Genomic DNA, 57237 nt, shown 5'->3' on the forward strand with positions numbered 1-57237 from the left:
ACCCGCTATGAAAAACTCAAAGCCAACTTCCTGGCTTTCGTCACCGTCGCCCTCATCGTGATCATGCTCCGCTAGCAATTTTGTGAACACGGCCTAGCACTCCCACAAACCGAACAAGCCGGATTGCGCTGCACCTTCAGCGTCCGCCATTCCATGCGGGCTGCATCCAGCAACAGTAACCGGCCCGCGAGCGTCTCACCACAGCCGACCAACATCTTAATCACTTCCAGCGCTTGGATACTGCCGATCACCCCCACCACCGGCGCCAGCACCCCTGTTTGCGCGCAGGTCTCTGTAGAGGTGGCGCTATCCCGGTACAGGCAGCGATAGCAGGCCCCTTGCGCGTGCGGTTGCCAGACCAGCACTTGGCCTTCCATACGGATCGCCGCCCCCGATACCAAGGGTACTCTAGCGCCGACACACGCCGCGTTGATAGCCAGTCGGGTAGGTAGATTATCACAGCTATCCACCACCACATCGGCAAGCGCAACCTGTTCCCGCAAAGCCGTTTCGGTCAATGCCGCCGGCACGGTTTCTATCTCAATGGTCGGATTGAGCCTCAATAAACCATCGCGGGCGGATTCCACCTTGAGCCGACCGATATCTGCTGTTCGGTGGATGATTTGCCGTTGCAGGTTTGACAAATCAACTTTATCGAAATCGACTAGCGTCAATCGGCCAACACCCGCCGCCGCCAGATACATCGCTGCCACTGATCCCAAACCGCCCAGGCCGATGATCAGGGCATGGGATTGGCGCAGCCGCTTCTGGCCCTCGATATCGAAGTCCGGCAACAGAATTTGCCGGCTGTAACGCAACAATTCGTCGTCAGTCATGGTGGCTTCAGTCGTGGTGGATGACACGCGGTTCTCATTCCCACGCTCCGGCGTGGGAATGCCGTCGCGCCGCTCCAGCGGCCCGGATCAGGGGACAGACTTGCGACGCCGGAACGTCTGAACCTGCTCCCAGGCCGGAGCGTGGGAGCCAGGCCGGGTCCCATAACAGGATTTGCCGGTTGTAACGGAGTAGCCCGTCGTTGGTCATGGCAGGGCCTCGCACTGGCATTAATAAGGAATAAGGGCAGATTGTAGCTGCTAACGCCTGAATCACCGTCGCCGCCAAGCTGATAAACTGCGCATTATGCTGACTCTACGCCAACTCTCCCTGCAACGCGGCGGCAAGCCGCTATTCGAACACGTTTCGCTCACCGTCTATCCCGGCTGGAAAGTCGGGCTGATCGGCGCCAACGGCTCTGGCAAATCCAGCCTGTTCGCGCTGTTGCTTGATGAACTGCATCAAGACGCCGGCGATCTGGACCTGCCACCGCGCTGGGTCATCGCCCACGTCGCCCAGGAAACCCCAGCATTACCGATTCCAGCGTTGGATTATGTGCTGGACGGCGATGCCGAGCTACGTCAGATTGAGCAGGATTTACAGGCAGCCGAAGCCGCGCATAACGGAACGCGACAGGCGGAATTACACGCTCGTTTCGAGGCCATCGACGGTTACAGCGCCCGCGCCCGCGCCGGCAAATTGATGAACGGTCTCGGTTTCGCTCCCGACCAACTGGAACGGCCGGTTGCGGAGTTCTCCGGCGGTTGGCGGGTGCGACTGAACCTAGCACGGGCGCTGATGTGTCGCTCCGATCTGCTGTTGCTGGACGAACCGACCAACCATCTCGATCTCGATGCCGTGTTGTGGCTGGAACAGTGGTTACGCGCCTATCCAGGTACGCTGTTGCTGATTTCCCACGACCGCGATGTGCTGGACAACGTGGCTGATCATATCGCCCACATCGACCAATGCCGGATCACCCTCTACACCGGCAACTACGCCGCCTTCGAGGAACAGCGCGCCACACGCTTGGCCTTACAACAGGCGGCCTACGAGAAACAGCAGCGCGAAATCGCCCATCTGGAAAGCTTCATCACCCGCTTCCGCGCCAAAGCGACCAAGGCCCGCCAAGCCCAAAGCCGGATCAAGGCGTTGGAGCGGATGGAACGGATCGCCGCTGCCCATGTGGATTCGCCGTTTAGTTTCAGCTTTGCCGACGCGGGACGGCTACCGAATCCGTTGCTGGCGGTTGAAAAGGTCGTCGCCGGTTACGGTGAGCGGCGCGTGCTGGAGCGGGTGAATCTGGTCATCGGCCCCGGCACCCGATTGGGGCTGCTGGGGCCAAACGGCGCGGGCAAATCGACCTTAATCAAGCTGCTGGCCGGCCTGCTGCCGCCGCTGGCGGGACGGATCGAAACCGGCCAGGGCTTAGCGATTGGCTATTTTGCCCAACACCAGCTAGAACAGTTGCGGCCCGATTGGAGCGCGCTGCGCCATTTGCAACAGTTGGACGAACGCGCCACCGACCAGCAGTTGCGGGATTTTATCGGCGGCTTCGGTTTCAACGGCGACCGGGCGCTGGAGTCGGTTGCGCCCTTTTCCGGTGGCGAAAAGGCCCGGCTGGCATTGGCCTTGCTGGTGTGGCAGCGGCCGAATCTGCTGCTGCTGGACGAGCCAACCAACCACCTCGATCTGGATATGCGCCACGCACTGACCCTGGCTTTGCAGGATTATCAGGGGGCGCTGATCGTCGTCTCCCATGACCGCCATTTGCTGCGCACCGTCACCGACGAGTTTCTATTGGTGGCAGAAGGCCAAGCGCAACCGTTCGACGGCGATTTGGATGATTACCGCGATTGGTTGAACGAACGTCAACGGGCGGCCAACCGGGAAACTGCACCGCGTTCCGCTGGCGACGGCAACAGCACCCTTGACCGCCGTGAACAAAAACGCCTGGAAGCGGAACGTCGCCAGCAATGGGCGATCAAGCGCAAGCCGTTGGAGCAGCAGATTAAAAAACTGGAGCAGCGGATGGAGAAATTACACGCCGAACAAACCCGGCTGCATGATGAATTGCTGGAACCGACCCTGTACGAGGATGCGCAAAAAAATCGCTTGAAGGAACTACTGCTGCGCAAGGCGCAAGTGGATAAGGAGTTGGAAGCCGTCGAAAGCGATTGGCTGGAAGCGCAGGAGGCGTTGGAGACGCTGGCGCAAGAACAATGACCTTCAACTTTCTGTCAAATCGCCGTATCTTATTGAATTTACTCGCAGTTTTAGCGGCTATCGGCGGCTTGTGGGCGCTGTACTTCTTTTTTTTCCGACCGCCGCCCACGCTGCTTGGCCCACCGGTCGTCATCACCCGTGCAGAATGGGGTGCAGCGGCGCCTGATCTACGATTGCAAAACCCAAAAGACCGCGAAGTGTTTAATACGGTGGTCATCCATCATTCCGCCATGCCAATCGATGAAAGACCGCGCGAAATCCAGCAGGTGCACATGCAGGGACGAAACTTTCAGGATATCGGCTATCACTTCCTGATCGGCCGGGAGGGGCGCGTCTATGAAGGCCGGAGCCTCGCTGTGCATGGCGCTCACGTCAAAGAGCATAACGCCGGCACCTTGGGAATCGCCCTGCTGGGCAACTACGAAGAACTCGAACCGACCGCCGAACAAATTCAGCGATTGCGCTGGCTGATCAGCACACTGATGGCCAATCATCCACTCACCCACTTGGCGGGACACAGGGATTTTTTGCCGGGAAAAACCGTTTGTCCCGGCAAAAACCTGGCGGCGTTGCTGCCAAAACTCGCCGCTGAACTGGGCTTACGCTTCGGCACAGACGGTTACGTCGGCCCGGAACCCACACCCGGCATACTGCCGCCGCCTGTCAGTTCGGCGGCCGATCCCGAACCGGTAACGCCCTCCCATTAAGCGGCCAACAAACACGTCCGACTCATTTCTGCTCAGCAATGTCCGTCGCGCCTAGCCAGCGCTCGACGGTACTCACCAGATCCCGCGCTTCGACCGGCTTGGCGATATAATCATCCATGCCCGCTTCCAGACAGCGTTCCCGATCCCCTTTCATCGCGTGGGCAGTCATGGCAATGATTGGAACCTGCGGCCATAACACCCTGGAATCGTGCTCGCGTATCCGCCGGGTTGCGGTATAGCCATCGAGTTCAGGCATCTGACAATCCATCAACACCAAATCGTAACGGGTGTTTTGCAGCGCCGAGATGGCTTCTATCCCGTTGGCGGCGACATCTACCCGGAAACCGGCATGAGTCAAAATGGCCAATGCGACCTCTTGGTTGACGGCGTTATCCTCAGCCAGCAGGATACGGGCTTGCTGCGCCGCAGACCGGTCGAACCGGCGTTGACTGATCACCCGCGCCGAAACCGGTTCCTCCAGCTTGCCGCCCGGTCTGGCCAGTTGCTCCAGGTAAGCCCGTAATTGCGCCTGGCGGATCGGCTTGATAATGCAGGCCGAAAAACCGATCCGCGCCATTTTTGCCGCATCGCCAGTGCAATGCCCTATCCTGGTCATCAAGATCACCCGTGTTTGGCCGTTGTCCGTCCGGCTCTTGATCCGACGACATAACTCAACACCATCAATCTCCGGCGCTTTCAGGGCGATTAACACGATAGCGAACGGATCTCTAGCGGCGGTAGCTTCCTGCAATTTCGCCAAAGCCTCTTCCATATCAGTCGCCTCGGCGTAGCGGCAATGCCAATAAGCCAGCAACGTGCTGATCAATAAGCGATTGGTCGCATGATCATCCACTACTAACACGTTCAAGCCCGCAAGTTCGATTTGCTTAGTTGGTCGAGCTATCAGCGGATCTGCCACCGACCTGAATACAGCGGTGAACCAAAACGTCGAGCCTTCTCCCTCGACACTCTCTATCCCGATCTGCCCACCCATCAACTCGCAAAGCCGCTTGGCAATCGCCAACCCAAGGCCCGTCCCGCCGTATTTACGTGCAGCGGAGCCGTCTACCTGGACGAAGGGCGAAAATAACGCCGACCATCGCTCATGAGGAATCCCTTGGCCGGTGTCTCTCACCGAAAATTGGAGAGTGAAACGGTCGTTATCGACCGCCACCTGGTGGACCCGCACGGCAATTTCGCCTTTGCGAGTAAATTTGACCGCGTTCCCGATCAAGTTCACCAGGATTTGCCGCAAGCGTCCTGGGTCGCCACGCAGTAAATCCGGTAGGGCCGGATCAACCAGGCAGGTCAGTTCCAAGCCTTTTTCTTGTGCTCTGACCGCGAGTATTTCGGCCGTGTCTTCCAAGACAGCACGCAAGCCAAAATCCACCTCGTCCAGCGTGAGCTTGCCGGCTTCGATCTTGGAGAAATCAAGGATTTCGTTGATGATTCCCAACAAGGCATTGGCGCTAGAGCGAACCACTTTGGCGTAGTGGCGCTGCTCCGAATTCAACGCAGAATCCAACAGCAAATCGCTCATGCCGATGACCCCATTCATGGGCGTGCGGATTTCGTGACTCATGTTGGCGAGAAATTCGCTCTTAGCCCGATTGGCTGCTTCGGCGTCTGCCCTAGCCTGGCGCAGGGCGGCTTCGAGATGCTTTTGCTCGGTAATATCGGTAATAAAACCATGCCAGAGGATGCCGCCGTCGGGTTCGCTCTGAGGTATGGAGTTACCTTGGCGCCATGCCACCTCTCCGCCGTTGAGGACCACCCGAAACTCGCATTTCCATGGTTGTAAAGTGCGCGCCGATTCAGTAATAGTGCTCTGCATACGCTCCACATCATCGGGATGAATGATGGCAAATACTGGGCCGGCATCGTCACGGAGCGCCGCTGGTTCCAAGCGGAAAATCCAGCGGGTTGCCTCGCTTGCATACGGTACACAGGTACGGCCGTCGGCAAAGCGCTTGAATTGATAAACTACACCAGGAACTTGTGAGGCGATTTTACTCAAGCGTTGTTCGCGCTCCCGTAACGCGCTGAGCGCCTCACGATTACGGCGTTGCGCCATAAACAAAACTAACAGCAATGCCGAAAGCAGTGAAAACACCACCATCGACATCAAGCGGTTGCGCGCCACCAACGCCAACCAGCGCTGTGCGCTAATATCGACACCCAGCACGGCAATCGTCTGTCCAGCCGCATCGGTCAGCGGCATCAACCCACTAAACCAAGTCCCCCAGCGGTCAGTTTCCGGCCCGACAATCGTGCCTTTTCCGGTTGTGAACACAGCGGACACCGAAGGTGGCACCTCATCGAAGATCTGGCCGGGCGGCGATTCGTCCGGCGTGTTGGGCGGTTCCGAATCGACCAGAAAAATAACGTGCTCATCAGCCTGACGCAAAAGGTAATAAAAGCGAACGCCTGCCGTCGCTGCTCGTAACCGCATCAACTGCAATTTAAGTCTTTGATAAGTTTGAGTCTCCAGATCGGAATCCGCACCCGCCAAACCTTGGATCGCTGCCACATCGACGACAGCAGTACCAATCTTAGCCAGATTGAAGACCTGATCGCTTTGCTCACGCTCGGTGGTGGAACCCACCCGGTCGGTAATGAACCAACCCATGACCAAAATGGCCGCCAGCAATGACAACAGCAGATTTTCCAGTGGCGGCTCCACCCACAGGTCGGTGACTGGTCGTCGATGAGTTGCAGTAAAGCGCAAGAATGCCAAGGCGATCACACCCGCTAGCATTCCTCGCCAAACTTGGATGGGTGTGGCGGTCGCTGCGAGAAACGCTTCTTGATTGAGCAATACGGCGGGCAAAAACTCCGTCTGGGGTACGATAGCGCCGGCGGCGACGGCATAAAACGCCATAGCAATAGCAGCGACCGCCAACTCGGTGCGGCCGACGCTTGCACGCTCTCGATAGCGCCACAAAATCCAGGCCGTCCACAGGCCGCCGGTCAACCCTAATGCATAACGAATTGTGGCACTCAGGCCGGGCGACCCGGCCAGCCCTCCCAGTGCTGCCAAACCGAGTAAGGTCGGTATCAGCCAACGGCCGGGCCGCTGTCCTCCCAAACTGACGGTGCCCCGTCGGGCGAATTCCAGTAGGCAGAAAAAGGAGCTGGCCAGCAGCATCGGCCGGATAGCCAGCCATTGAGGGTCATCATCGAGTGCCAGGCTTAGCAGGTCCAACCACTCATTGGCACCATGCAAAAGCGCGAAACCCGCCAACAACGGCCAAGGCATAGCATCGCCAGTACGACGCCCCATCCCGTGGAGCATCGTCGCCAACAGAAAAAAGCACAGCCCATAAACAAAAAAAACGTAATCCATCTGCCGGGTGAAAAAATCGGCCATATCGTGGTCACGACCGCCTTGAAACCGCCTCTATCCTCACACGAGTATCTCGTAGAAGGCAGCGTATGCAAACGGTGTCGCCGACAACAACGGCTACCATCCGCACAGCCCGGATAAAGGCATTAAAAGGCTATTAAGGTTTTTAAAACATAGAGTTGGAGATAGATCTTTTTAGATGGCCCACCCGCCCAACAGCGCTTGGCGCCGTTGCGCCAACGTAATGAAGACACGCGATTTCTATGCCGATGATACGCTAATGTACCATTTGGCGGAATGGCCAGGCTAACACCCTCACGCTATATAACAAAGCACCAAGGGATAAATCAGCCGCAGTCTCACCAAAATCGATACGATTTCATTTCAGCCCACGGTGCGTGATTGACCAGAATCAGGCACGAGCCGCTAGCGGGTGCGGCCACATCAGTCGATGGCTGGGCATCGGTTGAGTCGGTTTTCTGCAATAATCGCCAGCCATTTGAGTTTTCAAGAGATGAAACATGGAACATTTCGTCCATTGGTTCCGGCAAGCCGGGCCTTATATCAACGCCCATCGTGGCAAAACATTTGTGGTGCAATTCGGTGGCGCAGCTATCGAATCTGATCAGTTCGCCAGCCTGATCCACGATCTGGCCCTGTTACATGCCCTCGGCATTCGCCTGGTGCTAGTACACGGCGCGCGACCGCAAATCGAACAGCGCTTGCGAGAAGCTGGCCGTGAGCTACGCTACGTGAATGGGTTGCGACTGACCGATGCCAACGATCTACGGTGTGTCAAACAGGCGATTGGGCGGGCGCGCATCTGCATTGAATCCGCGCTGTCGATGGGGGTGGCCAACTCTCCCATGCAGGGCGCTCGCTTGCGCGTGGTGTCTGGCAACCTGATTACCGCCCGGCCGCTGGGTGTGCGCGAGGGGATCGACTACGGTTTCACCGGCGAGGTACGGCGGATCGACCGGCGGGCCATCCGCCTATGGCTGGATGAAGGTGCTATCGTCCTGCTATCACCGCTGGGCTATTCGCCGACCGGGGAAACCTTCAATCTGAATGCCGAAGAGGTCGCAACCGCAACCGCTATCGCGCTACGCGCTAACAAACTGCTGGTGTTGAGCGAAAGCTCGGCAGTGTGTACACCAGATGGCCAAGCCGTTCATCAACTCAGTCTCAGTGACGCCGAACGGTTACTGGCCACCCATCCCGGCTTGGCCGAGCCAACGATTCGTCACCTTCAGCAAGCGTTGCGGGCGTGCCAGGCTGGGGTGCGCCGCATTCATCTACTGGAGCGTTCTGTGGATGGCGCGCTGCTGCTGGAGTTATTCACCCGCGACGGTACCGGTACGCTGATCACCGCCGATATTTACGAAGGCTTGCGCCCAGCTACCATTGAGGATGTCGGTGGCCTCCTGGCGCTAATCCAGCCCCTGGAGGACGACGGCACCTTAGTCCGCCGCTCGCGCGAGCGATTGGAGATGGAGATCGAGCGATTTGTATTGCTGGAACGTGACGGCGCGATCATCGGCTGTATGGCTTTATATCCCTTTCCCGATGAGCAGGTGGGTGAACTGGCGTGCGTGGCCATCCACCCCAATTACCGCGATAGCGGCCGCGCCAAGACGCTGTTGCGCTATGTCGAACGCCAGGCGCGCGAACAAGGGTTGCGGCGCTTGTTTGTGCTCACTACCCGCACCGCGCACTGGTTTCAAGAACGCGGCTTTGAACCCGCCGAGGTCGCCCATCTGCCAGTGATGAAGCAGGCGCTTTATAACTGGCAACGCCGCTCGAAAGTATTCATCAAAACACTGTAAGCTACCGACGCATCAACTTTTTGAGGACTTCATCCCATGCCGGCCAGCACCGCTGTGCGAATCGTCCAAATCACCGATCTGCATTTGAAAGTCGAACCCGGCAGCCGTCTGTGGGGCGCGGATGTTGATGCCGGCCTGCACGCCGTGCTGGCGGATATCCGCCAACGGCAGCCAGCCGCCGATTTTGTTCTCGCCACCGGCGATCTGGTCGGTGACGAACCACAAGCCTACCCTCGCCTGCGCGAGCTTTTGGCAACGCTGGGCAAGCCGGTCTATTGCCTGCCGGGTAATCACGATTTTCCAGGTCCCATGCAGCAGGTGCTCAGCGGGGGACTGGTGCGGCGCGAGCGCTACATCGCAGTCGGCAACTGGCAGATCGTGCTGTTGGATTCCAGCTTTCCCGGCAGTCCGGTTGGCCACTTGGCTCGCGGCGAACTGGGGCTGCTGGATACCGTACTAGCCACCAACCCTGACCTGCATACGCTCATTTGCCTGCACCACAATCCACTGCCAATCGGCACCGGCTGGCTAGATACCATGACAGTAAGCAACGGTGCAGTGCTGTTTGCGGTACTCGACCGTTATCCTCAAGTCCGCGCCGTGCTGTTCGGCCACATTCATAGTGAATTTTCCAGCCGGCGAGGGGATGTGCATTTATTGGCGACACCAGCCACCAGCGTGCAGTTCAAACCCAATACTCCAGATCCCCAAGTCGATGATGTACCGCCCGGTTATCGCTGGCTTGAGCTTTATCCCGATGGCACCGTGGCCACCGGCGTAAAACGGGTTGAGTGGGCCGCAGGGCGACCGACGTGACGCGGCGTGTCCCGGCAGGCTTTCCAACGTATAATCGGGTTTATCAAAAAAACTCTGGTTTGAAATCTCCCCCTTCAGTGGGATCATCCTGCATGGAAAGGCGCAGCCTGTTCCATGCTGTTTCGCCCGGTCACGGGTGCGGATTGAAACATGAAACTCAAAGATGACTTGGTGAGGCATTACCTTTGGCTCCGCCAATATGGCCTCAACGACTCCCACAGCGGCAATATCTCGGGGCGTGACGGCGAATCCTTCTGGGTGACTCCCAGTGGTTGCTGCGCCGATCTCCTCAGCAGCGGCGATTTGGTCGAGTGCCAGCTAGAGGGAAGCATTGGCAAAGGTGCTTCGTTAGATGCGCCCCTGCATCTGGCGGTCTATCAATCCAATCCGCAAACCGGTGCGGTACTGCACAGCCACGGCCCTTATTCCGTGGCGATGACGATGGACAATGAGGAATTTTTGCCAACCGATTTCGAAGGCCAGTTGTATTTCAGCCGGGTGCCGGTCCTGACCATCCCCTATGATCAATACCAGGCCCGCTCACCGAGCATGGTCGCTGAAGTGCTGATGGATTACCCTATCGCCGTGGTACGCGGTCACGGGGTCTATGCCTGCGCCGCCACGATCAATCTCGCCTACAAATGGACCTGCTCGCTGGAGCTATCGGCCAAAACCGCCTTCATCGCTCAGCAGGCCGGGAAGATTTAGCCTGACCAGACAACCTTAAATTACCTCGCTAATGCCCCCGACAAACCTGGAACGCTGCCCCTGGTGCGGCAAGGACCCATTGTATGTGCGCTATCACGACGAGGAGTGGGGCGTTCCGGTCCACGACGACCGCAAACTGTTCGAGATGCTGATATTGGATGGCGCCCAAGCGGGTTTGAGCTGGCTGACCATTTTGCGCAAGCGGGAAAATTACCGCCAAGCGTTCGACCATTTTGATCCAGAATTGATCGCCCATTACGACGAGTGGCGCATCGCGCAACTGCTCACCGATCCTGGTATCGTGCGTAACCGCCTCAAAATTGCAGGGGCGGTCAAAAATGCCCGTGCCTATCTGGCGTTGCGTGAGCGGCATGGCCCTCTCACCGCTTTTATTTGGCGCTATGTTGACGGCGTACCACGCCAGAATACCTGGAAATCATTGGCTGAGGTTCCAGCCAAAACGGTGGAAGCGGAAGCGATGAGCCGGGACTTGAAACGGCTTGGCTTCACCTTTGTCGGACCCACCATTTGCTATGCCTTCATGCAGGCTGCCGGGATAGTCAACGACCATCTGATCGGCTGTTTTCGGCACCACGAATTAGCGCAAGCCTCTGACTGACCAACGCCTATTGGTGACTCGCGGGGACGGTATCACGATCCTGCGCCGCTATTGGCGCTGCAAAAACTCTTGGATGGCCTGCCAGTATTCACGGTAGCCTTGAAGGTCGTTATGGCCGGCGCTGGCAATCGTCACTCGCTCTTTCGGACCAGCCCACAACGTAAACAGGCGCTCAGAATGCCGAGCGGCAATCACCTCATCGCGGCCGGCGACGATCATGCGTAATGGTACGGTCAGTTTGGGCGCCAGCGTTGCAGAATCGTAAAGATCGCCGAGCACAGTTCGCACCGGCAGAAACGGATAGAAATCCTGGGCTACCTCGGTGATACTGGCAAACGGGGTCACCAGTAATACGCCCCGCACCGGCCGCTGGCTGACAAGATGACTGGCGACGCCGCTGCCCAAACTACGTCCGATGACCACTACGCGAGCGGGATCGATAGTCGGCCGGCGGATGAAATGATCGTAAACCGCCAGCGCATCGCCCAGCAAAGCCCGCTCGCTCGGATGACCGCTGCTTAGGCCATACCCGCGATAGTTCATTAAACCCAGATCCCAGCCCGCAAAAACCGAGCCGAATTCCAGCATCCAGGACACTTCTTCAGCATTACCACCGAAATACAGAACCAACGGTCGCGCGGAACCCGTACCCGCCGGCAGATGCCAGCCGTGCAATTGCACTCCATCGCTGGTTGTGAGCGTCACCTCGAGTGCTTGCGGATGGCGGGCTAAAATCGCTTGACCCGCCGTTGGGGTGAGCGGCTGCGGAAAATAAATCAGTTTTTCCCCAACATTCAGCAACGCCATGAAAAGACCTCCAGCGACCAACAGCAGGGTGGCAATAATGGCTAACGCACGACGCACAGCGACGACTTCGACTTAACTGCGTTGGCCCGCTTTCTCAACTGCTTTGGCATTAAACTTGGCGGCATTGATCACGAAACGCTCGTGAGTGCCTTGGCAGATCGAATCGATACCATCGTGAGCCTCGACTGCGAACTTGAGTTTTTTACCGTCTTTTTCCACTAAACGTACTTTTACCGTCACGGTAAAACCCGGTGGGGTGGCGGCGGTATGACTGAGATCGACATGGGTTCCCACCGATTGCTCGTGTGGCCAATCCAAATGCGGCTTTAACGCCTGAATGCAGGTCCATTCGATCAAGCCGACCATGAATCCGGTCGCAAACACCTCCGGCATTGCCTGAAATTCCAATGCTTCTGGATAGAGATGGGGAACCGTTTTGCTGGGCGGTACCACAAATTCAAACTCACCGGTCAAGCCGGGTTGCAGGCTTTCGCGCATGGGTCACACTCCTCAAAGGACTGAACAAATCCTGGGATAGTCGCAGGGGGTGGCGGTAAGCCAAAATGGGCTGGATAGCGCACAGCGAGCAGATACAAACCCTCAGCCGGTGCGGTTACTCCGGCTTGGGTGCGGTCGCGCCGAGCCAAGACCTCCCCTGCCCATTCGACCGGTCGGTCACCGGTCCCGATAGCCATCAAAACGCCGGCGATATTGCGCACCATGTGGTGTAAAAAGGCATTGGCTTCCACCTCCAGCACCACCCCATCGCCTTGCTGGCTCACCGTCAGCTCACGAATTTCCCGTACTGGATGCCGGGCTTGGCAGTCGGCGGCACGAAAGGAACTGAAATCATGTTCGCCGACCAGCCGTTGTCCGGCGTTATGCATCCGCTCAGTATCCAGAGATTGATAACACCACGTCGCCCGCTTTTGCCATAACGCCGACCGATACGGTTGGTTGAAAATCAAATAGCGATAGCGGCGACCGAGTGCGGAAAACCGAGCATGAAAATCATTAGACACTTCCCGCGCCCAACGCAGGCTCAGATCGGACGGTAGATGAGCGTTGCCCCCCAAGATCCAGGCACGGGTGGTGCGAACGGCTGTGGTGTCGAAATGAACCACCTGACCCAGCCCATGAACCCCGGCATCGGTTCGGCCGGCGCAGACCAGCTTGACGGGATGGTCGGCCACCTTGGCCAGAGCGTGTTCCAGGCACCCTTGCAGGGTTCTGACCTCCGGCCGTTGTGCCTGCCAACCTCGGAAGCCGGACCCGTCGTATTCGACGCCTAACGCCACGCGCATGAGTCGCTACGCTAAAACGAAAATCCCCCGGCCACGGGGGACCGGGGGATCAACTTGCCGGCGGCTGCGTTACGCACCTTTGGGACTAGCAGCGCCACTATCCTGATATAAGGCCCGCACCATGGGTTTGTCGCGGTTATAGATATCGCCCCGGAAATTGGCCAAGCCATTCTCATCGACCCACACCGTCCAGTACAACAGATACACCGGCACTTCCTGCGGCAGATTGACGACCCGTTGCTTGCCACTGGCAGCGGCGGCTTTAATCGTTTGCCGATTCCACTTCGGATCGTGCTTGAGCAGATACTCGGCTAATTCCACCGGATTGGAGAGTCGGATACACCCGGAGCTGAAGGTGCGCTGGCTTTGACTGAATAACCCGCGCGTCGGCGTATCATGCAAGTAGACGTTATAGGGATTTGGGAACATAAATTTGATCCCACCCAGCGCGTTGCGCGGCCCGGCGTCCTGGCGGAACTGATAATTGAAATTGTCCTTACCCACGGCTTTCCAATTGACTGAGGCCGGATTAATCTGCTGGCCCGCGTTGTTATACACGCGAATATTTTGCCGAGCCAGAGCATACGGATTGCGCTTCAACTGGGGCAACTTGTCCTTCACGGCAATGGAACGCGGTACATACCATTTTGGACTCATCACCAGATAGGCCATATTAGCGGTGAAGGTCGGCGTTTGCCGCTCTTCTCGGCCTACCACAACCTTGGCTTCCATGACCGGTTTGCCGTTTTCGACGACGTTCATTTTGAAATTGGGGATGTTCACCAAAATATAACGCGACCCCAACTGATCGGGCATCCAACGCCAGCGTTCCATGTTCAGCTCGACTTGGCGAATCCGTTGGGTGGCCGAAACGTTCAATGCGGCCAAAGTGGAACCGTTGACCGACCCCGTTTCGCCCAAGCCGTGACGCTTTTGGAAATGACGCACGGCATCAGACACCGCTTTATCGTAAATCGGCGCCTTACCGGGATCGCCCTCGGCCAAATCACCGCTAGCCTGTAAGCGCAAGCGCAAGTTGCGCACGGCCAGACCCTGAGCGCCTGGCCCCAAAGCGCCGCTGACCACCGGCCAGCCGCCAGCTTGCTCGGCTTTCCGATAGCGCTGCAATACATCGCGCAACTGCGTATAGCCTTTTTCTTTCGGCGATAGATCGCGCAACGACTCAGCGATGCCACCGCCGGCCAGCGCGCTGCTCAGCACTTGGGCGAGATCACGCGAACGGGGTTTGATCGCCCAATCCGGGTCGATTTTGCGGGGAGCAACTCGCCCCGATAGCAGGTGTGAGGCATAGCTCAGATAGGTGTCAGTCAATAGCAGATCGAATTCAGCCAACTGTCTAGCGTCCCCACCCCCTTGATGGTGGCTGGTTTCCAGCTTGTGCAGCGCATTACGGCCGTAATCACTGGATCGCAAGCCTTCATTTTCAGCCTCTCCCAACGCCTTGAGCAGATCGGCGACCAGCGCCAGCGGCCTGCCGTTTGCGTCCAACCAAGCCATCTGATAGTTGCGCTTGGCATAAAACGGAATCAGGTAATCCAGTTTGCGTAATTCACGATTTTGCACGGAGAGCCGAGTAGGTAACGGCTCGGTTCGAATCTGTTGGCAAATCTGCACGGCCACTCGCGTTTGCAGTCCTCCGCCCTCACTCGGACAAGGCGGCAACGGTGGTGGCGCGGCCGCAGCTTCCCGCTGCGATGCGGATTCCGGCTTGACAACGATGTCCGGCTCAAGCTCATCTTGCGTCGCATCCTCACCTTGATCGGCTTGCAACGTAGCCACAGCCGGCCCATCAGCGGGCGACGCCTTATCAGGCATAGCCGCCGCCGGCGCCTTGTCAGACACCACACTGCTAGTAGTGAGCTGTTGTGCGACCACCTGCATCGAATCAAGCGCAGCACAAGCGCCTAACAGGGTGGGAACCAACAGAAAAAAAACGATCCGCTTCGACATAAGCATCAATACCCTAAAGCTCTGGGACAGCCTAAAATGTCGTATCAGCATACCAACAAAGTATCAAAAAAGCCACTCATTTCAGTCAAAAAACAACATCGTGTGGCCCTATTTTTACCGAACAGAGGATTAGACGGTCTTGACAGCAGATAATTCCAATTTTACCAATGCGATACTTCACGCAATTCCAGCAAAATTTCATTCAGCGGCGCACCAGTACTGTCCACAACACAGACCAGATTGGCAACGCCACACAGGGACAGCTTGGCGCCGCGAATAATCCAACCGTGCGGTGGCGTCCAGCCACGCATCCCGCTGAACATCGCCAGTTGATCGGCATTGCCCTGAGCGATGCGCCGGTAATCGCGGGCGAACTGCGCCAACCGGCCCATATCGTTGTGGCTCATCAGGCCATAGCCTTCCAGTAGATAACCGTCATCACGGAAATGGCAGACGACGTTCACGCCATCCAACGCCAGCAATCGCCGGATCATGCTCATGGTACAGGCTCCTTCCTTTCCAGGATGGCGAAGGCGGCCTCGTAATCGGCTTTTTCATTGGCCATCACCACGCCCGTGAAGGGTGGCAGACTAAATTTACCGGCCTGCTTGTAGTTTTCGCGCTGCAATCCGCTCACGACCACCGACCAGTCAAAGCCGATCAAAGTGAATTGCTTAATCGGATAGAAACCCTCCATGCCGGTCACTTTTTCCCAACCACGCGCCTGCATCGTGGCGATGCTCAAATTGGCTGCGCACATATGGGCCAGGAGATCCAGCACCGATTCGTTGATCCGATCTGGATGGGCGATGCGGTGATCCAGTAACTCACCGCTGCCCCGAAACTCGAAAGCAGCCATCGCTCCTGGCAATTTCAATAAATCGTCAAGCATATTCATAAAAATCCCTCCTAATCCCTTGAATTGGTATGAAATCGAGGCGGCTTCAAATCATGTCCGCAGGTATATTGGCCAGGGCTTGGCGCATGAATCCGACAACCTCGTTAATCGAACTGTTGCTGTTATCAAGCAGACAGAAAACATTAGCGACCACGCAAACGCTGTAGTTTGGGCCATGGACCAACCAACCGCGTGGCGGCATAAAACCATTGAGCGGCTCCAAGGATTCCAACATGCTGGCTTCCATATTGACGCTCATGGTGGTGGCACGGCACATGATGGAAGCCATACGGGCATGCTCTTCGCTTAAAGCGCCCCGATAGGAAAAGCGATCACCCCGGTAGGCGTATTCGCCAGCGGCGATGACGCCTGGTTTAGCCAGCAGATCGGTCACAATGCTCATCCGGTGATATCCTCAAGTAATGGCCGGCATATCATAGATTGCGATACGGTCGAAAGCGGGTTCAAACCGTTCTCGCTATTTTAAAAACATAGTCAAGATCTTGGTGAAATGCATGTCGCACTGCAAATTTGCAGCGGGCGTCGTTATCGTCTCAATACCATCAGCAAACCATGTTCCGCGTTGATCCTTTGGGGCACCCCCTCTCAGGGGATGTCTTACCCATCGACCCGCTGTTACCGGCCATTGTTGCCGGCTTGCGCGATGTCACCGCCCTGGTATTGCAAGCGCCGCCGGGGGCGGGGAAAACCACGCATGTACCGCTGGCTCTGCTGGCGGCACCTTGGCTAGCCGATCAGACGATTTTATTGCTGGAACCGCGCCGACTGGCGACACGGGCGGCAGCGGCTCGCATGGCAGAGTTGCTGGGCGAACCACTTGGTCAGCGCGTGGGATACCGCACCCGCTTCGAAAGCCGAATTTCACGCCAGACCCGCATCGAAGTGGTGACTGAAGGCATCCTAACCCGCCGCCTGCAACATGATCCGGCCTTGGAAGAGATCGGGTTAGTGATCTTCGATGAGTTCCATGAACGCAGCCTACAGGCCGATCTGGCGCTCGCGCTCTGTCTTGACAGTCAGCGTGGGCTGCGTGAGGACTTACGCTTGCTAGTGATGTCAGCCACGCTGGATGGCGCGGCGGTCGCCGGATTACTGGGAAACGCCCCGATCATCACCAGCGAGGGGCGTTCGCATCCGGTTGCCATGCATTATCTGCCGCGCGATCCCGACGGTCTTGATCTTGGCCTCATCACTCGTGCTGTGTTGGAGGCACTGGAGCACGCTGCGGGCGATATTTTGGTGTTCTTGCCAGGTGGCGGCGAAATCCGCCAAATCCTGCGCCGTTTAACCACCGAGCCGACTTGCCTGGGCCTGTCGCTGCACCCGTTGTATGGCGACTTACCGGATGCCGACCAGCAACGCGCCATCCAACCCGATCCACAGGGGCGGCGCAAGATCGTCTTAGCCACCGCAATTGCTGAAACCAGCTTGACCATTGAAGGCATCGGCGTCGTGATCGATTCCGGTTGGACTCGGCGCCCCCGCTTCGATCCCGGCAGCGGTCTAAACCGTCTGGAAACCGTGCGCGTTTCTGGGGATGCGGCCGAGCAACGGGCCGGACGGGCCGGACGGTTGGGGCCAGGACGCTGCTATCGCCTCTGGAGTGAAGCGACCCACCGCCGGCTCCCCCCGCAGCGCAGCCCAGAAATTCTCAATGCTGATCTGGCACCCTTGGCGTTGGAACTGGCTCAATGGGGCACGCACGAGACCGCGCTGGCCTGGCTTGATCCGCCCCCGGCTGGTGCATTAGCACAAGCACGGGCGGTGCTGACTGAGCTGGACGCGCTGGATACACAGGGTCGCATGACATCGGTGGGCCGAGCGCTGGCTGCCTTCCCCACTCATCCACGCTTGGCACATTTGCTGTGGCGCGGTGCGGCGCTCGGCTTGGGCGCAACGGCCGCTAATCTGGCCGCTCTCTTGGAAGAGCGCGATCTTTTGCGCGGCGAACATTCCTTCGGCAGCGACCTTGAGGCACGTTTAGAGGCTTTACAGGCGTTTCGCCGACACGGCCGCGACGGCGCACACCGTTGGGGAGCCGACCCGGCCGCTTGCGCACGTAGTGAGCGAGCGGCGCAGCGCTGGCGACAGCGATTAAACATTGTCGGCAACGGAGAAACCACAACATCGACTACCGTTGGCCTATTACTGGCCTTGGCCTATCCCGACCGCATCGCCAAACAACGCGATGTCGGTAGTGGGCGCTATCGGCTGGCCAATGGCCGAGGCGCGCGCCTGATGCCCGGTGATCCCCTGATCAATCACGCCTGGCTCGTTGCAGCCCATTTAGATGCCGGTACCAGCGAAGGGCGTATTTGGCTGGCGGCTCCGGTTGCACCAACCGATCTGGAAATCCACCTCGCCACCCATCTGCACACCGTCAGCGAGGTGTATTGGGATGAACGGCCGGCGGCAGTCAACGCCCGCCAGGAGCAGCGGTTGGGTGAACTGGCGTTAACCAGCACCCCCTTAGCTGATCCCGACCCGGATCAGGTACGCAACGCGATGCTGGTGGGGATACGGCAACTGGGACTGGATAGCCTGCCGTGGACTGCCGAGCTGCGAGACTGGCGGGCACGGCTTTTGTCGCTGCGACACTGGTTCCCGGCGGAAGCCTGGCCAGACTTATCCGATGGTTGGCTAACCGCGCATCTAGCGGACTGGCTGGAACCCTGGCTGAACGGCATTACCCGACGCGAACATTTGCAACGGCTTGATCTGACAGCGGCATTATACGATCTAGTCGAAAACCGCCAGCGGGTGCGGCTGAACGAACTGGCGCCAACCCATTGGCAAGTTCCTAGTGGCTCCCGCATTCGGTTGCATTATCAGCCGGGTGAACCGCCAGTGCTGGCGGTCAAGTTGCAAGAATTATTCGGTCTGGCCGATACACCGCGCATCGCTAACGGCCGGATTGCAGTGACCCTGCATCTGCTCTCGCCTGCCCATCGACCGATTCAGGTCACCCAGGATTTACGCGGCTTCTGGCAACGAACCTATCCTGAAGTGAAAAAGGAGTTGAAAGGCCGCTATCCCAAACACCCCTGGCCGGATGATCCCTGGACCGCTACCCCAACACGTCGGACGCAGAGAGTACGCAGACCGGGAGGCGGCTGAAATTTGCCGTTTAAGGAACCATCTCGGTGAGTTGGCCTGGCATCATGATCGTGATGCAGCCTGGCAAGCCTAAAGTGCAAGCCAGCACAGAGGTGTTATTTAACACGGGCATATTGCCCAACATCACCGTTGGTGAACCCACGATCCATGGCGCTGGTGTTAAGGGCGTGCAAGGGACCGGCGTTGGAACCCCCATAGCGGCGGCGGTCGCCGAAACGAATGCCGGATTGGTCGGTGAGAAGCACATGCCAAAGGGCATGATGTTGACCATCGGCTTATTGTCCATGATATTGGCTGCCGGCTGACTGCTGCTCAGCATCCTATTTTGCGGCAGCACGACCAACGTGCTGATACCGGGTGGCACAGCGAACGCACATTTCAGCATCGCACCGTTACAAACATGCATGGACATGGGCGCACCTCCTCAATAACCGACTGTCGTGGTTAACTATAGCCTAATCAACCTCAATCAGCAGAGAAATAACCCATGTATAGCGCTTTGAAACACCTCCATCTCACCACGGTCGCTCTGACTTTTTGTCTTTTCATAGTCCGTGGCGTGTGGATGCTGATTGATTCGCCGCGCTTGCAACAGCGCTGGGTACGGATCGTGCCACATCTCATTGATACGGCCCTGCTGGCAAGCGCCATCGGGCTAACGCTCATACTAGGGCAGTATCCGTTGGCGGATGGCTGGCTGACCGCCAAGGTCTTAGGATTGATCGTTTACATCATCCTGGGCAGTATTGCCCTGAAATACGGACCCACCAAAACCATCCGCGTCGTGGCATGGCTCGCGGCGCTGATGGTCTTTGGCTACATCGTCAGTGTCGCTCTGAGCCACACGCCGCTGGGATTTCTGGCAGCGCATTAAGAGGTTGGGTCTTCGGCAAAGCGTCGCCAAATCCGAGGCGCTTTGCCGATCAATCAGTCAATCTTTGAACAGGATGCGCAGGGCATTCTCTCGCCCCAATCGATTGGCCTGGCAGCAACAATCCACTCCCCATTCAGCCAGCGCTCGCCCATCATCCATCATCTGATGTCCTACAAAGCTCAAGACCGCGAATTGGCTATCCGAAAATTCGTGTGCGCTGCGTGGGTCAGTTACCTTCAAGGCCACCTTAGCCTGGGCCAAGCCTAAATCAACATAGGCTTTAAAACTACTCATGCCGAGCGTAAGCCACTTCTCCCACTGGCCAATCACCACCTGGTTGGTCTTCGCCAATGAGGCGATGGCGGGACGCATAGGTTCGAAAAACGGAACGGGCATATCGTTCATGTATTTTCTCCAAATCAGATAGTATCCGTATGATATTACATAAAATATTGCAAAGCAACATCAAACACCTATAACCATTAATTTATTAGGTTAAATGGTATAATAGACCCCGGCCCGACTGGCAAAACCTGATGCCGACGGGCCGTATCGCTTCGCACAACCGGGAATAACTAAAATGTCAATCGGTACCACGATTACTGAATTCATCATCGAAGAACAACGGCAGATGAAAGGCGTATCGGGCGAGTTCACCGCCTTGGTCAACGATGTCGTCATCGCCTGCAAAGCCATTTCCAGCGCTGTCCGCTACGGTAGCCTGGTCGGTGTGCTCGGCACCGCCGACACGGACAATATCCAAGGCGAGACCCAGAAAAAACTGGATGTTATTTCCAATAATCTCTTCATCAAGCGCAACGAATGGGCCGGTCACGTCGCCGCTCTGGCCTCCGAGGAGATGAGCGACGTTTACCATCTACCTCCCCAGTATCCACGCGGCAAGTACCTTTTGGTCTTCGATCCATTGGATGGGTCCTCAAACACCGATGTCAATGGCGCGGTCGGCACCATCTTTTCGATCTTACGCCGTCCCAAGGACAGCGAGGGTGAACCCACCGAGGATGATTTTCTGCAATCTGGCGATCACCAGGTGTGCGCCGGTTATGCGCTGTATGGCCCTTCCTCAATGATGGTGTTGACCACCGGTCACGGTGTCAACGGATTTACCCTGGATCAACGCATCGGCGAGTACATTCTGACCAATCCCAACATGAAAATCCCCGAAGAGGCCAAGGATTTCTCGATCAACGCGGCGTACATGCGTTTCTGGGACCCACCGGTTCGGCGCTATGTAGACGAATGCCTGGCCGGTAAAGAAGGCCCGCGCCGCAAGGATTTCAATATGCGTTGGGCGGGCGCGATGATCGCCGACGTTCATCGGGTCCTGTGTCAGGGGGGAGTCTTCCTCTACCCAAACGACCGCAAGCTGCGTGCTAAAAACCAGGAAGGCAAGCTGCGCCTCATGTACGAAGCCAGTCCGATGAGCTTTATTATTGAGCAGGCAGGCGGCTTAGCCTCGACAGGCACTCAGCGTATTATGGAATTGCAGCCCACCGGCCTTCACCAGCGTTGCCCGGTTATTTTAGGGTCCCGCAACGAGGTCGAACGGATCATTTCCTATCACCTAGAAGCGCAATGATCTTGGCCCTTACTCGCCCCTAGCCGGACGGTGGCTCCTTTCTTACCTGCGCCGATCCGCAAGACTGCAATCTCTTGGGACGCTGTACGCGAGAATGCCGCTCACGTACAGTGCTTCCTTATTTATTGTGTGTAACATACTATGATTATGTGGTTCACATCGGTATCAGCCTAAACCCCAGCAAGTTAAGCTGATAATTTCAAGACTTCTCCTATTGCAGAAAAATTTTGGCCATGGAATCCAAAACCGCTCACGCCGAACCGCTCGCCGGCAAACTCCAGCGCATTGAGGATTTAGCCGAAAAACTGATTTATATCAAATGGAGTCGAGAATTCTTCGTGCTGTTGCAGCGGGCGGCGCAAGATACGCTCAACCTGACCCGTGGTCAGCCCGAATACCAAAAGATCGCGGCCCTGGCGGAACAGATTGATGGGCAAATCAGTGAATGTCTGGAAAAAGGTGAGCTACCCAAAGGAACTGACCGAGATCGCCTGATCGCCGTCACCGGTGCCCTCTGCCGGTCTTGGCCGGCCCCTCAAAACAGCACCCAGGACCAGAATACCGCTACGGCCGACCCCAATCTGCCGCTTTTCCTCAACTGGCAGTCCGATGAATGGCCGCAGCAGGCGGGGGTAACCACACCTCTGTCCGCCGCAACCGTCTGGTTGGTGGCGTCGGAACCCATGAGCGACTTGGTCGGCCAGCTCGAAAATCAGAGCGGCTTTCAAGTCCAGCAGTATCCCGATTTAGCGCAAATCGGCAAACTGCTGGCGGAATCCCAACAGCCCGCCGCGCTGATCATTGACCTGGACCATTGCACCCATAATCCTGCCATCCTGCAACAAATCACCACCTTGCGCCAAACGCTGGCGGCGGAAGCACCGATTCTGTTCATCGCCGAGCGCGGCGATATCACCGCCCGGCTTGAAGCCGTCGAAATGGGCGGCTCCGGCTATTTCACCAAACCGGTAGATACCGCAGCACTCGTGGAAGTGCTCGAACGGTGGATTTCCTGCAAATCTGGCCGCGTCTTGATCATCGATGATACCCTGCCCACCGCCCGTGAAATCGCTCGCTGGCTAGAAAATTGGGGTCTGATCACCCAAGTCTTGGCGCAACCCCTGCAAGCGCTGCAAGCGATCCGTGGGTTTCAGCCCGGCGTGCTGATCATGAATCTGGACATAAAAGAAACCAACGGTTTGCAACTGGCGCAAGTTCTGCAACAACACGAACAATTCCAGCCCATACCGCTTATCCTGCTCTCGGCGCAAACCGATATTCGCCAGCGTTTGACCATGGCCGGCTTGAGCGGTGAAATGCTGCTTGATAAGCCACCCGATGCGGAATCGCTATTGGCCGCGGCCACGAAACGGCTGCGGCACAGACCCAATCCATACCGTAGCTTAAACCGGATCAGCAATCGCGATAGCGTAAGCGGCCTATGCAACCGACCGTACTTTTTGGCGCATCTGCATCGGACCCTAACCGCCACCACCGCTAACGCCCAACCTCTGGCGGTCATGCTGATTAGCTTGGACAATCTGCGTCCAGTTGAAGTCGCCGATGCAGCGGCGGCTGATGAAATCATCAGACTCGCGGCCAAGCGCTTGCAGGCCGCTTTGGGCACCGGCCCCATCACCGCCCGCTTCGGGGATGCGGTGTTTACCGTACTGCTGGGATTTACCAACCAGGAGGGGCTGCTTGTCACCGGACACGCGGTGCGCAATGCCTTGGAAACCGACCCCTACCCCTTCGGCGGCAGCGAGTTTCGGCTACGGGCCAGCATCGGCATCAGTATCGCCAGTCCGGCCAAGCCGGAGGCTGCCCTGCTGATTCAGCAAGCCGATCTTGCCTGCGGGATGGCACGCGGCAGCAAAGACACCCGGATTCACGTCCATCATGCGCAAACCACCGAGCAAGACACGCAAAATCCACAGCAGCATAAGCTGTTGGAAGAAATCCGCGAAGCCGCCCAGCAGCAACGGATGAACCTGCTGTTTCAACCGATTGTCAGCTTGCGCGGCGATCCCACTGAGCGCTATGAAGTCCTCTTACGGATGCGTAACAAGGATGGCTGGGAGCTGCTGCCGGAAACCGTCTTCAGTCTGGTCAAGCGTCATCGGATCGGTATGGTTCTCGACCGTTGGGTAATCGTTCACGCGATTCGTTCCCTACGCCAGCGGCTGGGACGCGGGCACTCTGCGATCCTGTTTATCAATATTTCTCCCACCATTCTGCAAGACGAAGAACTGTTCAACTGGTTGCGCGATGGTCTGAAAAAAACCGAAGTTCCGGCATCGAGCTTAGTGTTCGAGATCGCAGAAACGACCGCCGAGGTCAATAAACAAACCCTGCAACCGCTGCTGTTGCGGCTCAAGGAATTGGGCTGCGGGCTTTCCCTGGATCATTTCAGTGGCCGTGAACGAGGGCTGACACTCGCCCAGTTGCTAGAGGTCAACTACGTTAAGCTGGAGAGTCGTTACACGGCGGATTTGGTCAATGATAAGGCCCGTCAGCAGGAACTGACCCAACTGGCTCGCCGCTTGGCCAGCCAAGGTATCACCCCTATCCTCACCGGCATCGAAAACGGCGCCACCTTACCCGTACTGTGGTCGTGCGGCATTGATTATGTGCAAGGCTTTGTTTTGCAACGGCCGCATACCGATATGAGCTTTGATTTCGGGCATGTCGTGCTGTAGTCGGTCATGCGGGTCGATCCGGCGACGGGCTTATTAGACGCAGCCCGCTTTCAACCATCCCCCCACTGTGATGACCGCCCGGCTGGGCTGATCCCCGACTTGATTGTGATTCACGGCATCAGTCTACCGCCCGGCGAATTCGGCGGACCGTGGATCGATGCTCTATTTACTCATGGAATCGACCCGACTGCTCACCCGTATTTCCAGACTCTCGCCGGCTTACGAGTCTCCGCTCACTTACTCATCCGCCGCGATGGCACTCCTGTGCAATACGTGCCCTTTCACCGGCGGGCCTGGCACGCGGGTGAATCGGTTTATCAAGGTCGCTGCCGCTGCAACGATTTCAGTGTCGGCATTGAGTTGGAAGGTACCGACCAGTTGCCCTATGACGACCGCCAATATACGCGGTTGGCAGCCGCTATCGTTGCCTTGCGCCGGGCCTATCCTACGATCCTGCCTGAACGCTTGGCCGGCCACGCGGATATCGCCCCTGGTCGCAAAACCGATCCGGGGCCGGCGTTCGATTGGGCCAAGCTGCATCGATTACTTAAAGAGCGCAATCATTAGATAAAGCTGGCCGGATCAACGATTTCTTGAGTTGGTCGATCTGGTTTAGGACATGGTGAGCGCTCGGCGGCGGGGCTATCCGCCAGCAGGGCCGTCACTTGTTGCACCCAAGTAGCGATCAGGTCGGCGGCAGGCCGCGACTCGCATAGATGGCAGCCTTGGCCGGCCCACAAGGGCATCAAATCGGTCACCCCCTGCTCGGCTGCCGCACGGCCTAGCTCTTGGGTGAGGAAAAATTGCAGGGGAAACCCTGGCAATTCCGTTTCATGAGCGCGCATCTCATCGGCCAAGCGGTTGCGTAGGACGCGGCCGTACCGACCGGTGAAAACCCGACTTAAGGTGGTGGCGATTTCGCTCCCCTGGCTCAACAGCGCCTTGTACGCCGGATGTGCGCCACTCTCTGGACAAGCCAGGAACGCAGTGCCCATTTGGGCGCCGACCGCCCCCAGCACCCGCACGGCAGCGATGCCACGCCCGTCCATGATACCGCCAGCGGCAATGATGGGGACTTGGACATGCTTGGTTAACAAGGGCACCAGGGTCAGCGTGCCGACTAGACCCTGTTCAGGATGGCCGATGAAGGTACCGCGATGACCCCCCGCTTCCGCACCTTGCGCAACGATGAAATCCACACCGCTCTCTTCGAGCACAATCGCTTCCAGTAGATGAGTGGCGGTCCCTATGGTCGCAATGCCCGCATCACGCAACAAATCCAGACAAACCGCGTCCGGCACACCAAAGATGAAGCTTAAAGCGGCCACTTGCTCACTGATCACCACATCCAGTTGTTCAACGAAATCGGGGACTTCGCGCAGCGCGGTCGGTCCCGGCGGCAATCCCAATTCGGCTCGGTAGGGCGCGAGCAGCGTGCGGGCGCGGGCGATCCGATCCAAATCAATTTTGGCTGGAATACCGGTCGCCAAGTTGACCGCGAACGGCCGGTCGGTTAGCGCGCGAGTTTCGGCAATCGCCTGTTGCAACTGTTCTGGCTGGAGATGGCTAGCCGCCAGTGCCCCCAGGCCACCGGCATTAGCGACCGCCGCTGCCAGTTGTGGGGTACCCGGACCACTGGTCATGGGGGCCTGGATGATCGGATAGCGAATCCCAAGGCGTTCGGTCAATACAGTTGTGGACCAGTTCATCGAACATCAACTCTCATTTGAAACCTCCCCCTTCAGGGGGATAATCGTGCATCGGAGAGATGTAATCTCTGCTATGCGGTTTCGCCCAGCCCAGGGCGTAGATTGAAATCGAGTGATTGAGCACTCGTGACTCAACAAAAAACAGAACGGCCGTCGACGCCGGTCGGCCTGCCTGCGATGGCCGCCACGTTGCTCATGCCTCGCCCAGCAAACGGTGGATGATGTGACCCGCCAGCATCATGCCGAATAAAGCCGGCATGTAGGAAATCGTACCGTTCACCGCACGACGTGATCCGGGTTGATTGCCGCTGTCGGATGGGTGTGGCAGCGGCGGGTGGCGCGGCTCATCGCTGTAGATCACCGGGTAAGTCAACGGCATACCCAGCTCTCGCAAGCGCCGCCGCAGCTCGCGCGCCAGCGGACAGCCCTGCGTCTGATCCAAGCGGGCTGGCCGTACCCGACTCACATCCAGGCAATTGCCAGCGCCGAGCGCCGAAATCACCGGCACCTCTCGCCGCAGACAGGCCGCAACCAGCGCGACCTTGCACGCGATACTGTCGATGCAATCGGCGACAAAATCGTAGCCACCCGCGATGATCAATCCCTTGGCAGCAGTCGGCTGCAAAAACTCCTCCATAAGCACCAAATCCAGAGTCGGATCAATGTCCTGTAAGCGGGCCGCCATCACGGCCACCTTGGAGGTGCCCATCGTCGAATGCAGCGCCACCAACTGGCGGTTGAGGTTGGACGGGGTGACAGCATCATGATCCAGCAAGGTCAAGCGGCCGACCCCGGCACGACCCAAGGCTTCAGCCGCATAACTGCCAACGCCTCCTAAGCCGGCCACCAGAACATGGGCTGTCCGCAACCGCGCCAGCCCCTCACTCCCAATCAGGATTTCAGTGCGTGCGTGCGGATGATTCATCAACAATCCTAAACAGGCAGCGCGCATTGGCGGTGGTGGCAGCGGCGATTTCGGCAGGATCAACCCCGCGCAATTCGGCCACACAAGCTAACACGTCCGGTAAAAAAGCAGGTTCATTGCGCTCGCCCCGTCGGTTACAGGTCGGCTGATCAGGCGCATCGGTCTCCAGCATGAAGCCGTCCAGCGGCAGATAACGCAGCAAAGCACGCAGCCGGGTGGCGCGTGGATAGGTCACTGGTCCCCCGAAACTGAGCAAAATCCCCGCATCCAACAAGCGTCGCGCTTGATCGACGCTGCCGGAAAAGCTGTGAACTACCCCACGCACCCCAGGATAGCGGCGGATGTATTTGATCACCTGATCGACCGCGCGGCGGGCATGAATGATCGCCGGCAAGCCATGACGGCGCGCCAACTGCAATTGGCCGGTAAAATAATCGGCCTGCGCGCCAGGGTCCAAGTCAGGGAGATAGTAATCCAGGCCGCATTCACCCACCGCTGCTGGGTGTTCCTGAACTAGCCAATCGGCCAGGAGGTCGAGATGCTCCGGCCGATGCTCGGCCAGATAAAGAGGATGCAGGCCATAGCCGGCGTAGAGTCCCGGATAGCGAACCGTGATCGCCTTGAGCCGTGGCCACCAGCGGGCGCTGACCGCCGCCAGAACCTGCGCCACGACACCATGCTTGCGGGCGCGTTGGTAGGTGGCGTCGCGGTCGGGATCGAAACAGGGATCATCGAAATGATTATGGCTATCGATCAAGGCTAGCATGATCGTTTGGCTTCAGGCAGTAACGACTGGTGGGAATCGGCGGTGAAAAAGCGTACCTGGTTGGAACCGCAATCCTTGGCCCAGCGGAGCGCCTGCGCGGCATTTTCCAGCAGTAGATCGACATCAGTGCCATCGACTGGGCATCGGCTAATCCCGATGCCGGCACCGCTGATGAGCGTCTGGCCATCCAGTTCGATAGGTTCGGCCAAGACTTGCCGGATGCGATCTGCCAGCCGGCCAATCTCTTGGGGGTCGTCCAGCTCCGTCAGGACAAGGACAAATTCATCGCCGGTCAACCGGCAAACCGTATCGGTCTCGCTGACCAACGCAAGCAACCGGCTGCCGACCCGCTCCAGCAACCGGTCGCCCACCGTATACCCGTACTGCTCGTTAACCGCTGCGAATCGATCCAGATCAAGCCGCAAGACCACCACGGAATGCTGATGGCGCATCGCATGAAGCAAGGCTTGGCGCAAGCGATCCCGCAGCAGGGTAGAGTCCGGCAACCCGGTCAGTGGATCACGACCGACCGGATAGCGGATATTCTGAGCAGTGGCCCGGTGTGCAGAGATGTCGTCGAAAATGGCGATGTAATGGCTGATGCGTTGGTTTGCATCCCGCAACGCGGTAATCCCTAACCATTCCGGATAGATTTCGCCGTTTTTACGGCGATTCCAAATCTTGCCTTGCCAGCGGCCGGTTTCCTGAAGGTCGGCCCACATCGACCGGTAAAAATCCCGGTCATGTCGCCCGGAAGACAGTGTGCGTGGATTACGCCCGCGCATCTCTTCCAAGCAGTAACCGGTCACTGCGGTAAACGCGCGATTGACCATAATGACGGCGTTGTTACGGTCGCTGACCAGAATGCCCTCGCCGCTCTGCTCGTAAACGGCGGCAGCCAAGCGCAAATCTTGTTCGGCACGCCGGCGCTGAGCCTCACTCTCCAAATTATCCAGCGCGAACGACACATCGGCCGCCATCTGATCAAGCAATTTGACCAGTTCAGGATCGAAGAAGTCGGGTTCGGAAGCATACAAGCTGAACGCCCCGATCACTGCGTCTGCCCGTCTTAGGGGAAATGCCGCACACGCACGGACTCCAGTGGTCGCCACGAGGAATTGCCAGTCGGGTTCGCCGCCGTGGTCATTCAGCAAGTCGTTGTTTAACCAACGCGCGCCGCTACTCACCACCGTATGCGCTGGTTGAGTGGGCAACGCGACTCCCTCGGTGATCGACTCGCCTCGTGAGGGCAAGCGGCTTCGCAACTCGCCGAAAGCGGCTTGCGGCCGTAGTTGCTGGGTGGCGGGATCGACCAACTCAATCCAGGCACCTTCGAGTTCGCCGCATTTGACGGCGATTCGACAGATTTGCTCAAAAAGCGCATCGGCGGTGCCGGTGTTGTGGAGAATCGCTTCGTTGGTGGCGTTGAGCGCGGCATAGAAACGGCTGATCCGCGCCAGACGGTGCTCGGTGCGTTTGCGAGTCGTGATGTCATCGATGACGACGATGAAATACTCCGGCTGCCCTTTGGCGCCGCGCAGCAAGGACACGGTAAGATTGACCCAGACCGTCGTTCCATCCCGATGAAAATAGCGCTTCTCCATACTGTAGGTACGAATCTGCTCGGAGAGAATTTGCTCCACCAACCACAGATCCTTACTCAGATCATCGGGGTGGGTCAGTTCCTGAAAGGTTTTTTGCAGCAACTCCTCGCGAGCATAGCCGATCATCGCACATAACCGGTCATTGACCCGTAGCCAACGGCCATCGGGCGCGACCTGGGCCATACCGACCGCCGCTTGTTCAAAAGTAGCGCGAAAGCGCAGGGCCTGATCAGCCAGCGCGGCCTCGGTTCGCTTACGTTCGGAAATATCGCGGACGACTGATTGAAAATAGAGCTTCTGCTGATCGGTAATCGCCCGTGCGCTGACTTCCACTGGAAAAGGAGTCCCATCCCGCCGCTGGTGCAGGCGCTCGAAAATCGCTCCTCCGGTGGCGGCCACCCGCTGATAATCCTCCGCCAAAGCCTCCTTGGAGGAGGCGAACCGCAATTCGATAACCGGTCGGCCGCGTAGCTCCTCCGGGGTGCGTCCGTAATACTCGAAAACACGATCATTCACCTCAATGATCGTGCCATCTTCCGACAGCAGCACCACCACGTCCCAGGATTGCCGAAGCAACGCTTCGTGGCGGCTGGATAGATTGGCGCGCTCAAAATCAACGCGCAGGCAGTCCAACAAAAAATGGGCCTGGGTATTCCGCCACCAGAACAGGATACAGACCGAGCCAGCAATCAAGGCGAACAGCAAGACAAAACCGAACCAGACCAACAAGCGCACGCTGACCGCCGTATCGCCGAAATGCCGTAGCACCTCGCGATAAGCTAAAAGACCTGGAAGCACGGCCAGCACGGCGAACAGCACCAGCAAAGCCATCGGCATTGACGCTGTACGGGGCGGCATTTGTAGCTGGGCTGCCAACTGCTTTTCGGCATCGAGCCGACGGAGCAAAAAAAACAGCGCGAGACTCGACGCGATAACGAACGCCCAATCCTTGGCGGTTTGTAGATGCAGGGTTGCTTCGGCATCCAGATTCAACCAGAACACCAGTTGATCAGAGCCGAAAATCCACAGGGTTGACACCACTGCGTAGAGCATGGCCAGGGAAAATGCGTATTTCATGGCTGCGCGGATGACCTGAAGCCGCGAGCTTGCTCGATTATTTGCGCCAAGTAGGAGTCCAATCATGTTCTTTCGTGTTAAGTATATGCGCTAATACCGCCGACCCAAGGGGTTTGCCAAGCTCGCCGCAACACCTGATCGATTCAGCACCACGCCCATTACCAGCCAACTCGCACGACGACTGCCCAGCACTGGGCGAAGCGGGCAAGCCAACCTCACCCTCAATGCGACTGGCAAGCCGCTGAGCCTTTCGATGGAGAACCCGATGCAACGCAGCGATATCCTCGCTTTTTTAGTCTCTTTAGGCATTACTGGCCTGCTGATCTGGGGACTGGTTTATTTTATCAATACGTGGTGGGCACGCCTGCCCAAGGCCGTGGCGTTGATCGTCTGCATCCTCTTGGCGGTCTTGGCCATCGGCTATCCAATCTACGCCTTGGCCCGCTGGTCGGATCGCTATCTGGCGCGAGTGCGGGAAGCAAAAACACGCGGGCAACGGGTCGAATGAGCGCCAATCGCCAACATGACCGAGACCGCCCGTAACCATGTTAGGGCTGTTCCGACACTGGCACCGCCGCCGGCGGCTACAACGTGTCCGCCTATCCGACAGACAGTGGGACTGGGCTGTTGCTCAATCACCCTCTCTGGCCGGATTGACTGAGGGCGAACAGGACCACTTGCGAGATCTGGCGAGCTTGTTTCTGGCGGAAAAAGCACTGGAACCGGCCGGTGGCCTGGTGCTCACGCCGGACATGGGTTCCCTCATCGCCGCTCAAGCGTGTCTGCCGATCCTTAACCTGGGCCTTGATTATTATCGGGGTTGGCGTTCGGTGATTCTCTATCCCGAAGGTTTTCTCGCCTACCATGAATATACGGATGCAAACGGCCTGGTGCATAGCGTCCATCGGCCCTTGATCGGTGAAGCCTGGGAACGTGGGCCAGTGATCCTGTCCTGGGCTGATATCGCGCAACCCTCATCGGCGTCAGGACTCAACGTGGTCATCCACGAAATGGCCCATAAATTGGACATGCTCAATGGTGCGGTCAACGGTTTGCCGCCCCTGCATAGTGATATGGCGGTGGGTGACTGGAGCCGCGCTTTCAATGCCGCCTACCGGCATCTGTGCCGAGCGGTGGATCAGGGCCTGCCGACGATCCTGGACCCCTACGCTGCCGAAAGCCCCGGCGAATTTTTCGCCTCAGTCAGTGAAACGTTTTTTGAAACACCGGAACGGGTGATTGTTACCTATCAAAAAGTTTATCGGCAGTTACAAGCCTTCTACCGGCAGAATCCGCTAGCACGACGGCCGGCTGAAGTGCTTCCGGCTATTGTGCCGGACCTTGCCGAATTCGCAGAAACCGACGAGTAAGCCTATAAAAAATCGTCGATGCGAGCAGGCTCCCAAACCGCACCCTGGACCCGCCACTCGCCACCGCGCCGCTCCAAACCCAAATCGAAGCGATACAGGTCGGCGCTTAGCCCCACCAGATCATCGGCCCGCGCCACCGGGCGACCGGCCATGGCTGCCGCGACACTCACCGTTGCCCGATTGGGTCCGGGAAATTCGATGGTGCGGACGCGCGTGAACAAATGAATGGATTGTTGGCGCAAGATCTGGAGCCGGAGCAGATTTTCGATGGCCTTGCGGTCGTTACCGGCCTTATCAACATAATCCTCCGCGATCAAATTACGCAGCGCACTGATATCGCGCTGCTCAGCCGCCGCTTGCGCCTGAGCGAGCCACGCTCGAATCTCGGCTTCAGGGGTGGAAGGGCGCGAACAGCCCACCAGGCTCAGCACGCAGGCTAGCCACGAGATCAGTAGCCAACGACTCCAGTTCAGCCAGGCCATACGATCCCCCATTCACCCCAGCCTGGATTACAATGCGCCAATCTTGGCCCTACCCATCCCCTAACCCACGCGCTTACGCCATGAACCATCGGTTTGAAATCCTCGATAAGTCGATTTGCTACAGCGGATTCTTCCGCATGGAAAAATATCGGTTGCGCCACGAGTTGTTCGGCGGCGGCTGGAGCACCGAGATGACGCGCGAATGCCTGGAACGCGGCCATGCGGTGGCGGTCTTGCCCTACGACCCGATTACCGATCAAGTGATTCTACTCGAACAGTTCCGGATCGGCGCACTGGACTTTCCGGGCGGGCCTTGGTTGCGGGAAATCGTCGCCGGCATTATCGACCATGCGGATGAAACCGCTGAAGAGGTCGCTCATCGTGAGGGAGCCGAGGAAGCCGGTTGTGAATTCCTTGATCTGGTACCCATTTGTCGCTACCTGGTGAGTCCAGGCGGTACTTCAGAAAGCATCACCTTATTCTGCGGCCGGGTCGATACCAGTACCGTGACCAGCGGTATCTGCGGTCTTGCCACCGAGCATGAAGATATCCGCGTCTGGGTGGTATCACGCGCCGAAGCGCTCGACTTGCTTCACACCGGCCGGATTAATTCCGCTGCGCCGATCATCGCCCTACAATGGTTGGCATTGAATCAATCGCACTTATTGGAACGCTGGGGCTGCATCCAGCCTTAAATCCCCAGGTGGCGTAAATCTGGATCGACTTGGGCGCGACTCCAAACCTCACGAAACAAGTCGAGTAACTCCTTGGTTCGTTCGGTCGGTTCCGGTTGATACCGACCGAGCAATCGACGCGGATCGCTGAAATGCAGCAACGCCCGGTCGTCTGCAATCCAAAACCCCTGCCCCAACTCCGGCTGATCCGGCATTTCCTGCCGGTTGGGCGTGCGCAGAATCAGCGTTGTCGTCAACCGCTCGCTCAACCGCGCCAACCCTGGACACGCGCTTCGCCAATCGCGCGCCGGCGGTAATAGCAATTGCAAACGGATTTTCGGCTGGCTGACCACCCGGTTACGAATGGCGGCAAGCACTTCGGCATCGTTGTAGAGTTCGGGCCGCACCACGGGCACGTAAACGCTTAACGTGCGCCGCATCCCATCAAGTAGGCTCAGGGCCGCCTGCCGACTGTCGTCCAGGCCATGGAGCGGAACCGGAGAAACCTGCGTGTCGTCAGCCATTGCCACCACCTCGCTGTCGGTAAAATCATTAAGACACCCGCTATCAGTTTACCTCGGTCCCGGTCGGCGATCAGCCGGTTTGCCGCTCCAGCGCCCATATCACATGCTCCCGCACCAATGCCGAGGGATGCGCCAAACGCGCCTGTAAAGCGGCGATCACCGCCGGCGACTGCGGCGCGTTGCCCAAGGCAACGGCAATATTGCGCAGCCAGCGTTCATGGCCAAGACGACGAATTGCACTGCCTTCGGTGCGGCGCAAAAACTCCGACTCGTCCCAGGCAAACAATTTCAGCAGATCGGGCGCATCCAGTTGATGGCGGGTACGAAAATCCGCTTCGGCGGCAACCTGCGCGAAGCGATTCCACGGACACACCAACTGACAATCATCGCAACCATAGATGCGATTGCCGATAGCTGGACGAAACGCCAGCGGGATGGAACCCTGTAGCTCAATGGTGTGGTATGAAATGCAGCGGCGTGCATCCACCTGATACGGCGCGACGATGGCCTGCGTCGGACAAATATCCAGACACGCGACACAGCGCCCACAATGCGCTGTCACTGGTTCATCCGGCGGCAGCGGTAAATCGACGTAGATCTCGCCGAGAAAGAACCAGGAGCCGGCGCTACGGTCCAGCAAGTTGCTGTGCTTGCCGATCCAGCCCAAACCCGCCTGTGCTGCTAGTGCTTTTTCCAATACCGGTGCGCTATCCGTGAACACCCGATACCCAAACGGCCCCACCACGGCGGCGATCCGATCCGCCAGCCGTTGCAGGCGCTGGCGCATCACCTTATGGTAATCTCGACCCAGGGTGTAACGGGAAATGTAGCCTAGCTCCGGGCGGCGCAGCACGCTCCAGGGTTCGGCTGCCATTGGCGGCAGATAGTCCATTCGCGCTGAAATCACCCGCACCGTTTCGGGCACCAATTCCGCCGGTCGGCTACGCTTAACACCGTGTCGGGCCATGTAGGCCATCTCGCCGTGAAACCCCGCCGCCAGCCAAGCGAGCAGCCATGTTTCATGCTGAACCAGATCGATACCGGAAACCCCGACCCGCTGGAAACCCAGCTCATTGCCCCAATCTTTGATAGCGGTGACAAGCGCGGCGAGGGATTCGGCAGTGAGATTAGGGGTCACGGTGGCGGCTGGATTTGCGAAAATGACCGGCGTATTGTGCCCTTTACTGTTGTTGCAAAGGAAATTTTGATGGCCGCACTGCCCGTTGAACTGTATCGTGCCGCTCAGGTGCGAGAGCTGGATCGCATCGCTATCGAAGAGCGTGGCATTCCCGGTTATACCCTCATGAGTCGCGCCGGCCAGGCCGCTTTTGAGCAGTTGCGCCGACACTGGCCAGACGCTCGGCGCGTGGTCATCGTTTGCGGCGGTGGCAACAATGGCGGTGACGGTTATGTGGTGGCCCGCCTCGCCCGCTTGGCTGGCTTGACCGCTTCAGTGCTGGCGCTGGCCGATCCACAGCAGTTGCACGGTGATGCTCAAACCGCCTGGTGGGATGCCCAAGCCGCCGATGTACCGATCCTGCCCTTCACGCGCGCCGATTTGATTGGCGCCGACTTGCTGGTCGATGCCATCCTCGGCACGGGTTTGGAACGGGAGGTCAGCGGTACTTGGCGCGACGCCATTGAGGCGATGAACGCGCATTCCGCGCCCATTTTGGCGCTCGATATCCCCTCCGGGCTGCACGCTGACACCGGTGCGATTCTCGGTGCAGCGGTCCAGGCAACAGCCACCATGACCTTTATCGGCCTTAAACAAGGCTTGTTCACCGGCCAGGGACCCGCTTGCTGCGGTGCGCTCAGCTTCGCCGATCTGGGCGTGCCGGGAGATATTTATGCCGCGTTACATCCAGCATGTTGGCGCTATAGCGGCCAGGATTTACCGACGCAATTACCCAAACGCCAGCGCAGCGCCCACAAGGGCCACTTCGGCCATGTGTTAGTCGTCGGCGGCGATTTGGGAATGGCTGGAGCGGCACGCATGGCCGCTGAAGCCGCGGCTCGGTGTGGCGCCGGTCTGGTCAGTATCGCCACCCGCGCCGCTCATGCCGGGTTACAGGCGGCGGCTCGCCCGGAGTTGATGTTCCACGGTATCGAAACCGCCGAAGAGCTAACTCCCTTGCTGAATCGGGCGACCGTTATCGCTATCGGGCCGGGGCTAGGCCATGAGGATTGGGGTCGCTCGCTGTTACGGACCGTGCTCGCCAGTGACAAACCGCTGGTCATCGACGCCGATGGCTTGAACTTGCTGGCCATTGATCCGCAGTTTTGCACCAACTGGATTTTAACGCCCCACCCTGGTGAGGCCGCGCGGCTGTTAAAGATGACCCCTAAACAGGTCGAGGCGGATCGCTTTGCCGCTATTGAGGATCTGGCGCTGCGCTATGGCGGTGTCGCCGTCCTCAAGGGCGCCGGCTCGTTGATCGCCAGCAAGACGGATGGGTTGGTAGCGCTGTGCTCGACCGGTAATCCGGGAATGGCCAGCGGCGGCATGGGTGATGTGTTGGCCGGGGTTATTGCGGCCTTGCTCGCTCAGGGGCTACCGGCTTTCGTCGCTGCGAAAGTGGGCGTTTATCTGCATGGTTTGGCTGGCGATCTAGCAGCCCAAGCCGGCGGTGAACGCGGACTGATGGCGACCGATTTACTGCCCTTTCTCCGGCAAGTCGTCAATCCCTCGTCATGATGGAGCGGTTTCTCGATTCCGCCGCTGCGACGGAACGATTGGGCGCCGGTCTCGCGGCGGCGCTCACCCCCGGCTGCATTGTCTATTTGCACGGCGATTTGGGTGCGGGCAAAACAACACTGGCGCGCGGTTTGCTGCGCGCTCTTGGCCATCAAGGCAACGTGAAAAGCCCGACCTTCACCTTGGTAGAACCCTATCAGGTCGCCGGTCGGCGCTTCTTTCACTGGGATTTATACCGGCTCAACGATTCGGAAGAATTGGATTATCTGGGGCTGCGCGACCAACTCGACGGCGAATCGGTGTTATTGATCGAGTGGCCGGAGCGCGGCAGCAATGAATTACCGACGCCCGATATCGAGATCACGCTAACTTACGCCGGCGAAGGTCGGCATTGCCGGCTAACGGCCTGCTCCGCCGCCGGTGAGGCGTTATTGACTGCGCTGGCCACGCAGAGATTAAACCAAGCCCATTGATCTCTTTGGCGAAACAGCAAGCGACGTCTTAACCGCAGTCAACCACTCGCGGCCCTGATTCGCTTGCCGTTTCGATTTTGTCGGCTGTACAACGCTTTAAGCCACCTGGCTTTTTTCCTTTTCCTCTTCTAGATGTTTGCAATCAATGCACAATTCGGCCGTGGGCCGGGCTTCCAAACGACGCAAGCCGATCTCCACTCCGCACGCTTCGCAATACCCGTACTCGTCAAGATTCAGCCGCTCTAGCGCCTTGTCGATCTTGCGAATTAATTTCCGTTCCCGATCCCGTGCCCGTAAATTGATCGTAAATTCTTCTTCCTGGCTGGCCCGGTCATTGGGATCAGGCAAATTCAACGGTTCATCCTGCATATTCGTTACCGCTCGCCGGCCTTCTTCCATTAATTCCTGTTTCCAAGCGAGCAGAATGGCCCGGAAATGGGCCTTTTGCTTATCGTTCATATAGTCCTCTTCATCCCCGACACGATAGGGTACGAATTCCGCATAAGTGTCAGCCATCGTTATCCGCCTTTAACAATTTTCTTGAGCGCTCAAAAATATCCGGCACCACCAAGCAAACCCCGGTCAACGGGCCGGCTGGGCACAGCCAACAGTCGCGCATAACAACATAGACCATTCTGCAACGGAATCCAGGTAAGCGCCTGATCTAATACCCACCAACCGCTCAGGCGCCCCCTAGACAGCCGGTTAGGTCGGCGGCCAATCTCCGCAGCAACATGAAATAAGCTTCACTACCGGCTGGGAATTCCGCTCCCAGTGGATCGAGCACGCCACGCCGGGCACCGCTGCCCGCTATCACGATTTCTACCAGAGTGGGTTGAAATTGCGGTTCGCTGAACACGCAACGCACCTTGAGATCGCGGATGCGGGCCTGAATTTCGCTCACCCGTTTGGCGCCTGGCCGCTGCTCAGGATTGAGCACGACCGAGCCGACGCTGTGTAAGCCATAGCGCCGCTCGAAATATTGATAGGCATCATGAAACACCACATAAGCTTGATCCTTGATGGGGATCAATGTTTGCGTCAACTGCTGATTGAGCTGCTCAAGCCGCCCGATCAAGCGTTCGCCATTTTGCCGGTAATCGGTACGATGCGTCGCATCGATTTCAGCCAGTACCGCAACAATCTGGCGCACCATCGCGATGGCGTTCACCGGGTCCAGCCAGCTATGGGGATCGTAACCGGCCCCCTGGCCGTGTGATTCGTGGGCATGAGCGTCCGCTGCCTGCCAAGCGCCACCCGCCCGCAGCGACAAGCGTTCGACGCCGGGCGCGGTCGCTAAGGCCACGGCCCTGACCTTGGCCTTCACATTGTCCAGCGGTTTGCCAAGGAAGCCTTCCAACTCCGGTCCGATCCAAAATACGACGGCAGCGTTATTAATGGCGCGCACCTCGGAAGGGCGCAAGCTGTAATCGTGGGGCGAGGCGCCGCCCTGCACCAACAGGGTCGGCTCTCCCACACCCTGCATGACGCCCGCCACCAACGAGTGCAGCGGCTTGATACTCACCACCACTGGCGGCTCCGCGAACGCGGCCAGGGACCACAGCAGGAGTAATCCCAAAACTCTTTGCAGCCATTTTAACCCAGTCAAATGACACTCCATCGTTTACTCCCGGCGTTAGGTTATAGAGTGACAGGGGCTATTAAGATAGCATTGCGCAAACGGAACGCTCTCACCTCCCAGCCTCTTTCCCGTTCACATTAGCCCCATCTGTAAGATGTTCGCTCCAGTTCGCTGGCGACCTTGCCAACCAGGAATCATTAGCCGTGTCGGTTGAACCCTTATTGACGGTCGTAAACGTCAGTCTCGCCATTCGCGGCAACGCCATCGTGCAAAACGTGAATTTCCAGCTAACGCCCGGTGAGATCGTCGCTCTGATCGGGCCAAACGGCGCGGGCAAATCCACCCTGGTGCGCCTGGTGCTGGGTTTACTCCGACCGGATAGCGGCCGGATTATGCTCAAGCCCGGCTTGCGGATCGGCTACATGCCGCAGCGTTTGAGCGTAGCCGACACCCTGCCGCTGACGGTGCAGCGTTTTATCACTCTGGGGATGGCCGCCTCGCGGTCGCAAGTGCGTGAACTGTTGGCGGAAGTAGGCGCGGAACAGGTGCTCGATTCACCGGTGCAGGCCATTTCCGGCGGCGAGTTGCAGCGGGTGTTGCTGGCGCGGGCGCTGCTGCGCCAACCGGATTTATTGGTCCTCGACGAACCGATTCAGGGGGTGGATCTGAATGGTCAATACGAACTGCACGATCTGATCAGCAATCTACGGCGGCAACGGGGCTGCGGCATTCTCATGGTGTCGCATGAATTGCATCTGGTGATGGCCACCACCGATCACGTTATCTGTTTGAATCGGCACGTTTGCTGTTCGGGCCATCCTGATCATGTCGCCCGTGACCCGGCTTACCTGGAATTGTTCGGGCTTGAAGGCGCCCGCACCTTGGCGATTTATCATCATCATCACAATCACCGCCATGATCTGCATGGTGCTGTGGTGGCAGCGGCCGAGGACGATGCGCATGGATGATTTTTTACCGCGGGTGCTGCTGGGCGGCTTCGGCGTGGCGCTGGTCGCGGGGCCGCTCGGTGCCTTCATCGTCTGGCGACGGATGGCTTATTTCGGCGATACCTTGTCGCACGCAGGCTTACTGGGCGTGGTGCTGGGCACCGTGCTGGGCATCAACCCACAACTGAGTGTCGCGATCATCTGCCTGGGTGTGGCGCTGGCGCTGGTGTTGTTGCAACGGCAACAGGCGTTGGCGACCGATACCCTGCTCGGCATCCTGGCCCATACCACCCTGTCGCTGGGTCTCGTCGCCTTGGCCTTTTTGGAAACGGTGCGGATTGATCTGGTCAGCTATTTATTCGGTGACATTCTGTCGATCAATACCACCGATCTTTACTGGATTTGGGGCGGTAATTTGCTGACGCTGGGTATTCTGCTGGGATTATGGCGGCCGTTGCTGGCGGCCACCGTTCACGAAGAACTGGCGCAGGTAGAAGGCGTACCGGTGTTTCAAATCCGTCTGGCGTTCATGCTGCTGATCGCTATCGTGATCGCCGTGGCGATGAAAGTAGTCGGCATCCTGCTCATCACCTCGCTGTTGATCATCCCGGCGGCGACCGCGCGCCGCTTCGCGCGCTCACCGGAAGGCATGGCGCTCCTAGCCAGCGTGTTTGGCTGCCTGGCGGTCGGACTGGGCCTGTGGGCCTCGTTGCGCTGGGATACGCCCGCTGGCCCTTCGGTGGTGGTGGCAGCCGCCAGCTTGTTCGTCCTGGGTTCATCCCTACCCAGCCGGTCGGGAAACTAAGCCAGCCACTAAAGCCGAACTGGTAACCATCATCTACGCCCCCATTCAGAAAATCGCTTGCCACTACATCAATTCGGCTCGCTTGCCACGGCCAGAATCGGGACAATAGGCGGACAGGGCCGTCCCAGACCGCGTGGCGATCACAGCGCTTTAATCGTGAATGACCTCTACCCGTTGATAGCCTAAATTCAGCTTTTAGATTTTTCAGGAGCCTTAACCCATGAGCCAGATCAAGTTCTCTGAAACCCACGAGTGGCTGCGCCTTGAAGGCGACGGCATCGCCACTATCGGCATCACCGACTACGCGCAAAATGCGCTGGGTGATTTGGTGTATATCGGTCTACCGGACATCGGCACCGCACTGACGCAGGGTAGCGAAGGCGCAACCATTGAATCCGTCAAAGCGGCCGCTGAAATTCACATGCCCGTGGCCGGCACTGTGCTGGAAACCAACGCCACGCTGGCCGATGACCCCGCCCAGGTCAACACCGATCCGCTGGGCGCTGGCTGGTTTATCAAAATCAAGCTTACCGACCCGGCGCAAGTCGATGCCTTGATGGATCAGGCCGCCTACGACCAATTGATCGCCAGCCTCGACTGACGCGCTGCCGTCACATCCCAACCCGAAGAGGTGGTCGTGAATACTCCCCATACCGCACCCCGGCGGCCGCTGTCCACACTGGAACCCGGCGGCGAATTTATCCCCCGGCATATCGGACCAAGCGTCGCTGAACAGGCCCAGATGCTCGCCGCGCTCGGCTTCGACTCGATGGAATCTTTCATCAACAGCGTCGTGCCTGCGGGTATCCGCTCCGGCGCACCGCTGGCGCTTAACCCGCCCCGCAGCGAGGCGCAAACCCTGGCCGAACTGCGGCAAATCGCCGCCAAGAACAAAATCTTTCGCTCGTTCCTGGGCATGGGCTATTCCGACACGCACACCCCGACGGTGATTCTGCGCAACGTGCTGGAAAATCCGGCCTGGTACACGGCCTACACGCCGTACCAGCCGGAGATTTCACAAGGACGGCTTGAAGCCCTGCTTAACTTCCAGACCATGATTATGGGCTTGACCGGCATGGAGATTGCCAACGCCTCGCTGCTGGATGAGGCGACCGCAGCGGCGGAAGCGATGACCTTGTGTCGGCGCGTGTCGAAAGCGAAAGGCAAAACTTTCTTTGTCTCTCAGGACTGCCATCCGCAAACCATCGATGTGGTACGCACCCGCGCCGCACCGTTCGGTCTGGAGGTGGTAGTGGGTCATCATCAGAGCGATCTCGACGCACTGGATTGTTTCGGGGTGCTGCTGCAATACCCCGCCAGTTCCGGTGAGATTCACGACTATGCCGAGACCATTGCCAAGGCGCACGGCAAGGGTGCATTGGCGGTGGTCGCTGCCGATCTGCTCGCCCTGACCCTGCTCAAGCCGCCGGGCGAGTTCGACGCGGATGTCGTCGTCGGCTCGGCGCAGCGTTTCGGCGTACCGCTCGGCTACGGTGGGCCGCACGCCGCCTTCTTCGCCACCCGCGACCGCTTCAAGCGCGATATGCCGGGTCGGCTGGTCGGCGTCTCCGTGGATGCCAAAGGTAACAAGGCGCTGCGGCTGGCGCTTCAGACCCGCGAACAGCACATCCGCCGCGAAAAGGCTACCAGTAACATCTGTACCGCGCAGGCGCTGCTGGCGATCATGGCCAGCCTGTACGCCTGCTATCACGGCCCCAGGGGCCTGACTGCCATCGCTGAACGGGTGCATGGCTTCACCGTCACCCTGGCGGAGGGCATCAAAAAGCTCGGTTACGAGCTAACGACCTCCGCCTTTTTCGACACCTTCACCGTGAAGACCGGCGCACAGACTGCCGCCCTTCACGCTGCCGCCCGCGACCACCAAATGAATCTGCGCGCCGCCAGTGCTGACACCATTGGCATTGCGCTGGACGAAACCACCACCCGCGCTGAGGTGGAAGCGCTGTGGGCGGTGTTCGCCAAGGCGGGCGCGGCTGCACCGGACTTCGCCGCATTGGAACCGTCCGCGCCGGGCCGGATTCCGGCGAATCTAGCTCGCACCTCCGCGTTTCTGACCCATCCGGTGTTCAACACCTATCACTCGGAAACCGAGATGCTGCGCTATCTGCGCTTCCTCGCTGACCGTGATCTGGCGCTGGATCGTTGCATGATTCCGCTCGGTTCCTGCACCATGAAGCTGAACGCCACTACGGAAATGATCCCGATTACCTGGCCGGAGTTCGCTAACCTGCATCCGTTCGCACCATCCGATCAAGCCCAGGGCTATGCGGAACTGTTCGCGGCGCTGGAAAAAATGCTGGTGGCCTGCACTGGCTACGATGCGGTATCGCTCCAGCCCAACGCCGGTTCGCAGGGCGAATACGCCGGCATGATGGCGATTCGCGCCTATCACGCCAACCGAGGCGAAGGCGGGCGCAACGTCTGCCTGATTCCGGCCTCGGCTCACGGCACCAATCCGGCCACTGCGCAGATGGCTGGAATGCAGGTGGTCGTCGTGGCCTGCGATCAAAACGGCAACGTCGATTTGAACGATTTTAAGGCCAAGGCCGAGAAGCATTCCGCTAATCTCGCGGCCATCATGATCACCTACCCGTCCACCCACGGCGTGTTCGAGGAAACTGTCCGCGACATTTGCGACGTGATTCATGCCCACGGCGGCCAGGTCTACATCGACGGGGCCAACATGAACGCCTTAGTCGGGCTATGTCAGCCCGGCCAGTTCGGCGGTGACGTGTCGCACCTGAATCTGCACAAGACCTTCTGCATTCCGCACGGCGGCGGCGGTCCTGGCGTTGGTCCCATCGGGGTCAAAGCGCATCTGGCCCCCTTCCTGCCGGGCCATTGCATCGGGTTCGATAATCATCTTTCTACCGGTGCGGTGGCAGCGGCTCCGTGGGGCAGCGCCGGTATCTTGCCGATCAGTTGGGTCTACATCACGCTGATGGGTGGCGAGGGCCTGAAACAGGCTACCGAGGTAGCCATTCTCAACGCCAACTACATCGCCCACCGGCTCGCACCGCACTATCCCATCCTCTATACCGGGGTGAATGGTCGGGTCGCGCACGAGTGCATCATTGACCTGCGCGCCCTCAAGGATCGCAGCGGCGTGACTGTGGATGACGTAGCCAAGCGGTTGATTGATTTCGGTTTCCACGCGCCCACCATGTCGTTTCCGGTGCCGGGCACCCTGATGATCGAGCCGACCGAGAGCGAGCCGAAATCGGAACTTGACCGCTTCTGTGACGCCATGATCCGCATCCGCGAGGAAATCCACGCCATCGAATCCGGCCACATGCCCGGCGCCGACAATCCGTTGAAGAACGCGCCGCACACCGCGCTGGAACTGGCCGGTGAATGGGGCCACCCGTACAGCCGCGAACAGGCGGTGTTTCCGGTGGAGAGCCTACGCACCGTCAAGTATTTCTCGCCGGTCGGTCGGGTCGATAACGTCTATGGCGACCGCCATCTGGTGTGCGCCTGTCCGCCGGTGTCCGCCTACGAAGACCACAGCGACGACGCGGGCGCTTGACGCCACTCACGAAAGGAGCCGAATCATGATGACCTCCATCGTCCTGACCGTGATCGGTGAGGATAAACCGGGATTGGTCAGCGTCATCTCGCAGACCATTACCGCCAGCGGCGGCAACTGGCTGGATTCACGCATGGCGAGCCTGGGCGGCAAATTCGCCGGGCTGCTGCTAGTCAGCGTGCCGCAGGTGAAAGCGGATGCGCTCATCGCCGCCTTGCAAAGCCTGGAACAACACGGTCTGCGGCTGGTGATCGAGCGCGGCGCCGCTGATACAGCAACGACGGCGGGCCGCACGCTCAAGCTGGAACTGACCGGCCAGGATCGGCCCGGCATCGTGCGCGATATTTCCGATACCCTGGCGCGGCAGAAGGTCAACATTGAGGAGATGGAAACGGCCTTCTTCAGTGGCTCATTTTCGGGTGAGGACATGTTCGAGATGCGTGCTACCCTCCGCGTTCCCAACGAGTTGACCGATACCGCGTTGCGCGAAGCTATCGAGAAGCTGGCCAACAACCTGATGGTTGATATTAGCCTTGATGCCGCCTAGTGCGACTCTATCCAATCAAGAGGATTTGCGATGTTTGGCAGTGAGATGAAAATCCAGGGTTTTGATGATGAGTTGTACGCCGCCATTGAAGCCGAAAAGCAGCGGCAAGAAGATCACATCGAACTGATTGCTTCCGAGAATTACGCCAGCCCGCGCGTGCTCGAAGCGCAAGGTTCGGTGCTCACCAACAAGTACGCCGAGGGCTATCCCGGCAAGCGCTATTACGGCGGCTGCGAGCATGTCGATGTCGCCGAGCAATTGGCCATCGACCGCGCCAAGCAATTGTTCGGCGCGGATTACGCCAACGTGCAACCGCATTCCGGTTCACAGGCCAATGCGGCGGTCTATATGGCCCTGCTCCAACCGCACGAGACCGTGCTCGGCATGAGTCTGGCCCACGGCGGCCATCTAACCCACGGCGCCAAGGTCAATTTCTCCGGCAAGACTTATAACGCCGTGCAGTACGGCATCAAGCCCGACACCGGCGAAATCGACTACGATGAGGTGGAGGCGCTGGCGCTGGAGCATCGGCCCAAGATGATTGTGGCGGGCTTCTCAGCTTATTCGCTGATCATCGACTGGGCGCGCTTCCGCGCTATTGCCGACAAGGTGGGGGCGTATTTCTTCGTCGATATGGCGCATGTGGCCGGGCTGGTTGCGGTGGGTCTGTACCCAAACCCGATGCCGTTTGCCGATGTGGTGACCACTACCACCCACAAGACCCTGCGCGGCCCGCGTGGCGGTTTGATCCTGTGTCGCTCCAATCCCGATCTGGAGAAGAAATTTAACTCGATGGTCTTCCCCGGCATTCAGGGCGGCCCACTGATGCACGTTATCGCCGCCAAAGCGGTGGCGTTCAAGGAGGCGCTGCAACCGGAGTTCAAAACCTACCAGCAGCAGGTAATCAAGAATGCCAAGGCGATGGCCGCCGTGTTCCAGAAACGCGGCTACCAGGTCGTCTCCAACGGCACTGAAGACCATCTGTTTCTGCTTAGCCTCATCGACAAGGGCCTGACCGGCAAAGCGGCTGATGCCGCGCTGGGGGCTGCGGGCATCACCGTCAACAAGAACGCGGTGCCGAATGATCCGCAATCGCCGTTCGTGACCAGCGGCATCCGCATCGGTACCCCGGCGGCGACTACGCGCGGCTTCAAGGAAGCGGAGGTCGAGGATGTCGCCCATTGGATGTGCGACATCCTCGACGACATCAAGAATCCGGCGGTGATTGAGCGGGTCAAGGCGCAAGCTGCCGCGTTGTGCGCCCGCTTCCCGGTGTATAGATAGTCAACCAGATGGGCGGAGCGGATCTGCACCTGATCGGTCGCTATCCGCGCCCGCACCAGCCAATCAAGCGCGATAAGTGTGCCACCAAGCTGTGGAGTTCAGAATGACCCAGGCCGAACTGGTTTACCGGCATCTCCAGCAATTGCCAGAATCTCTCGTTAGCGAAGTCTTTGATTTCGTGAAATTCCTGGAACAGAAGCAACCCAGGCTAAAAAACCAGGAACCGCGACAGCCCGGCAGCGCCAGAGGTCTTATATGGATGGCTGATGATTTCGATGCACCGCGCGAGACCGGTGCCGATATGAAAACCAAATATAAAGAAACTGCGTGTAGCGGCCTCGCCGTCAATATCATCGAAATGTTAAGGCACTGACTGAACCCTGACCTATTCTGGAACCGGACATGAGCACCCACGAATCCCTTGCGCGGACACCCCTATACAATCTGCATCTTGAACTTGGCGCCCGAATGGTGCTGTTTGCCGGTTACGAAATGCCGGTGCAGTACCCCTCCGGGATTATCAAGGAGCATAACCACACCCGTACCCAGGCGGGCCTGTTTGACGTGTCGCATATGGGTCAGGTACGGCTGTCTGGCGCGGGCGCAGCGGCGGCGCTGGAAACACTGGTGCCGGTAGACATCATCGACCTGCCCGCCGGTAACCAGCGTTATGCCCTGTTCACCAACGACCAGGGCGGCATTCTGGATGATCTGATGGTGGTCAACAGCGGCGATGATTCGCTGTTTGTGGTGGTGAACGCCGCCTGTAAACAGCAGGACATCGCCCACATGCAACAGCATCTGTCCGGCCGCTGCACGGTGGAAGAGCTGGCCGACCGCGCCCTGCTGGCCCTGCAAGGCCCGGCGGCGGCGGCGGTGATGGCTCGCCTCGCACCGGAAACCGGCACGATGATTTTCATGAATCACGGCCAGGTCAAGCTGGTCGGTGTTCCCTGCCTCATCAGTCGCTCCGGCTACACCGGCGAAGATGGCTTTGAGATTTCCGTGCCTGCTGAGAAAGCTGAGGAACTGGCCCGCCTGTTGCTGGCGCAACCGGAAGTCGCGCCGATTGGATTAGGGGCGCGTGATTCGCTACGCCTCGAAGCCGGGCTGTGCCTGTACGGTCACGACATCGACACCACCACCACGCCGGTCGAAGGCAGTCTGCTATGGGCGCTGTCCAAGCCGCGCCGCCGTGATGGCACCCGACCTGGCGGCTATCCCGGCGCGGAAGTCATCTTCGAGCAAATCGCCAACGGCGTAGCCCGCAAGCGGGTCGGCTTGCTGCCCCAGGGCAAGATGCCGGTGCGCGACGGCGCGGAACTGGTGGACACCAGCGGCCACAAGGTCGGCAAAGTAACCAGTGGCGGCTTCGGCCCCACCCTGGGTGGCCCGGTAGCGATGGGCTACGTCGAAACCGCGCTAGCGGCCATTGGTACCCCACTGAACGCCATCGTGCGTGACAAACCGGTGCCAGTTGTCGTGACCAAGACCCCGTTCGTACCGCAGCGTTATTACCGGGGCTAAGTTTGCTCGCTGCCTCTGGCCAGACTCGATGCGGTGATTCTGCACCCAGCAGAATAGCCTGCGATCAAGCAGTAGATCACAGACTGTGCTTTCGCCAAAAGCTGTTATAAACGCCATGGCGAAAATGCCGACTACATCCATTTTTTTGCGAACGGCTTCAATAATGCCGGAAATGGCAAAGACCAGCGTCGTGGTGACCGGCGATATTCTGTGCCCCTACTCAGTGGCCTCGTTGGAGGGCTTGGTCAACGACCAAGCCCTAGCCGACGGCAGCGGTAACATGCTACCCAGAAATATCGCTTAGTACCGCTACTTCGCAAAAGCGCTTAGCGCCTCCCCAGGATTTAGCGGGGAGGTGTTTTTCCAATTCTACAATTCCCGCAACGCCCGCCACGGCGGTTGCCTCAAGGCCGAACGTGCGCCGATCAACCCAGCCAACCCTACGCCGACCACGCCCGCACTCGCCCCCAGCAGCCAAATCCACGGATTGAATTGGTACGGAAAATCAAAGATATGTCGAGACAGCACAAACCCCAATACCGTAGCAGCAGTGGCCGCTAACACACCGGCCAGCAACCCCAACGTGGCAAATTCCGCCAACAGGCTTTCCCGCACCATCGCCCGCTGTGCGCCCAAGGTACGCAACACCGCACTTTCAAACCGACGCTCGTCCTGAGTTGCCTGAATCGCCGCATACAGCACCACCAATCCCGCCGCTAAAGTAAACAGGAACACGTATTCAACAGCGGCAATGACCCGATCCATGATCTCGCGCACCTTGCCCATCAGCGCTTCGACATCCAAGACCGTCACCGACGGATAGTGGCGAACCAGTTCCGCCAGCAGCGGCTTTTGGCCAGCCGGCAGATGAAAGCTGGTAATCCACGTCGCCGGATAGGCAGCCAGTGCGCTCGGCGGGAACACCACAAAAAAATTGACCCGGAATGAATCCCATTCCACGCTGCGCAAACTGGTGACCTCGGCTTCCAAACTCTGCCCGGCGATCTGAAAGCGCAGCGTGTCATGCAAGGCAATACCGAGATCTTTCGCTAACCCCTGTTCGACCGAGGCGACGCCTTGGCCGCGAGCGCCGGCAGCCCACCACTGTCCAGCCACAATGCGGTTATCCTCCTGCAACCGCTCAATCTGGGACAAATTGAACTCTCGTTCCACCAGCCGTTTGGCACGCGGGTCTTGATAATCATTCGGTTCAACGGGTCGGCCGTTGATGCCCGTCAGTCGCCCACGCACCATCGGATAGAGTTCGACGCTACTCAATCCCCGTTCGCGCAAAAATTGCCGTATCCCCTCCACTTCACCGGGTTGGATATTGATCAGAAAATGATTGGGTGCGTCGGCCGGCAAACTGGAACGCCAACTAGTCAATAAGTCGGTGCGCACCAGAGTCAGCATCAACAAGGCCATCAGCCCCAAACCCAGCGCGACCACTTGTACCGCACTGCCGGGGCCACGTCGGGCGATGTTGGCCAGCCCAAAGCGCCAGGCCACCCCAACGCGACCGCGTAATAAATTCAGTGCCTTGACCAAACCCCAAGCCGCCAGCGATAGCACAACGGTCGTAGCCGCCACGCCGGCACAGACGATCAACGCCAGTCGCAATTCACCGGCTTGCCAGATCAACAACGCAGCCGTCGCCAGGAGTGCCGGGCCGTACAACGCCAGCAGGCGGGTATCGACCGGGCCGAGATCGCGCCGCAGAACTCGCAACGGCGGCACTTCCCGCAACCGCAACAGCGGCGGCAACCCAAAGCCGAGCAAGGTGACAAACCCCGTCGCCAATGCGGGCCAAATGGGAAACCAAGACGGCGCAGGCAATTCGGTACGGCTGATCAACTGGCCCAACACACCGCTCAAGCCGTACTGGGCGACATAGCCGAGGACTAAACCGGCCACACCGGCGACCGCCGCCAAGGTCACTAATTCCAACACGAACAACCGCACAATCAGCGGCTGCGTGGCGCCAACACAGCGCATAATCGCCACGCTGTCCCAGTGGCGAGCAGCGAAACGCCGAGCGGCAATCGCCACACCGACACCGGCCAGAATCACGCTGACCAATGCCGCCAGATGCAGAAACCGTTCCGCCCGTTCCAGCGCCAGGCGCAACTCAGCACGCGCTTCGCGCACTCCTTGCAGCTTCTCACCGATCTTCAGCAGTGGCTTAACCGTCGTCTTGAACATCTCCAGCGCCGCCGGTTCACCGGCCAGCAACAGCCGATATTCGACCCGGCTGCCGGGCTGGATTAAACCGGTTGATGGAATGTCGGCCAGGTTCATCAACAATCGCGGCGCAATGCTGAACAGATCGCCCGCGCGATCCGGTTCGTAAGCCAGGATCTGCCCGATCCGAAAACTTCGGGTACCGAGTTCCACGGCATCGCCCACTTGCAGCTTGAGCGTCTGAATCAGCCGTTCATCCAACCAAACCTGGCCCGGCTCTGGAATGTCGGCGACTATGCGGGGCGGTGCAAACGGTTGATCGCTGACTTGCAAAGCGCCGCGTAAGGGATAGCCGGGGCCGACCGCTTTCACTTCGGCCAGTTGGGTCATCTCGCCGGCGATGACCACGCTGCGAAAATTCAGGGTCTCCGCCGTTTGTAGATGCTGTCGGCGTGCTTCTTCAGTCAGCGACGGCTGTAGCAGATTCGGCGCGGCCACGACCAAATCTGCACCCAGCAATTCGCTGGCTTTAAGCTCCATCGCCTGCTGGATACGGTCGGTAAAAAAGCCAACGGCGGCAACGCTGGCCACTGCAATCAACAGCGCGACCGCCAGCACCCGCAATTCACCGGCCTGCCAATCACGGGCGAGCGCGCGCAACGCCATACGGCCAATGGTTAGCCAATAGGCCATCGGCGCTTGATCTGAAGTTGTCTCCGGCACGGCCATGCTTTACCTAGCCTCCGCCTTACGGGTTTCTCCTTGCAACCGGCCATCGTCCAATTCCAGCACACGGTCACAATAGGCTGCCAGTTCGGCATCGTGCGTTACCAAAATCAACGTCGTGCCCTGTTCGCGGTTGAGATCGAACAACAGATCGACGATGCGATGGCCCGTTTTTTGATCCAGATTGCCGGTGGGTTCGTCGGCGAACAGCACATCGGGATTACCGGCGAAGGCGCGAGCGATGGCAACCCGCTGTTGCTCGCCACCGGATAATTGCGTCGGGTAATGGCGCGCGCGCGCTTTGAGGCCCACCCGCTCCAACAAGTCCAGCGCCGAGCGGCGCGGTTCTGGCTGACCGGCGAGTTCCAGCGGCAGCATGACGTTTTCCAGCGCCGTCAGGCCGAGCAACAATTGGAAAGATTGAAACACGAAGCCGACCCGCTGAGCGCGCAACAGAGCGCGGCCATCCTCATCCAGTTCGCCCAAATCAGCACCGGCCAGCCATACCCGCCCGGCGCTGGGCGTGTCCAACCCGGCTAGCAAGCTCAGCAAGGTTGATTTGCCGGAACCGGACGCCCCCACCACTGCCACGCTTTCACCCCGATCTATCGTGAAGTTGATATCGTCAAGGATGACCAGTGGACCTTCCGGGCTGACGACTTGCTTGCGTAAGGCCACAACGCGCACGATAGGCCCGCTGTGATTGTCCAATGACGACGCGGCGGTTACGCTACTACCCTTTGCTGTTTTCGGGTCACGATCCACCCGCATAGCCAGATTCTCCGATGATGAAAACCAATGACTCACGTTATTTACTCAGATGGGTACTTTCGCTGGTGATGTTATTCAGCCCATCGGCCCACGCCGACACCCCAACGATTCTGGTGCTGGGCGACAGCTTGAGCGCTGGTTACGGGATTGCCGCCAACCAGGGCTGGGTCAAACGGCTGCAAGATCGGCTTGTGGAGCGCGGTTTTCCACACCGGGTGGTCAACGCCAGCATCAGCGGTGATACGACCGACGGCGGTTTGAGCCGACTGCCGGCGGCGCTGGAACGCGAGCGGCCCACCATCGTCATCCTGGAATTGGGCGCCAATGATGGCTTACGCGGGCAGCCACCGATGGCGATGAGCCACAATCTGGCGCGGATGATTGAGCTATCCCGGCAGGCGGGTGCCAAGGTCTTACTGGCCGAGATGCGGATTCCACCGAATTATGGCCCCACCTACACCCAAAAGTTTCATGCAACATTCGCCGAACTGGCGAAACACTATGACATTCCCTTGATTCCCTTCTTGCTGGATGGGGTAGCGGGTAATCCGGCGCTCATCCAAGAAGATGGCTTGCATCCGCGCACCGAAGCCCAGCCACGCATTTTGGATAATGTCTGGGGAACGCTAGAGCCAGCCTTGCGATAATGCCTTTATGCTTCAGGAAAACGAGCCTCGTTGTCCGTGCTCACAGCATCACCGGCTCCGGCTCCAATGCGACCCCAAACATCGCCTGAACCGATTGCTGAATCGCTTTGGCTAGCCGCAGTACATCCTCACCCCGTGCGCCGCCACAATTGACCAGCACCAATGCCTGCTTTTGGTAGACGCCGACCGGGCCGAGCTGTTTGCCTTTCCAGCCACACCGTTCGATCAACCAGCCGGCAGCTAGTTTCACGGTGCCGTCGGGTTGAAGATAATGCGGCATTGCCGGATAGCGCACGCTCAAGGGTGCAAATGTGGCAGCATCCACCACGGGATTCTTAAAAAAGCTGCCCGCATTACCGATTCGTATTGGGTCGGGCAATTTGTGGTTTCGGACTGCGATGACCGTCTCGGCAATATCCCGCGCGGTCGGCCGCTCGATGCGACGGGCCGCCAATTCGCGCTCCACATCGGCGTAACCGATCAGCGGCCGCCACTCTTTAGCCAGGCGGAAAGTGACCGCAGTGATCAAATAGCGGCCGGCGGCCTCGTGCTTAAAAATGCTATCCCGGTAGCCAAACCGGCAAGCAGGCCCATCAAAGACCACCGGCTCACCATTGCTTAAATCAATCGCGTCCAAACACTTGATGCGATCAGCCACTTCCAAGCCGTAAGCGCCGATGTTCTGAATCGGCGCGGCACCGACCGTACCAGGAATCAGCGCCAGATTCTCCAAGCCTGGCCAACCCTGCTCCAGCGTCCAACAAACGAATAGGTGCCAGTTCTCCCCTGCTCCCGCTCGCACGATCCAGGCATCGGGTTCTTCCGCCACCAACTCCCGCCCCGCAATCCGCACTTGAAGAACCAGCCCGGCAAAATCCCCGGTCAGGATCACATTGCTGCCGCCCCCCAAGACGAAATGCTGCAAATAACGCCACTCCGGGAGGGCGATCAGTTTGACCAACTGCGCAGGCGTTTCAATGGTAGCGAACCAGGCCGCGCGGGCCGGTAGTCCGAAGGTATTGAAAGGATGTAGCGAGACATCTCGCTTGAGCAGATGGGCGACCATTTGAAGTGCTCAGGCGAGACTGTGGGCTAGGTCATCGACAAACTGATCAACGGCTTGGGGCGTGGTATTCCACGAACACATCAAGCGAACACCGCCCACCCCGATAAAGGTGTAAAACAGCCAGCCCCTGGCTCTCAGCGCCCCAACAGTGGATTCCGGCAGTTCCAGAAACACGGAATTGGCCTGTGGAGGAAACATCAGGCGAACGCCGGGGAATCGTTTCAGGCGCTCGGCGAGATAGGCGGCCATCGCGTTTGCTTGGCGAGCGTTGCGCAGCCAGGCGCCGGTTTCCAGCAATCCTAGCCAGGGCGCGGCGATGAAACGCATCTTCGAGGCCAATTGTCCGGCCTGCTTGCAGCGGTAGGCAAAATCGGTGGCCAGTGCCTTATCGAAGAACACAATGGCCTCGCCGACTGCCATACCGTTTTTGGTGCCGCCCAGACACAAAACATCGACACCCGCTCGCCACGTCAAGTCGGCCGGTGTTTGCGACAGGGCAACGACCGCGTTCGCAAAACGAGCGCCGTCCATGTGGATCTTCAGGCCATGACGGTCGGCCAGTTCGCGCAGGGCGTGCAACTCGTCTACCGTATACAGGGTGCCTAATTCTGTGGCCTGCGTGACACTGACTACTTTGGGCTTGGGATAGTGGATATCACAGCGGCGGATGATCAAACGCTCAACATCGGTCGGATCGAGCTTGCCCAGTTCACCCTTGGCCAATAACAATTTCGAGCCGTTCGAGGCGAACTCAGGGCCGCCGCATTCGTCGGTTTCGATGTGAGCGGTCTCGTGACAGATCACGCTGTGATAGGACTGGCAGAGCGCCGATAAAGACAACGAATTGGCGGCTGTGCCGTTGAAAACAAAGAAAACTTCACAGTCCGTTTCAAACAGCTCACGAAACTTATCGGCGACCCGCTGCGTCCACTCGTCATTACCGTAAGCGGGGGCATCGCCGACATTGGCAGCCTGTAGATAATCCAAGGCTTCCGAACAAATGCCGGAGTAGTTGTCGCTCGCGAACTGATGTGCCGGTTGATTCACAGCGTCGTACTCCTTCCAGCGGACAGCGAAGGGGGTTGATTATAACGATATCCGCTCCACCCCCCGCCGCGCGCTACATAAAAAAACCCGCCACCGGGCGGGTCAGCAAGCGTTGGCGCTCAGAGGCCAGGCAAGCTGGCGCGCAATTTTTTCATGGCATTGTTTTCAAGCTGGCGAATCCGTTCGGCGGACACCTTGTATTCGGCAGCTAGCTCATGCAGGGTCGGCTTGGCATCATCCAGCCAGCGCCGCTGAACGATAGCGCGGCTGCGCGGGTCGAGGCGCTCCAGAGCTTCACTCAGCCGGCTGGTCGCCTGATCCTCCCAATCGTCCTGTTCTAGCGCACTCGCCGGATCGGCTTGCTCGTCTCGCAAGTAGGCGGATGGCGTATAGGTTTCATGCTCGTCCTCGCTATCGACCTCCGGCCCTGGATCGAACGATACATCGTAACCGCTCAGACGCGATTCCATCTCCATCACCGCATCTGGACTCACGCCCAACTCGCGGGCGACCGTTGCAACTTCTTCGCCGTTTAGCCACCCCAGCCGTTTCTTGGCACTGCGCAGCTTGAAGAAAAGCTTGCGCTGCGATTTGGTGGTGGCGATTTTCACGATGCGCCAATTGCGCAGGATAAACTCGTGAATCTCCGCCCGAATCCAATGCACGGCAAAAGAAACCAGCCGCACCTCGTGGACCGGATCAAAACGCTTGACCGCCTTCATCAAGCCGACATTGCCTTCCTGGATCAAATCTCCTAAAGGCAACCCATAACCCATATACCCGCGCGCGATATGCACCACAAACCGCAAATGGGCCACGATCAAACGCTGGGCCGCCGCAAGATCGTCGCGCAACCGCAACCGCTGCGCGAGGCTTTGCTCTTCCTCGGCGCTCAGGACCGGTACCCGATTCACCGCCTGGATATAACTTTCCAGGCTATCGACCGGAACCGGAAGATTTTGCAAGTAGGGAACCAGTGCAGTCGTCGTCATTCATTTCTCCCTGGGACAGCAAACTAAGCGATTAGCTTAGCACTCCGTTCGTAAGAGTGCCAAAAGCAAAAAAGGTTCCGCAGCCAGCCACGCCGTTAAGCGCCGGCGTCTTCATCCAGCAGGGCAGCGACGAATTCGGCGGCATCGAACGGGCGCAAATCCTCGATGCCCTCGCCAACCCCAATAAAACGGATCGGCAAGCCTAGCCGCTGCGCGATGGCAAAGACGATACCGCCCTTGGCGGTACCATCGAGCTTGGTCAAAACCAGGCCGGTCACGCCCACCGCCTCGTGAAACTGCACCGCCTGATTCAGCGCGTTCTGGCCGGTGCTGGCATCGACCACCAGCAGCACTTCGTGGGGAGCTTCGGCATCCACCTTGCCGATGACCCGCTTGATCTTCTTCAGTTCTTCCATCAAGTTCGACTGAGTGTGCAGGCGACCAGCGGTATCGGCAATCACCACATCGACCTGTCTGGCTTTGGCAGCCTGAATCGCGTCGTAGATCACCGAGGCGGAATCGGCTCCGCTTTGCTGGGCGATAACCAGGATGCGATTGCGCTCACCCCAAACTTGAAGCTGTTCGACCGCCGCCGCGCGAAAGGTGTCACCTGCGGCCAGCAAGACCGACAGGTCATCGCTTTGCAGCTTTTTCGCCAACTTGCCGATGGTGGTCGTCTTACCAACCCCGTTAACCCCAACCGTGAGGATCACATAGGGGCACGATTCACTGGGCCGCCAGGGTTGTTGGCAAGGCAGCAGGATCGACAGCAATTCGTCACGCAACGCCTGAACCAGAGTTGGTATGTCGTTCAGTTGCCGACGGGCGACCCGCTCCGTCAGGCGTTTCATCAACTGGTTGGTGACGTCCACCCCGACATCGGCCAGCAATAAGCGGCCTTCCAGCTCTTCCAGGGTTTCGTCATCCAACTTACGACCGGCGAACAAGCCCGCCAAGCCACCGACCAAGCCCTGACGGGTCCGCCGCAAGCGGTCCCGCAGCTTGGCGAACGGTTTGACTTCTGCCGGTTCAGTGCTCGCTTCGGATGGACGATCCTTGCGGAAGGGGAGGTGAATCGGCCGGTTCAGCACGTCGAACAAGCGAGATTTTTTGCGCTCCTCCGGCTCCGGCGGCGCTGGAGAAGCGGGGGTATTAGGTTTGGATTCGGCCATAAGAGATCAAAGTTACCGTTATACTGATGAAGAACGGAACTTATCGTACCATTTCAGTCTGTTTTACGCAGACACCTAAATTCAAATCAAGCTCATGGCCAAGATTCTCAATCCACTGCTGCTCCTTTGCCTTTTGAATGCGCCAAGCGCCTTTACCGCCGTCCCCGTCCACGAATTTACTTTGGGGAATGGCCTGAAAGTGCTGGTCCGCGAGGATCATCGGGCGCCGGTGGTCGTTTCCCAAGTCTGGTACAAAGTCGGCTCCAGCTACGAACCGAGCGGACTGACCGGCATATCTCACCTTTTGGAACACCTGATGTTCAAAGGCACGCCCAACGTGCCGGGCGGTGAGTTCTCCCGCCAGATCGCTGCCAACGGTGGCGACGAAAATGCCTTCACCAGCCACGACTACACGGCCTATTTCCAGACACTCGAAAAAGAACGCCTGGAACTGAGCTTTCGGCTCGAAGCCGACCGGATGCGCCATCTGCTCTTGAAACCCGAAGATGTCAGCAAGGAAGCCCAAGTGGTCGCCGAAGAGCGCCGGTTGCGCACCGATGACCAACCCGACGCGCTGACCCAGGAACAGTTCCTGGCCACCGCCTACATCACCAGCCCTTACCGCCATCCGATCATCGGCTGGATGCAGGATATCCAAGCGATCAATCCCGACGATCTGCGTCGTTGGTACCAGCAATGGTATGCGCCGAATAACGCCACCCTGGTGGTGGTCGGCGACGTGGACCCTGCCAAGGTGCGGGAACTGGCTGAAAAACATTTTGGCCCTTTGGCACCGAGCGTCCTGACCCTGCCCAGAGCGGCAGCGGAAATTCCACAACAAGGCGAGCGGCGTATCGTGGTTAAAACACCCGCCGAAGTCCCCTACTTGACGCTGGGCTATAAGGCGCCGACTTTAAAGACCGCCACCGAAGCCTGGGAACCTTACGCGCTAGCGGTGTTGGACGGCATCCTAGACGGTGGTACCAGCGCCCGCTTCAGCCGTAACCTGATTCGTGGCAGCCAGGTCGCGGCCGCCGCCGGTACCAATTACAACCTGACTGCACGGCTGGAAGAATTGTTCGTACTGGCTGGCAATCCCGCACCGGGCCGCACAACCGCCGACCTGGAAAAAGCGCTGCGCGCTGAAGTGGCACGGCTGCGTGAGGAACTGGTCAGCACCGAGGAGCTGGCGCGTGTCATCGCCCAAGTGGTCGCCGCCGATGTCTATCGACAAGATTCGATGTTTTATCAGGGAATGCGGCTGGGCACCTTGGAAACCGTTGGTCTGGGTTGGAACAAGCTGGATGATTACGTTCAGCGCATTCAAGCCGTCACCCCAGAGCAGGTGCGCGACGTGGCCCGCAAATACCTTACCGACGACCGGCTGACGGTAGCCATTCTGGAGCCGCTACCACTGGATGGCCGCCGGCCGAAAGCGCCCGCTGCCGCGCTAGACCATGCCGTTCGCTAACCCTTTCTCCTTCGCGATCTTGACTCCTGGCTATGATCCCTCACCTCAAATACCTCCTAAGCGGCTTTATGGCCGCTGTTATGCTCCTGGTATCAAACCTGGCCACCGCCGTACCCGCCATTCAAAACTGGCGCACGGCCAACGGCGTACCGGTTTATTTCATTCCGGCGCCCGAACTGCCGATGGTGGACGTACAGATTCTGTTCAACGCTGGATCGATCCGCGATGGCGCCCAGGCGGGTTTGGC

General features: G+C 58.6%; 55 protein-coding genes and 1 pseudogene (1 of these 56 only partly in view). 28 read left to right on the forward strand and 28 right to left on the reverse strand.

The genetic code is table 11. From position 1 onward, the window contains the following. Positions 1-71: 71 nt before the first annotated feature. Entirely contained in the window at positions 72-836 is a 765-nt protein-coding gene (locus BN873_RS05875; protein ID WP_048671762.1) for a HesA/MoeB/ThiF family protein, read from the reverse strand. Between the two features lie 34 nt (positions 837-870). Then, positions 871-1044, reverse strand: a complete 174-nt coding sequence (locus tag BN873_RS20330) for a hypothetical protein (RefSeq protein ID WP_171820422.1) — start codon at positions 1042-1044, stop codon at positions 871-873. A gap of 96 nt (positions 1045-1140) precedes the next feature. On the opposite strand from BN873_RS20330, the gene BN873_RS05880 reads away from it, so the two are divergent. Both BN873_RS05880 and BN873_RS05885 read left to right on the forward strand, forming a co-directional pair. Next, the gene (locus BN873_RS05880) at positions 1141-3060 is read left to right on the forward strand and encodes an ATP-binding cassette domain-containing protein (protein ID WP_048671650.1); all 1920 of its coding nucleotides are present in this window, start codon (positions 1141-1143) and stop codon (positions 3058-3060) included. Further along, positions 3057-3767, forward strand: coding sequence for an N-acetylmuramoyl-L-alanine amidase (locus BN873_RS05885; protein WP_048671651.1), 711 nt, complete (start codon positions 3057-3059; stop codon positions 3765-3767). Before BN873_RS05880 ends, BN873_RS05885 begins: the two co-directional genes overlap by 4 nt. A gap of 22 nt (positions 3768-3789) precedes the next feature. Here the strand turns inward: BN873_RS05885 and BN873_RS18735 are convergent, their stop codons facing one another. Next, a complete protein-coding gene (locus BN873_RS18735; protein ID WP_053085249.1) occupies positions 3790-7137 on the reverse strand; it encodes a response regulator in 3348 nt (1115 codons plus the stop codon). 497 nt (positions 7138-7634) lie between these two features. On the opposite strand from BN873_RS18735, the gene argA reads away from it, so the two are divergent. From argA to BN873_RS05910, 4 genes are all read left to right on the forward strand, one after another. Further along, a complete protein-coding gene (argA, locus tag BN873_RS05895) occupies positions 7635-8939 on the forward strand; it encodes an amino-acid N-acetyltransferase (RefSeq protein ID WP_048671653.1) in 1305 nt (434 codons plus the stop codon). 36 nt (positions 8940-8975) lie between these two features. Further along, on the forward strand, positions 8976-9755 hold the full coding sequence (gene cpdA, locus BN873_RS05900) for a 3',5'-cyclic-AMP phosphodiesterase (RefSeq protein WP_048671654.1): 780 nt from the start codon (positions 8976-8978) through the stop codon (positions 9753-9755). A 150-nt stretch (positions 9756-9905) separates the two neighbouring features. After that, on the forward strand, positions 9906-10463 hold the full coding sequence (locus BN873_RS05905) for a class II aldolase/adducin family protein (protein WP_048671655.1): 558 nt from the start codon (positions 9906-9908) through the stop codon (positions 10461-10463). Between the two features lie 31 nt (positions 10464-10494). After that, entirely contained in the window at positions 10495-11082 is a 588-nt protein-coding gene (locus BN873_RS05910; protein WP_048671657.1) for a DNA-3-methyladenine glycosylase I, read from the forward strand. Positions 11083-11130: 48 nt separating this feature from the next. On the opposite strand, the gene BN873_RS05915 is transcribed toward BN873_RS05910, so the two are convergent. The 7 genes from BN873_RS05915 to BN873_RS05945 all read right to left on the reverse strand — a co-directional run bounded on the left by BN873_RS05915 (position 11131) and on the right by BN873_RS05945 (position 16465). Further along, positions 11131-11946 (reverse strand): alpha/beta hydrolase, encoded by an 816-nt coding sequence (locus tag BN873_RS05915; RefSeq protein ID WP_048671659.1) that lies wholly within the window; start codon positions 11944-11946, stop codon positions 11131-11133. A 15-nt stretch (positions 11947-11961) separates the two neighbouring features. Further along, complete coding sequence (locus BN873_RS05920; RefSeq protein ID WP_048671661.1) at positions 11962-12387, reverse strand: thioesterase family protein; 426 nt, start codon at positions 12385-12387, stop codon at positions 11962-11964. After that, complete coding sequence (gene truA / locus BN873_RS05925; protein WP_048671663.1) at positions 12360-13193, reverse strand: tRNA pseudouridine(38-40) synthase TruA; 834 nt, start codon at positions 13191-13193, stop codon at positions 12360-12362. Before truA ends, BN873_RS05920 begins: the two co-directional genes overlap by 28 nt. Positions 13194-13262: 69 nt before the next feature. After that, on the reverse strand, positions 13263-15164 hold the full coding sequence (locus BN873_RS05930) for a L,D-transpeptidase family protein (RefSeq protein ID WP_048671664.1): 1902 nt from the start codon (positions 15162-15164) through the stop codon (positions 13263-13265). Positions 15165-15325: 161 nt separating this feature from the next. Beyond that, positions 15326-15664 carry a DUF2173 family protein gene (locus BN873_RS05935; RefSeq protein ID WP_242434376.1) on the reverse strand — a complete coding sequence of 113 codons (339 nt, stop codon included), beginning with the start codon at positions 15662-15664 and terminating at the stop codon, positions 15326-15328. After that, a complete protein-coding gene (locus tag BN873_RS05940; protein WP_053085250.1) occupies positions 15661-16062 on the reverse strand; it encodes a DUF2173 family protein in 402 nt (133 codons plus the stop codon). Before BN873_RS05940 ends, BN873_RS05935 begins: the two co-directional genes overlap by 4 nt. A 46-nt stretch (positions 16063-16108) precedes the next feature. Further along, positions 16109-16465: a DUF2173 family protein gene (locus BN873_RS05945; protein WP_048671665.1), complete on the reverse strand. Its 357-nt coding sequence runs from the start codon at positions 16463-16465 to the stop codon at positions 16109-16111. A 170-nt stretch (positions 16466-16635) separates the two neighbouring features. On the opposite strand from BN873_RS05945, the gene hrpB reads away from it, so the two are divergent. Next, entirely contained in the window at positions 16636-19200 is a 2565-nt protein-coding gene (gene hrpB / locus BN873_RS05950) for an ATP-dependent helicase HrpB (protein WP_048671666.1), read from the forward strand. Positions 19201-19210: 10 nt separating this feature from the next. On the opposite strand, the gene BN873_RS05955 is transcribed toward hrpB, so the two are convergent. After that, positions 19211-19612, reverse strand: a complete 402-nt coding sequence (locus tag BN873_RS05955; protein ID WP_048671668.1) for a DUF4280 domain-containing protein — start codon at positions 19610-19612, stop codon at positions 19211-19213. A 75-nt stretch (positions 19613-19687) separates the two neighbouring features. Here BN873_RS05955 and BN873_RS05960 point away from each other — a divergent pair, with 75 nt between their 5' ends. Then, positions 19688-20074, forward strand: a complete 387-nt coding sequence (locus BN873_RS05960; RefSeq protein WP_048671669.1) for a SirB2 family protein — start codon at positions 19688-19690, stop codon at positions 20072-20074. A gap of 57 nt (positions 20075-20131) precedes the next feature. Here the strand turns inward: BN873_RS05960 and BN873_RS05965 are convergent, their stop codons facing one another. Then, on the reverse strand, positions 20132-20479 hold the full coding sequence (locus tag BN873_RS05965) for a phasin family protein (protein WP_048671671.1): 348 nt from the start codon (positions 20477-20479) through the stop codon (positions 20132-20134). 175 nt (positions 20480-20654) lie between these two features. Here BN873_RS05965 and BN873_RS05970 point away from each other — a divergent pair, with 175 nt between their 5' ends. The 3 genes from BN873_RS05970 to ampD all read left to right on the forward strand — a co-directional run bounded on the left by BN873_RS05970 (position 20655) and on the right by ampD (position 24940). After that, positions 20655-21674: a class 1 fructose-bisphosphatase gene (locus BN873_RS05970; RefSeq protein ID WP_048671672.1), complete on the forward strand. Its 1020-nt coding sequence runs from the start codon at positions 20655-20657 to the stop codon at positions 21672-21674. A gap of 233 nt (positions 21675-21907) precedes the next feature. Beyond that, positions 21908-24373: a GGDEF/EAL domain-containing response regulator gene (locus BN873_RS05975; RefSeq protein ID WP_048671673.1), complete on the forward strand. Its 2466-nt coding sequence runs from the start codon at positions 21908-21910 to the stop codon at positions 24371-24373. 6 nt (positions 24374-24379) lie between these two features. Next, the gene (gene ampD / locus BN873_RS05980; RefSeq protein WP_048671674.1) at positions 24380-24940 is read left to right on the forward strand and encodes a 1,6-anhydro-N-acetylmuramyl-L-alanine amidase AmpD; all 561 of its coding nucleotides are present in this window, start codon (positions 24380-24382) and stop codon (positions 24938-24940) included. Here the strand turns inward: ampD and BN873_RS05985 are convergent. The 4 genes from BN873_RS05985 to BN873_RS06000 all read right to left on the reverse strand — a co-directional run bounded on the left by BN873_RS05985 (position 24937) and on the right by BN873_RS06000 (position 30454). Next, positions 24937-26082 (reverse strand): NAD(P)H-dependent flavin oxidoreductase, encoded by a 1146-nt coding sequence (locus BN873_RS05985; RefSeq protein ID WP_048671677.1) that lies wholly within the window; start codon positions 26080-26082, stop codon positions 24937-24939. The genes ampD and BN873_RS05985 overlap by 4 nt on opposite strands. 193 nt (positions 26083-26275) lie before the next feature. Further along, complete coding sequence (locus BN873_RS05990; protein WP_048671680.1) at positions 26276-27007, reverse strand: tRNA threonylcarbamoyladenosine dehydratase; 732 nt, start codon at positions 27005-27007, stop codon at positions 26276-26278. Continuing rightward, a complete protein-coding gene (locus BN873_RS05995) occupies positions 26982-27773 on the reverse strand; it encodes a TatD family hydrolase (protein ID WP_048671683.1) in 792 nt (263 codons plus the stop codon). The genes BN873_RS05990 and BN873_RS05995 overlap by 26 nt, the downstream gene beginning before the upstream one ends. After that, the gene (locus BN873_RS06000; RefSeq protein WP_048671685.1) at positions 27767-30454 is read right to left on the reverse strand and encodes a sensor domain-containing protein; all 2688 of its coding nucleotides are present in this window, start codon (positions 30452-30454) and stop codon (positions 27767-27769) included. Before BN873_RS06000 ends, BN873_RS05995 begins: the two co-directional genes overlap by 7 nt. 265 nt (positions 30455-30719) lie before the next feature. Here BN873_RS06000 and BN873_RS06005 point away from each other — a divergent pair, with 265 nt between their 5' ends. Beyond that, positions 30720-30962, forward strand: a complete 243-nt coding sequence (locus tag BN873_RS06005) for a hypothetical protein (protein ID WP_048671687.1) — start codon at positions 30720-30722, stop codon at positions 30960-30962. Positions 30963-30999: 37 nt separating this feature from the next. Continuing rightward, complete coding sequence (locus BN873_RS06010) at positions 31000-31824, forward strand: M90 family metallopeptidase (protein WP_048671689.1); 825 nt, start codon at positions 31000-31002, stop codon at positions 31822-31824. Between the two features lie 2 nt (positions 31825-31826). Here BN873_RS06010 and BN873_RS06015 read toward each other — a convergent pair whose 3' ends face one another. Then, complete coding sequence (locus BN873_RS06015) at positions 31827-32306, reverse strand: hypothetical protein (protein ID WP_048671692.1); 480 nt, start codon at positions 32304-32306, stop codon at positions 31827-31829. 80 nt (positions 32307-32386) lie between these two features. On the opposite strand from BN873_RS06015, the gene BN873_RS06020 reads away from it, so the two are divergent. Then, complete coding sequence (locus BN873_RS06020) at positions 32387-33001, forward strand: NUDIX domain-containing protein (protein ID WP_048671696.1); 615 nt, start codon at positions 32387-32389, stop codon at positions 32999-33001. Here the strand turns inward: BN873_RS06020 and BN873_RS06025 are convergent. Beyond that, positions 32998-33504, reverse strand: a complete 507-nt coding sequence (locus BN873_RS06025; protein ID WP_048671698.1) for a DUF7931 domain-containing protein — start codon at positions 33502-33504, stop codon at positions 32998-33000. The genes BN873_RS06020 and BN873_RS06025 overlap by 4 nt on opposite strands. Before the next feature lie 70 nt (positions 33505-33574). Beyond that, complete coding sequence (gene queG / locus BN873_RS06030) at positions 33575-34642, reverse strand: tRNA epoxyqueuosine(34) reductase QueG (RefSeq protein WP_048671702.1); 1068 nt, start codon at positions 34640-34642, stop codon at positions 33575-33577. Between the two features lie 69 nt (positions 34643-34711). On the opposite strand from queG, the gene BN873_RS06035 reads away from it, so the two are divergent. Together BN873_RS06035 and tsaE are read left to right on the forward strand one after the other, a co-directional pair. Then, a complete protein-coding gene (locus BN873_RS06035; protein ID WP_048671705.1) occupies positions 34712-36202 on the forward strand; it encodes a bifunctional ADP-dependent NAD(P)H-hydrate dehydratase/NAD(P)H-hydrate epimerase in 1491 nt (496 codons plus the stop codon). Beyond that, positions 36199-36675: a tRNA (adenosine(37)-N6)-threonylcarbamoyltransferase complex ATPase subunit type 1 TsaE gene (tsaE, locus tag BN873_RS06040; protein ID WP_048671707.1), complete on the forward strand. Its 477-nt coding sequence runs from the start codon at positions 36199-36201 to the stop codon at positions 36673-36675. The genes BN873_RS06035 and tsaE overlap by 4 nt, the downstream gene beginning before the upstream one ends. 96 nt (positions 36676-36771) lie before the next feature. On the opposite strand, the gene dksA is transcribed toward tsaE, so the two are convergent. Beyond that, positions 36772-37191, reverse strand: coding sequence for an RNA polymerase-binding protein DksA (gene dksA, locus BN873_RS06045; protein ID WP_048671709.1), 420 nt, complete (start codon positions 37189-37191; stop codon positions 36772-36774). A 166-nt stretch (positions 37192-37357) separates the two neighbouring features. Next, a complete protein-coding gene (locus tag BN873_RS06050) occupies positions 37358-38284 on the reverse strand; it encodes a zinc ABC transporter substrate-binding protein (RefSeq protein WP_242434377.1) in 927 nt (308 codons plus the stop codon). A 176-nt stretch (positions 38285-38460) separates the two neighbouring features. On the opposite strand from BN873_RS06050, the gene znuC reads away from it, so the two are divergent. The 8 genes and pseudogenes from znuC (at position 38461) to gcvT (ending at position 46917) form a co-directional block, all read left to right on the forward strand. Continuing rightward, positions 38461-39225 (forward strand): zinc ABC transporter ATP-binding protein ZnuC, encoded by a 765-nt coding sequence (gene znuC, locus BN873_RS06055; protein ID WP_048671714.1) that lies wholly within the window; start codon positions 38461-38463, stop codon positions 39223-39225. After that, complete coding sequence (locus BN873_RS06060; protein ID WP_048671715.1) at positions 39218-40009, forward strand: metal ABC transporter permease; 792 nt, start codon at positions 39218-39220, stop codon at positions 40007-40009. Before znuC ends, BN873_RS06060 begins: the two co-directional genes overlap by 8 nt. 220 nt (positions 40010-40229) lie before the next feature. Continuing rightward, positions 40230-40610: a glycine cleavage system protein GcvH gene (gcvH, locus tag BN873_RS06065; RefSeq protein WP_048671717.1), complete on the forward strand. Its 381-nt coding sequence runs from the start codon at positions 40230-40232 to the stop codon at positions 40608-40610. A gap of 69 nt (positions 40611-40679) precedes the next feature. Next, positions 40680-43559 (forward strand): aminomethyl-transferring glycine dehydrogenase, encoded by a 2880-nt coding sequence (gene gcvP, locus BN873_RS06070; protein WP_048671770.1) that lies wholly within the window; start codon positions 40680-40682, stop codon positions 43557-43559. Between the two features lie 25 nt (positions 43560-43584). Further along, complete coding sequence (locus BN873_RS06075) at positions 43585-44106, forward strand: glycine cleavage system transcriptional repressor (RefSeq protein ID WP_048671719.1); 522 nt, start codon at positions 43585-43587, stop codon at positions 44104-44106. 30 nt (positions 44107-44136) lie between these two features. Continuing rightward, entirely contained in the window at positions 44137-45390 is a 1254-nt protein-coding gene (gene glyA, locus BN873_RS06080; protein WP_048671721.1) for a serine hydroxymethyltransferase, read from the forward strand. A 103-nt stretch (positions 45391-45493) separates the two neighbouring features. Continuing rightward, positions 45494-45667, forward strand: a pseudogene (locus tag BN873_RS20800) (DUF2281 domain-containing protein); the annotation flags it as partial. A gap of 125 nt (positions 45668-45792) precedes the next feature. Continuing rightward, complete coding sequence (gene gcvT, locus BN873_RS06090; RefSeq protein WP_048671726.1) at positions 45793-46917, forward strand: glycine cleavage system aminomethyltransferase GcvT; 1125 nt, start codon at positions 45793-45795, stop codon at positions 46915-46917. Here gcvT and BN873_RS19360 read toward each other — a convergent pair. Beyond that, positions 46813-47058: a TRIC cation channel family protein gene (locus BN873_RS19360; RefSeq protein ID WP_242434378.1), complete on the reverse strand. Its 246-nt coding sequence runs from the start codon at positions 47056-47058 to the stop codon at positions 46813-46815. The genes gcvT and BN873_RS19360 overlap by 105 nt on opposite strands. Before the next feature lie 31 nt (positions 47059-47089). On the opposite strand from BN873_RS19360, the gene BN873_RS21135 reads away from it, so the two are divergent. Then, positions 47090-47221 (forward strand): hypothetical protein, encoded by a 132-nt coding sequence (locus BN873_RS21135; protein WP_277921587.1) that lies wholly within the window; start codon positions 47090-47092, stop codon positions 47219-47221. Between the two features lie 65 nt (positions 47222-47286). Here the strand turns inward: BN873_RS21135 and BN873_RS06095 are convergent, their stop codons facing one another. After that, positions 47287-49827, reverse strand: coding sequence for an ABC transporter permease (locus BN873_RS06095; RefSeq protein WP_242434379.1), 2541 nt, complete (start codon positions 49825-49827; stop codon positions 47287-47289). A gap of 3 nt (positions 49828-49830) precedes the next feature. Beyond that, the gene (locus tag BN873_RS06100; protein WP_082161122.1) at positions 49831-50595 is read right to left on the reverse strand and encodes an ABC transporter ATP-binding protein; all 765 of its coding nucleotides are present in this window, start codon (positions 50593-50595) and stop codon (positions 49831-49833) included. 14 nt (positions 50596-50609) lie between these two features. Here BN873_RS06100 and BN873_RS06105 point away from each other — a divergent pair, with 14 nt between their 5' ends. After that, positions 50610-51242: an arylesterase gene (locus BN873_RS06105; protein WP_242434380.1), complete on the forward strand. Its 633-nt coding sequence runs from the start codon at positions 50610-50612 to the stop codon at positions 51240-51242. 40 nt (positions 51243-51282) lie between these two features. Here the strand turns inward: BN873_RS06105 and murB are convergent, their stop codons facing one another. The 4 genes from murB to ftsY all read right to left on the reverse strand — a co-directional run bounded on the left by murB (position 51283) and on the right by ftsY (position 55519). Then, positions 51283-52308, reverse strand: a complete 1026-nt coding sequence (murB, locus tag BN873_RS06110; RefSeq protein ID WP_048671728.1) for a UDP-N-acetylmuramate dehydrogenase — start codon at positions 52306-52308, stop codon at positions 51283-51285. A 9-nt stretch (positions 52309-52317) separates the two neighbouring features. Further along, positions 52318-53355, reverse strand: a complete 1038-nt coding sequence (locus BN873_RS06115) for a threonine aldolase family protein (protein ID WP_048671732.1) — start codon at positions 53353-53355, stop codon at positions 52318-52320. Positions 53356-53474: 119 nt separating this feature from the next. Further along, entirely contained in the window at positions 53475-54347 is an 873-nt protein-coding gene (gene rpoH, locus BN873_RS06120; protein ID WP_048671734.1) for an RNA polymerase sigma factor RpoH, read from the reverse strand. Between the two features lie 95 nt (positions 54348-54442). Beyond that, on the reverse strand, positions 54443-55519 hold the full coding sequence (gene ftsY, locus BN873_RS06125) for a signal recognition particle-docking protein FtsY (protein WP_071244024.1): 1077 nt from the start codon (positions 55517-55519) through the stop codon (positions 54443-54445). A gap of 94 nt (positions 55520-55613) precedes the next feature. Here ftsY and BN873_RS06130 point away from each other — a divergent pair, with 94 nt between their 5' ends. Together BN873_RS06130 and BN873_RS06135 are read left to right on the forward strand one after the other, a co-directional pair. Next, a complete protein-coding gene (locus BN873_RS06130; protein WP_048671737.1) occupies positions 55614-56990 on the forward strand; it encodes a M16 family metallopeptidase in 1377 nt (458 codons plus the stop codon). An 80-nt stretch (positions 56991-57070) separates the two neighbouring features. After that, positions 57071-57237 carry the beginning of a M16 family metallopeptidase gene (locus tag BN873_RS06135; RefSeq protein WP_053085252.1) on the forward strand. 1156 nt of this gene lie beyond the right edge of the window, so only the first 167 of its 1323 coding nucleotides appear in the window; the start codon lies at positions 57071-57073; its stop codon lies beyond the right edge, outside the window.

The sequence above is a fragment of the Candidatus Competibacter denitrificans Run_A_D11 genome, assembly GCF_001051235.1.
GTDB classification, from domain to species: domain Bacteria; phylum Pseudomonadota; class Gammaproteobacteria; order Competibacterales; family Competibacteraceae; genus Competibacter_A; species Competibacter_A denitrificans.

Excerpts from the sequence above, each read along its gene's own strand:
- BN873_RS05945 (WP_048671665.1), bottom strand. The coding sequence starts at position 16,465 with ATGAGCATTGTGACCGATCTGCTGGCTAAACCAGGCGTCATCGCCGCT.
- murB (WP_048671728.1), bottom strand. The coding sequence starts at position 52,308 with ATGGTCGCCCATCTGCTCAAGCGAGATGTCTCGCTACATCCTTTCAAT.
- BN873_RS05880 (WP_048671650.1), top strand. The coding sequence starts at position 1,141 with ATGCTGACTCTACGCCAACTCTCCCTGCAACGCGGCGGCAAGCCGCTA.
- BN873_RS05955 (WP_048671668.1), bottom strand. The coding sequence starts at position 19,612 with ATGTCCATGCATGTTTGTAACGGTGCGATGCTGAAATGTGCGTTCGCT.
- BN873_RS05935 (WP_242434376.1), bottom strand. The coding sequence starts at position 15,664 with ATGAGCATGATCCGGCGATTGCTGGCGTTGGATGGCGTGAACGTCGTC.
- dksA (WP_048671709.1), bottom strand. The coding sequence starts at position 37,191 with ATGGCTGACACTTATGCGGAATTCGTACCCTATCGTGTCGGGGATGAA.
- argA (WP_048671653.1), top strand. The coding sequence starts at position 7,635 with ATGGAACATTTCGTCCATTGGTTCCGGCAAGCCGGGCCTTATATCAAC.
- hrpB (WP_048671666.1), top strand. The coding sequence starts at position 16,636 with ATGTTCCGCGTTGATCCTTTGGGGCACCCCCTCTCAGGGGATGTCTTA.
- BN873_RS05970 (WP_048671672.1), top strand. The coding sequence starts at position 20,655 with ATGTCAATCGGTACCACGATTACTGAATTCATCATCGAAGAACAACGG.
- BN873_RS06060 (WP_048671715.1), top strand. The coding sequence starts at position 39,218 with ATGGATGATTTTTTACCGCGGGTGCTGCTGGGCGGCTTCGGCGTGGCG.
- glyA (WP_048671721.1), top strand. The coding sequence starts at position 44,137 with ATGTTTGGCAGTGAGATGAAAATCCAGGGTTTTGATGATGAGTTGTAC.
- truA (WP_048671663.1), bottom strand. The coding sequence starts at position 13,193 with ATGCGCGTGGCGTTAGGCGTCGAATACGACGGGTCCGGCTTCCGAGGT.
- BN873_RS05920 (WP_048671661.1), bottom strand. The coding sequence starts at position 12,387 with ATGCGCGAAAGCCTGCAACCCGGCTTGACCGGTGAGTTTGAATTTGTG.
- gcvT (WP_048671726.1), top strand. The coding sequence starts at position 45,793 with ATGAGCACCCACGAATCCCTTGCGCGGACACCCCTATACAATCTGCAT.
- tsaE (WP_048671707.1), top strand. The coding sequence starts at position 36,199 with ATGATGGAGCGGTTTCTCGATTCCGCCGCTGCGACGGAACGATTGGGC.
- BN873_RS18735 (WP_053085249.1), bottom strand. The coding sequence starts at position 7,137 with ATGGCCGATTTTTTCACCCGGCAGATGGATTACGTTTTTTTTGTTTAT.
- BN873_RS05930 (WP_048671664.1), bottom strand. The coding sequence starts at position 15,164 with ATGTCGAAGCGGATCGTTTTTTTTCTGTTGGTTCCCACCCTGTTAGGC.
- BN873_RS19360 (WP_242434378.1), bottom strand. The coding sequence starts at position 47,058 with ATGGATGTAGTCGGCATTTTCGCCATGGCGTTTATAACAGCTTTTGGC.
- BN873_RS06100 (WP_082161122.1), bottom strand. The coding sequence starts at position 50,595 with ATGCGGGTGGATCGTGACCCGAAAACAGCAAAGGGTAGTAGCGTAACC.
- cpdA (WP_048671654.1), top strand. The coding sequence starts at position 8,976 with ATGCCGGCCAGCACCGCTGTGCGAATCGTCCAAATCACCGATCTGCAT.
- BN873_RS06105 (WP_242434380.1), top strand. The coding sequence starts at position 50,610 with ATGATGAAAACCAATGACTCACGTTATTTACTCAGATGGGTACTTTCG.
- BN873_RS06075 (WP_048671719.1), top strand. The coding sequence starts at position 43,585 with ATGATGACCTCCATCGTCCTGACCGTGATCGGTGAGGATAAACCGGGA.
- BN873_RS05910 (WP_048671657.1), top strand. The coding sequence starts at position 10,495 with ATGCCCCCGACAAACCTGGAACGCTGCCCCTGGTGCGGCAAGGACCCA.
- BN873_RS05985 (WP_048671677.1), bottom strand. The coding sequence starts at position 26,082 with ATGAACTGGTCCACAACTGTATTGACCGAACGCCTTGGGATTCGCTAT.
- BN873_RS05965 (WP_048671671.1), bottom strand. The coding sequence starts at position 20,479 with ATGAACGATATGCCCGTTCCGTTTTTCGAACCTATGCGTCCCGCCATC.
- BN873_RS21135 (WP_277921587.1), top strand. The coding sequence starts at position 47,090 with ATGGCAAAGACCAGCGTCGTGGTGACCGGCGATATTCTGTGCCCCTAC.
- BN873_RS06035 (WP_048671705.1), top strand. The coding sequence starts at position 34,712 with ATGGCCGCACTGCCCGTTGAACTGTATCGTGCCGCTCAGGTGCGAGAG.
- BN873_RS05990 (WP_048671680.1), bottom strand. The coding sequence starts at position 27,007 with ATGAATCATCCGCACGCACGCACTGAAATCCTGATTGGGAGTGAGGGG.
- BN873_RS05995 (WP_048671683.1), bottom strand. The coding sequence starts at position 27,773 with ATGCTAGCCTTGATCGATAGCCATAATCATTTCGATGATCCCTGTTTC.
- BN873_RS06095 (WP_242434379.1), bottom strand. The coding sequence starts at position 49,827 with ATGGCCGTGCCGGAGACAACTTCAGATCAAGCGCCGATGGCCTATTGG.
- rpoH (WP_048671734.1), bottom strand. The coding sequence starts at position 54,347 with ATGACGACGACTGCACTGGTTCCCTACTTGCAAAATCTTCCGGTTCCG.
- ampD (WP_048671674.1), top strand. The coding sequence starts at position 24,380 with ATGCGGGTCGATCCGGCGACGGGCTTATTAGACGCAGCCCGCTTTCAA.
- BN873_RS06000 (WP_048671685.1), bottom strand. The coding sequence starts at position 30,454 with ATGAAATACGCATTTTCCCTGGCCATGCTCTACGCAGTGGTGTCAACC.
- gcvH (WP_048671717.1), top strand. The coding sequence starts at position 40,230 with ATGAGCCAGATCAAGTTCTCTGAAACCCACGAGTGGCTGCGCCTTGAA.
- ftsY (WP_071244024.1), bottom strand. The coding sequence starts at position 55,519 with ATGGCCGAATCCAAACCTAATACCCCCGCTTCTCCAGCGCCGCCGGAG.
- BN873_RS05875 (WP_048671762.1), bottom strand. The coding sequence starts at position 836 with ATGACTGACGACGAATTGTTGCGTTACAGCCGGCAAATTCTGTTGCCG.
- BN873_RS06010 (WP_048671689.1), top strand. The coding sequence starts at position 31,000 with ATGTTAGGGCTGTTCCGACACTGGCACCGCCGCCGGCGGCTACAACGT.
- BN873_RS06025 (WP_048671698.1), bottom strand. The coding sequence starts at position 33,504 with ATGGCTGACGACACGCAGGTTTCTCCGGTTCCGCTCCATGGCCTGGAC.
- BN873_RS05940 (WP_053085250.1), bottom strand. The coding sequence starts at position 16,062 with ATGAATATGCTTGACGATTTATTGAAATTGCCAGGAGCGATGGCTGCT.
- BN873_RS06005 (WP_048671687.1), top strand. The coding sequence starts at position 30,720 with ATGCAACGCAGCGATATCCTCGCTTTTTTAGTCTCTTTAGGCATTACT.
- BN873_RS20330 (WP_171820422.1), bottom strand. The coding sequence starts at position 1,044 with ATGACCAACGACGGGCTACTCCGTTACAACCGGCAAATCCTGTTATGG.
- BN873_RS06130 (WP_048671737.1), top strand. The coding sequence starts at position 55,614 with ATGGCCAAGATTCTCAATCCACTGCTGCTCCTTTGCCTTTTGAATGCG.
- BN873_RS05885 (WP_048671651.1), top strand. The coding sequence starts at position 3,057 with ATGACCTTCAACTTTCTGTCAAATCGCCGTATCTTATTGAATTTACTC.
- BN873_RS06015 (WP_048671692.1), bottom strand. The coding sequence starts at position 32,306 with ATGGCCTGGCTGAACTGGAGTCGTTGGCTACTGATCTCGTGGCTAGCC.
- BN873_RS05960 (WP_048671669.1), top strand. The coding sequence starts at position 19,688 with ATGTATAGCGCTTTGAAACACCTCCATCTCACCACGGTCGCTCTGACT.
- BN873_RS05975 (WP_048671673.1), top strand. The coding sequence starts at position 21,908 with ATGGAATCCAAAACCGCTCACGCCGAACCGCTCGCCGGCAAACTCCAG.
- BN873_RS06020 (WP_048671696.1), top strand. The coding sequence starts at position 32,387 with ATGAACCATCGGTTTGAAATCCTCGATAAGTCGATTTGCTACAGCGGA.
- BN873_RS05905 (WP_048671655.1), top strand. The coding sequence starts at position 9,906 with ATGAAACTCAAAGATGACTTGGTGAGGCATTACCTTTGGCTCCGCCAA.